44 protein-coding genes and 1 pseudogene (1 of these 45 cut by a window edge) are annotated in these 57671 nt (G+C 69.4%); 24 read left to right on the forward strand and 21 right to left on the reverse strand.

The genetic code is table 11. The annotated features are described in order from the left end of the window. From ACIOD2_RS10535 to ACIOD2_RS10550, 4 genes and pseudogenes are all read left to right on the forward strand, one after another. Positions 1 to 1451, forward strand: the 3' portion of a protein-coding gene (locus ACIOD2_RS10535; RefSeq protein WP_400536527.1) for a replication initiator. 145 nt of this gene lie to the left of the window's left edge; only the last 1451 of its 1596 coding nucleotides appear in the window; its start codon lies off the left edge, out of view; its stop codon occupies positions 1449 to 1451. Positions 1452 to 1463: 12 nt separating this feature from the next. Beyond that, positions 1464 to 1640: pseudogene (locus ACIOD2_RS10540) on the forward strand (helix-turn-helix domain-containing protein); the annotation flags it as partial. 10 nt (positions 1641 to 1650) lie between these two features. After that, entirely contained in the window at positions 1651 to 1821 is a 171-nt protein-coding gene (locus tag ACIOD2_RS10545; protein ID WP_400538062.1) for a hypothetical protein, read from the forward strand. Between the two features lie 261 nt (positions 1822 to 2082). Beyond that, positions 2083 to 2901 (forward strand): tyrosine-type recombinase/integrase, encoded by an 819-nt coding sequence (locus ACIOD2_RS10550; RefSeq protein ID WP_400536528.1) that lies wholly within the window; start codon positions 2083 to 2085, stop codon positions 2899 to 2901. A gap of 92 nt (positions 2902 to 2993) precedes the next feature. Here the strand turns inward: ACIOD2_RS10550 and ACIOD2_RS10555 are convergent, their stop codons facing one another. The 3 genes from ACIOD2_RS10555 to ACIOD2_RS10565 all read right to left on the reverse strand — a co-directional run bounded on the left by ACIOD2_RS10555 (position 2994) and on the right by ACIOD2_RS10565 (position 6822). Further along, positions 2994 to 4196: an acyl-CoA dehydrogenase family protein gene (locus ACIOD2_RS10555; protein ID WP_400536529.1), complete on the reverse strand. Its 1203-nt coding sequence runs from the start codon at positions 4194 to 4196 to the stop codon at positions 2994 to 2996. A gap of 22 nt (positions 4197 to 4218) precedes the next feature. Continuing rightward, positions 4219 to 5514: an acyl-CoA dehydrogenase family protein gene (locus ACIOD2_RS10560; protein ID WP_400537986.1), complete on the reverse strand. Its 1296-nt coding sequence runs from the start codon at positions 5512 to 5514 to the stop codon at positions 4219 to 4221. Between the two features lie 102 nt (positions 5515 to 5616). Further along, positions 5617 to 6822 (reverse strand): low temperature requirement protein A, encoded by a 1206-nt coding sequence (locus ACIOD2_RS10565; protein WP_400536530.1) that lies wholly within the window; start codon positions 6820 to 6822, stop codon positions 5617 to 5619. Positions 6823 to 6940: 118 nt separating this feature from the next. On the opposite strand from ACIOD2_RS10565, the gene ACIOD2_RS10570 reads away from it, so the two are divergent. From ACIOD2_RS10570 to fxsT (ACIOD2_RS10585), 4 genes are all read left to right on the forward strand, one after another. Next, positions 6941 to 7858: a hypothetical protein gene (locus ACIOD2_RS10570; protein ID WP_400536531.1), complete on the forward strand. Its 918-nt coding sequence runs from the start codon at positions 6941 to 6943 to the stop codon at positions 7856 to 7858. A 156-nt stretch (positions 7859 to 8014) separates the two neighbouring features. Beyond that, the gene (locus ACIOD2_RS10575) at positions 8015 to 9448 is read left to right on the forward strand and encodes a hypothetical protein (protein ID WP_400536532.1); all 1434 of its coding nucleotides are present in this window, start codon (positions 8015 to 8017) and stop codon (positions 9446 to 9448) included. After that, positions 9426 to 10469: an AAA family ATPase gene (locus tag ACIOD2_RS10580; RefSeq protein ID WP_400536533.1), complete on the forward strand. Its 1044-nt coding sequence runs from the start codon at positions 9426 to 9428 to the stop codon at positions 10467 to 10469. Before ACIOD2_RS10575 ends, ACIOD2_RS10580 begins: the two co-directional genes overlap by 23 nt. A gap of 1 nt (position 10470) precedes the next feature. After that, entirely contained in the window at positions 10471 to 14916 is a 4446-nt protein-coding gene (gene fxsT, locus ACIOD2_RS10585) for an FxSxx-COOH system tetratricopeptide repeat protein (protein WP_400536534.1), read from the forward strand. 6 nt (positions 14917 to 14922) lie between these two features. Here the strand turns inward: fxsT (ACIOD2_RS10585) and ACIOD2_RS10590 are convergent, their stop codons facing one another. Both ACIOD2_RS10590 and ACIOD2_RS10595 read right to left on the reverse strand, forming a co-directional pair. Next, on the reverse strand, positions 14923 to 16728 hold the full coding sequence (locus tag ACIOD2_RS10590; RefSeq protein ID WP_400536535.1) for an aKG-HExxH-type peptide beta-hydroxylase: 1806 nt from the start codon (positions 16726 to 16728) through the stop codon (positions 14923 to 14925). 2 nt (positions 16729 to 16730) lie between these two features. Continuing rightward, complete coding sequence (locus ACIOD2_RS10595) at positions 16731 to 16922, reverse strand: hypothetical protein (RefSeq protein ID WP_400536536.1); 192 nt, start codon at positions 16920 to 16922, stop codon at positions 16731 to 16733. 203 nt (positions 16923 to 17125) lie between these two features. Here ACIOD2_RS10595 and ACIOD2_RS10600 point away from each other — a divergent pair, with 203 nt between their 5' ends. The 4 genes from ACIOD2_RS10600 to fxsT (ACIOD2_RS10615) are packed head-to-tail and all read left to right on the forward strand — an operon-like array spanning position 17126 to position 24964. After that, a complete protein-coding gene (locus ACIOD2_RS10600) occupies positions 17126 to 18013 on the forward strand; it encodes a hypothetical protein (protein ID WP_400536537.1) in 888 nt (295 codons plus the stop codon). After that, entirely contained in the window at positions 17922 to 19637 is a 1716-nt protein-coding gene (locus ACIOD2_RS10605; RefSeq protein WP_400536538.1) for a hypothetical protein, read from the forward strand. Before ACIOD2_RS10600 ends, ACIOD2_RS10605 begins: the two co-directional genes overlap by 92 nt. Continuing rightward, a complete protein-coding gene (locus ACIOD2_RS10610) occupies positions 19615 to 20673 on the forward strand; it encodes an AAA family ATPase (protein ID WP_400536539.1) in 1059 nt (352 codons plus the stop codon). The genes ACIOD2_RS10605 and ACIOD2_RS10610 overlap by 23 nt, the downstream gene beginning before the upstream one ends. A gap of 1 nt (position 20674) precedes the next feature. Next, the gene (fxsT, locus tag ACIOD2_RS10615; RefSeq protein ID WP_400536540.1) at positions 20675 to 24964 is read left to right on the forward strand and encodes an FxSxx-COOH system tetratricopeptide repeat protein; all 4290 of its coding nucleotides are present in this window, start codon (positions 20675 to 20677) and stop codon (positions 24962 to 24964) included. Between the two features lie 6 nt (positions 24965 to 24970). Here the strand turns inward: fxsT (ACIOD2_RS10615) and ACIOD2_RS10620 are convergent, their stop codons facing one another. From ACIOD2_RS10620 to ACIOD2_RS10630, 3 genes are all read right to left on the reverse strand, one after another. Beyond that, the gene (locus tag ACIOD2_RS10620) at positions 24971 to 26767 is read right to left on the reverse strand and encodes an HEXXH motif domain-containing protein (RefSeq protein ID WP_400536541.1); all 1797 of its coding nucleotides are present in this window, start codon (positions 26765 to 26767) and stop codon (positions 24971 to 24973) included. An 18-nt stretch (positions 26768 to 26785) separates the two neighbouring features. Next, positions 26786 to 27004, reverse strand: coding sequence for a hypothetical protein (locus ACIOD2_RS10625; protein ID WP_400536542.1), 219 nt, complete (start codon positions 27002 to 27004; stop codon positions 26786 to 26788). Between the two features lie 259 nt (positions 27005 to 27263). Next, positions 27264 to 28448 carry a TetR/AcrR family transcriptional regulator gene (locus tag ACIOD2_RS10630; RefSeq protein ID WP_400536543.1) on the reverse strand — a complete coding sequence of 395 codons (1185 nt, stop codon included), beginning with the start codon at positions 28446 to 28448 and terminating at the stop codon, positions 27264 to 27266. Between the two features lie 161 nt (positions 28449 to 28609). On the opposite strand from ACIOD2_RS10630, the gene ACIOD2_RS10635 reads away from it, so the two are divergent. The 3 genes from ACIOD2_RS10635 to ACIOD2_RS10645 all read left to right on the forward strand — a co-directional run bounded on the left by ACIOD2_RS10635 (position 28610) and on the right by ACIOD2_RS10645 (position 34541). Continuing rightward, positions 28610 to 29821: an acetyl-CoA C-acetyltransferase gene (locus ACIOD2_RS10635; protein ID WP_323323099.1), complete on the forward strand. Its 1212-nt coding sequence runs from the start codon at positions 28610 to 28612 to the stop codon at positions 29819 to 29821. An 8-nt stretch (positions 29822 to 29829) separates the two neighbouring features. Then, positions 29830 to 32001, forward strand: a complete 2172-nt coding sequence (locus ACIOD2_RS10640) for a 3-hydroxyacyl-CoA dehydrogenase NAD-binding domain-containing protein (RefSeq protein ID WP_400536544.1) — start codon at positions 29830 to 29832, stop codon at positions 31999 to 32001. A gap of 203 nt (positions 32002 to 32204) precedes the next feature. Further along, positions 32205 to 34541, forward strand: coding sequence for a GH92 family glycosyl hydrolase (locus ACIOD2_RS10645; protein WP_400536545.1), 2337 nt, complete (start codon positions 32205 to 32207; stop codon positions 34539 to 34541). Here the strand turns inward: ACIOD2_RS10645 and ACIOD2_RS10650 are convergent. From ACIOD2_RS10650 to ACIOD2_RS10660, 3 genes are all read right to left on the reverse strand, one after another. Next, positions 34538 to 36589, reverse strand: a complete 2052-nt coding sequence (locus tag ACIOD2_RS10650) for an MMPL family transporter (protein ID WP_400536546.1) — start codon at positions 36587 to 36589, stop codon at positions 34538 to 34540. The two genes, ACIOD2_RS10645 and ACIOD2_RS10650, sit on opposite strands and share 4 nt — an antisense overlap. 114 nt (positions 36590 to 36703) lie before the next feature. After that, positions 36704 to 37372 carry a response regulator gene (locus tag ACIOD2_RS10655; RefSeq protein WP_400536547.1) on the reverse strand — a complete coding sequence of 223 codons (669 nt, stop codon included), beginning with the start codon at positions 37370 to 37372 and terminating at the stop codon, positions 36704 to 36706. A gap of 7 nt (positions 37373 to 37379) precedes the next feature. Then, entirely contained in the window at positions 37380 to 38438 is a 1059-nt protein-coding gene (locus tag ACIOD2_RS10660; protein ID WP_400536548.1) for a sensor histidine kinase, read from the reverse strand. Between the two features lie 152 nt (positions 38439 to 38590). Between ACIOD2_RS10660 and ACIOD2_RS10665 the strand changes: the two genes are divergently transcribed. Together ACIOD2_RS10665 and ACIOD2_RS10670 are read left to right on the forward strand one after the other, a co-directional pair. Continuing rightward, positions 38591 to 39064: a DUF3761 domain-containing protein gene (locus ACIOD2_RS10665; protein WP_400536549.1), complete on the forward strand. Its 474-nt coding sequence runs from the start codon at positions 38591 to 38593 to the stop codon at positions 39062 to 39064. Positions 39065 to 39162: 98 nt separating this feature from the next. After that, a complete protein-coding gene (locus tag ACIOD2_RS10670; protein ID WP_400536550.1) occupies positions 39163 to 40572 on the forward strand; it encodes an MFS transporter in 1410 nt (469 codons plus the stop codon). A 31-nt stretch (positions 40573 to 40603) separates the two neighbouring features. On the opposite strand, the gene ACIOD2_RS10675 is transcribed toward ACIOD2_RS10670, so the two are convergent. The 4 genes from ACIOD2_RS10675 to ACIOD2_RS10690 are packed head-to-tail and all read right to left on the reverse strand — an operon-like array spanning position 40604 to position 45246. After that, on the reverse strand, positions 40604 to 41410 hold the full coding sequence (locus ACIOD2_RS10675) for an SAM-dependent methyltransferase (RefSeq protein WP_400536551.1): 807 nt from the start codon (positions 41408 to 41410) through the stop codon (positions 40604 to 40606). A gap of 48 nt (positions 41411 to 41458) precedes the next feature. Further along, positions 41459 to 42262: an SAM-dependent methyltransferase gene (locus ACIOD2_RS10680; protein ID WP_400536552.1), complete on the reverse strand. Its 804-nt coding sequence runs from the start codon at positions 42260 to 42262 to the stop codon at positions 41459 to 41461. A gap of 42 nt (positions 42263 to 42304) precedes the next feature. Then, on the reverse strand, positions 42305 to 43864 hold the full coding sequence (locus ACIOD2_RS10685) for an acetolactate synthase large subunit (RefSeq protein ID WP_400536553.1): 1560 nt from the start codon (positions 43862 to 43864) through the stop codon (positions 42305 to 42307). Beyond that, positions 43861 to 45246, reverse strand: a complete 1386-nt coding sequence (locus ACIOD2_RS10690; RefSeq protein WP_400536554.1) for an FAD-binding oxidoreductase — start codon at positions 45244 to 45246, stop codon at positions 43861 to 43863. The genes ACIOD2_RS10685 and ACIOD2_RS10690 overlap by 4 nt, the downstream gene beginning before the upstream one ends. Before the next feature lie 155 nt (positions 45247 to 45401). Between ACIOD2_RS10690 and ACIOD2_RS10695 the strand changes: the two genes are divergently transcribed. After that, positions 45402 to 46223, forward strand: a complete 822-nt coding sequence (locus tag ACIOD2_RS10695; RefSeq protein ID WP_400536555.1) for an aldo/keto reductase — start codon at positions 45402 to 45404, stop codon at positions 46221 to 46223. A 538-nt stretch (positions 46224 to 46761) separates the two neighbouring features. Here the strand turns inward: ACIOD2_RS10695 and ACIOD2_RS10700 are convergent. Beyond that, positions 46762 to 47259, reverse strand: a complete 498-nt coding sequence (locus ACIOD2_RS10700; RefSeq protein ID WP_400536556.1) for a DUF3830 family protein — start codon at positions 47257 to 47259, stop codon at positions 46762 to 46764. A gap of 2 nt (positions 47260 to 47261) precedes the next feature. Further along, positions 47262 to 48518 (reverse strand): aspartate aminotransferase family protein, encoded by a 1257-nt coding sequence (locus tag ACIOD2_RS10705; protein ID WP_400536557.1) that lies wholly within the window; start codon positions 48516 to 48518, stop codon positions 47262 to 47264. 92 nt (positions 48519 to 48610) lie between these two features. Between ACIOD2_RS10705 and ACIOD2_RS10710 the strand changes: the two genes are divergently transcribed. The 3 genes from ACIOD2_RS10710 to ACIOD2_RS10720 are packed head-to-tail and all read left to right on the forward strand — an operon-like array spanning position 48611 to position 51654. Beyond that, a complete protein-coding gene (locus ACIOD2_RS10710) occupies positions 48611 to 50074 on the forward strand; it encodes an NAD-dependent succinate-semialdehyde dehydrogenase (protein ID WP_400536558.1) in 1464 nt (487 codons plus the stop codon). After that, entirely contained in the window at positions 50071 to 51129 is a 1059-nt protein-coding gene (locus ACIOD2_RS10715) for a tartrate dehydrogenase (RefSeq protein ID WP_400536559.1), read from the forward strand. The genes ACIOD2_RS10710 and ACIOD2_RS10715 overlap by 4 nt, the downstream gene beginning before the upstream one ends. 60 nt (positions 51130 to 51189) lie before the next feature. Continuing rightward, positions 51190 to 51654 (forward strand): DUF4262 domain-containing protein, encoded by a 465-nt coding sequence (locus ACIOD2_RS10720; RefSeq protein WP_400536560.1) that lies wholly within the window; start codon positions 51190 to 51192, stop codon positions 51652 to 51654. 253 nt (positions 51655 to 51907) lie between these two features. On the opposite strand, the gene ACIOD2_RS10725 is transcribed toward ACIOD2_RS10720, so the two are convergent. From ACIOD2_RS10725 to ACIOD2_RS10735, 3 genes are read right to left on the reverse strand one after another with little or no spacing between them, the layout of a single operon-like run. After that, entirely contained in the window at positions 51908 to 52618 is a 711-nt protein-coding gene (locus tag ACIOD2_RS10725) for a GntR family transcriptional regulator (RefSeq protein ID WP_400536561.1), read from the reverse strand. Between the two features lies 1 nt (position 52619). After that, entirely contained in the window at positions 52620 to 53366 is a 747-nt protein-coding gene (locus ACIOD2_RS10730) for a maleate cis-trans isomerase (protein ID WP_400536562.1), read from the reverse strand. 59 nt (positions 53367 to 53425) lie between these two features. Then, positions 53426 to 54166, reverse strand: a complete 741-nt coding sequence (locus ACIOD2_RS10735) for an Asp/Glu/hydantoin racemase (protein WP_328618462.1) — start codon at positions 54164 to 54166, stop codon at positions 53426 to 53428. A 104-nt stretch (positions 54167 to 54270) separates the two neighbouring features. Between ACIOD2_RS10735 and ACIOD2_RS10740 the strand changes: the two genes are divergently transcribed. Genes ACIOD2_RS10740 through ACIOD2_RS10750 form a run of 3 tightly spaced genes read left to right on the forward strand, consistent with a single transcriptional unit; the run spans position 54271 to position 56962 of the window. Further along, positions 54271 to 55269 carry a D-2-hydroxyacid dehydrogenase gene (locus tag ACIOD2_RS10740; RefSeq protein WP_400536563.1) on the forward strand — a complete coding sequence of 333 codons (999 nt, stop codon included), beginning with the start codon at positions 54271 to 54273 and terminating at the stop codon, positions 55267 to 55269. Then, complete coding sequence (locus tag ACIOD2_RS10745) at positions 55266 to 56648, forward strand: amidase (RefSeq protein WP_400536564.1); 1383 nt, start codon at positions 55266 to 55268, stop codon at positions 56646 to 56648. The genes ACIOD2_RS10740 and ACIOD2_RS10745 overlap by 4 nt, the downstream gene beginning before the upstream one ends. Before the next feature lie 56 nt (positions 56649 to 56704). After that, complete coding sequence (locus ACIOD2_RS10750; RefSeq protein WP_323323055.1) at positions 56705 to 56962, forward strand: hypothetical protein; 258 nt, start codon at positions 56705 to 56707, stop codon at positions 56960 to 56962. Positions 56963 to 56978: 16 nt separating this feature from the next. Here ACIOD2_RS10750 and ACIOD2_RS10755 read toward each other — a convergent pair whose 3' ends face one another. Next, positions 56979 to 57656 carry an ArsR/SmtB family transcription factor gene (locus tag ACIOD2_RS10755; RefSeq protein WP_400536565.1) on the reverse strand — a complete coding sequence of 226 codons (678 nt, stop codon included), beginning with the start codon at positions 57654 to 57656 and terminating at the stop codon, positions 56979 to 56981. Positions 57657 to 57671 lie beyond the last annotated feature (15 nt).

Below are 57671 nucleotides of genomic sequence, written 5' to 3' on the forward strand. Positions count from 1 at the left end.
TCCCGTGCGGCTCCACAGTGGAATCGGTCTGCCTGCCCTGCGCTCGAAAGGCGAAAGCCCTTCGGCAGGCCCAATGCCGCGAAGGCTGGCATATGACCGAAGAACCCACCCTCACCGCCGAGCCGCCGTCGGAGGACCACAAAGAGCTGCTGACCTACCGCGCCGACCTGGTCGCGGCCTACCGGGAGGTGGTCGAGCATGACCAGGCGGAGGCGGAGGAACTGCGGGAGGAGGTCGCCGGGGTTGATGCGGAACTTCGGCAACTCGGGACGCGCGGTCGCCTGCCCGCTCTGGACCTGCCGATCAAGCGGGCGGTGAAGCGGTCGACCAAGCGTCGGCAGGACGCACCGAACCTACCTCGGCGGAAGGTCGCGAAGACCACCGTGGGCCGGGAGTACGCAGGGAAGTTCCGGCCGTCGATGTTTGTGACGCTGACCTGCGACAGCTATGGGCCGGTCCGTGGTGACGGCTCGCCGGTCGACCCAAGTCGATATGACTACCGGCGCGCGGCTCGGGATGCGGTGCACTTCTCGGCTCTGGTGGATCGGTGGTGGCAGAACCTGCGGAGGGTCGTCGGCTGGGACGCGCAGTACTTCGCCACCGTCGAGCCCCAGCGTCGGGCCGCTCCGCACCTGCACGCTGCTATCCGGGGCTCAGTGCCGCACGATGTGATCCGCCAGGTCACCGAAGCCACCTATCACCAGGTGTGGTGGCCAGCGCATGACGAAATCGTCTACGCCGATCGCCTGCCGGTCTGGGACGGCCCGGAAGCGGGGTTTGTCGACCCGGAGACGCGCGAGCCGTTGAGCCGGTGGGATGACGCGGTGGGGGCGGTCGAGCACCCGGCGCATGTCGTCACGTTCGGGCGGCAAGTCCACTCGAAGGGCATCCTCGGCGGCACCGAAGAGGCCGGCCGTCACATCGGCTACCTGACCAAGTACCTCACCAAATCCACCGGAGAGGTGGTCGAGGCCGACAGCGCGGCTCAGGCCGATCATCACGACCGATTGCATGCCGAGCTATCGGTCACGCCGTGTTCGCCGCGCTGCGCGGTCTGGCTGCTCTATGGCGTCCAGCCCAAGGGCGTCACGGGCAAGACCACCCCGGGGCACTGCAAGGGCCGGGCTCACCGCCGGACGACGCTCGGGCTGCCCGGCCGTCGCGTCCTGGTCTCGCGGAGGTGGTCGGGTAAGACGCTGGTCGATCACAAGGCGGACCGGCGAGCGTTCGTGCTGCAAGCGCTCGCGGCAGTGGGGATCGAGAAGCCGGAGATCGACCGGTCACAGCAGGTCTGGCGGAAGGTCGAACCCGGAGACCCACAGGTCCCGCCCCGCCCCCACCTGGTGATGCGTGCAATCGCGGAGCGGATCACGTGGAAGGCCGAGTACGACCGGGCGCTACTCGCAGGAGAGAGACCTCCAGAAACTTCGGCAACCGGACTCGCGGCATAAGAGGGGGAACACGTGAACAACGTCCACAGCATCGAACGCCTCTGGACCGTCGAGGACGTCTCGGACTACCTCGGCGTCCCGGTGAAGACGCTCTACCAGTGGAAATGGCGCGGCGAGGGGCCGCCGGTCAAGAAGATCGGCCGGCACCTGCGCTATGACCCGGCCAAGCTGCGGGCCTGGGTCGACGCGGAGCGGCCTGATGGGACACATTCAGGACCGCTGGTTTCGCCCCGCGCGGGATGCGGTGACCGGGAACGTCATCCTCAACGCGCGGGGCAAGCCCGTGATGGAACGGTCCGAGCTGTACGGCATCGGGCTGCGGTACAAGGTTCGGTACCTCGACCCGGACAACAACGAACGCTCGAAGTAGTTCGCGGACAAGCAGAAGAAGCGCGCCGAGGACTTCCTCATCGGCGTCGAGTCGGACAAGCGTGAAGACAAGTACATCGACCCGCGAGCCTCCTCGACGACGTTCCGGCAACAGGCAGAGAATTGGCTGAAAGGCCAGTCTCCGGACCCGGGCACGAGGTCGACCCTGCTCAGCAGACTCGAAAGCCAGCTGTACCCGGCCTTCGAGACCAAGAAGCTCGGGCAGATCAAACCGTCGACCATTCGTGATTGGGTCGGCTCGATGGACGAGAGGAAGCTCTCGGACAACTATCAGGCGGTCTTGTTCAACACCGTCTCCGGAGTGATGGACTCGGCCGTGGACGACCGCCGGATTCGTGAGAACCCGTGCCATGCGAAGACCGTGCGGCGGCCGGTTGCGAGTAGCCCACCGGTCGTCGTGTGGCCGGAGGAACGTATTCAGGCCGTGCGGTCGGGTCTGGCGGATCGGTTCAAGATCGCCGTTCCGCTCGGTGCCGGCTTCGGACTGCGGCAGGGTGAGATTCTGGGTTTCTCGCCCGACGACGTCGACAGGACGGCGATGACTGTGCGGATTCGTCGTCAAATCAAGACAGTCAAGGGCGTGATGATGTTCGCGCTACCCAAGCGGGCCAAGGAGCGGACCATCCCGCTGTCGGTCGCCATGCTGGCGGAGATCGACGGCCACGAGGACCGGTTCCCGTCCGTGGCCGTCACGCTGCCCTGGCAGAGTGCCGACGGAGAGCCGGTGACGGCGCGGCTGCTGATGACCGGGGAAGGTGGCCGGCTGTACTCCGGGGACCTGTTCACCAAGGTCGTCTGGCACGGAGCGTTCCGGGCGTCCGGGGTCGAGTACCGACGCCGCGCGGACGGGATGCATGCGCTCCGTCATTTCTACGCGTCGACGCTCCTGGCTCGTGCGGTCTCGATCGCGGAGCTGGCCGACTACCTCGGTCACGCAGATCCGGGCTTCACGCTCAGGACGTACACGCACCTCGTGCCGTCGAGCCACCAGCGGGCGCGGAAGGCCGTGGACGCGGTGTTCGGACGGCCTGCCTTTGATGACGGCCTGGAGGCGGCCTGATCATGAAACACCGTCCCTGCCGACGCGAAAGCCGCCCGGTCGCACAGCCCGGAGAAGGGCAAGCGACCGGGCGGCTTTCCGTTACATCACAACTACTTGAGCTGAGCGGAAGTCTTCCCGAGCACCCGACGGGCCACGATCAGCTGCTGGATCTGCTGCGTCCCCTCGAAGATGTCCAGGATCTTCGCGTCCCGCGCCCACTTCTCCAGCAACGACTCCTCGCCGTACGCGCCGGTCAGCTCGACGCACTTCAGCGCGATGTCCACCACCGAACGCCCGGCCTTGGCCTTCGCCATCGACGCCTGCAGCGAGTTCGGCTTGCGGTTGTCCGCCATCCACGCCGACTCCAGTGTCAGCAGGTACGCCGACTCGTAGTCCGCTTCCAGGCGAAGGAACTCCGCCGCGGCCGCGTGCTGGGTGTGCGCCGGGCGGTCGTAGTCGATGACGACCCCCGCCTCGGTCAGGATCCGGCGCGTCTCCTCCAACGCCGCCCGCGCGACGCCGATCGCCATCGCCGCCACCAGCGGGCGGGTGTTGTCGAACGTCTGCATGACGCCCGCGAAACCCTTCGCGGTGTCGATCTCCGCCGTGCCCAAGAGGTTCTCCGCCGGCACGCGGCAGTTCTCGAAGCGCAGCACCGCCGTGTCCGACGCGCGGATGCCGAGCTTGTGCTCGACGCGCACCACCTCGAAGCCCGGCGTGCCCTTCTCGACCACGAACGACTTGATCGCCGCGCGGCCCTTCGTCTTGTCCAGCGTCGCCCACACCACGACCGCGTCCGCGCGTTCGCCGGACGTCACGAAGATCTTCTCGCCGTTGATGATGTAGTCGTCGCCGTCCAGCCGGGCGGTCGTGGTGACCGCCGCGGAGTCCGAGCCGAAACCCGGCTCGGTGATCGCCATCGCCGCCCACAGCCCGGAGAACCGCTTGAGCTGCTCGTCGGTCGCGACCGAGCCGATCGCCGCGTTGCCGAGGCCCTGGCGCGGCATCGACAGCAGCAGGCCGACGTCACCCCAGCACATCTCGATCGTGCCGAGGACGACGTTCAGGTTGGCGCCGTTGCGGTTGCCCTTTTCCTTCTCGTCCTTGGACCGGCGGACGCCCGCCGCGCCCGCGCCGCCCTCGCCGGAGGAGTTGAGGCCGTCCAGCAGCGCCGCGAACATGTCCAGCTCGGCCGGGTAGGTGTGCTCCGCGCGGTCGTACTTGCGCGAGATCGGCCGGAACACCTCGGCCGCGGCCTGGTACGCCTGGTTGATCAGCGCGCCGGCCTTCTTGGGAGCTTCCAAGTTAATCATCGTTAACGCCTTTCGCGAAAGCCTAGAGAAGGACGGCGCCTTCCATGACGCCGATGGCGCGCAGGTCCCGGTACCAGCGCTCGACCGGGTGCTCCTTGACGAAGCCGTGCCCGCCGAGCAGCTGCACGCCCGCGTTGCCGATCTGCATGCCCTTGTCCACGGCCAGCTTCCGGGCCAGCGCGACCTCGCGGGCGTAGGGCTTGCCCTGCTCGGCGCGCGCGGCGGCGCGCAGCGTGACCAGCCGCAGGCCCTCCAGCTCGATCGCGATGTCGGCGACGGAGAACGCCACGGCCTGCCGGTGGCTGATCGGTTCGCCGAACGCGACGCGCTCGTTGACGTAGGGGACGACGTAGTCGAGGACGGCCTTCGCGGTACCGGCGGCCAGCGCCGCCCAGCCCAGCCGCGAAAGCCGGACGAGCTCGGTGAAGACGTCCAGCTTGCCGCCGCCGAGCAGCGCGCCCGCGGGCAGCGCCACCTTTTCGAGGTGCAGCTTGCCGGTCGCGGCGCCGCGCAGGCCCATCGCTGGCTCGGCCTCGATCGTCACCCCGGCGTTCGACGACTCGACGAGGAACAGCGCCGGGCCGCGGCCTTCGAGGTCGGCGGAGACGATGAACAGCTCCGCCTGCCCCGCGCGCGGGACCAGCGACTTCACGCCGTCGAGCTGGTAGCCCTTGGGTGTGCGGCGCGCCTTCGTCGCGGGCTTGAACGGGTCGTACAGCGCCCGCTGCTCCTGCAGCGCGAGCGCCGCGGCGGGCACGTTCTCGCCGACGAACGCCGGCAGGTAGTCCGCCTGCTGCTGCTCGTCACCCCAGCTGACCAGCGCGGTACTGACCGCGGACGGCGCGAGCACCGCCACGGCGAGCCCGAGGTCACCGTGCGCGAGGGCCTCGGCGACCAGGGCGTTGGTGACGACCGAGCGTTCGGTGCCGACACCGCCCAGCTCCTCGGGGATGCCGACCAGGCTGATGCCCAGCTCGGCGGCCCGGCTGAGCAGGCCTTCCGGGGCTTCGAGCTTGGCGTCGGCGTCCGCGGCGGCCGGGCGCAGCTGCTCGGCGGCGAACTCCGTCACCGTCTCGACGATGAGCTGCTGGTCCTCGCTCGGGGTGAGGTCGAACAGCCCGGTGTCGGACGTCGGCGCGAGCCGGGCGGGCTTGCCCAGCCTCTGGACCGACTTGAACGACCGGGTGGCCGCGCCCGCGGCGCGGAAGCCGTTGCGCGTCCCCGCGGTGACCAGGCCTTCGATGGGCTTGCGCAGCCCGGCCCGATCCACGACTTTGCTCCCGGCCAGCCGGGTCAGCGCGGACAGGCCCCAGCCCATCGCGTCCCGTTTCCTTGGCGCAGCCATTGTGGCCCTCCATCCGCGTTACCTACTCGTGAGTAGGTTAACCCGGTATGCGGCGCGGCGCCAGTGCAGGGTCACTTACGAGTGATCGGCGTGCACCTGCTTCCGCCATTCCGCGAACTGGAGGCGTTCGAAGGCGATCAGCCCGAGCACCGCGACGGCGACGATGAGGACCAGCACGGCGGCGGGCACGTGTTCCAGCAACGGCGTCACGGCGAGCACCACAACGGCCAAGACCAGCCGCTGGTGGTTCCAGCTGCCGAGGTTGCGCTTGCGCAGGGAGCTCAGCGCGACCAGGTAGAGCGCGAGCCCGCCGGTCAGCGTCCAGACCGGTACGCCGTGCAGCGCTTCGCCCGGGACGTGGTGCTCGGTGTCGGCGACGTACAGCAGAGCCTTCTTCAGCCCGAGGGCGACCAGCACGATCCCGGCGATCAACGGCAGGTGCAGGAAGGTGTAGGAGTCGGTGGCGAGCTTCGCGCGCTCACGCCCGGTCGCCCGCGTCAGCCGGTGCTCGGACACCCGCGCGACGACGTCGAAGTAGGTCCACCACATCCCCGCGGCCAGCGCGAGCCCGCACACGGCCGCCCCCGCGACCGGCCACGACATCGGCAGCGCCCCGATCCCGATCCCGATCGCCACGATCGACTCCCCGAGCGCGATGATCACGATCAACCCGAACCGCTCGGCGAAGTGCGCGGGCGAGTTCAGCCGCCAGCCGTCAGGCCCGGCGAGATAGACGTTGAGATAGTCGGCGAGCAACGCGACGACCCACAGTCCCAGCTGCCACGGCCCGTCCAGCGTGGTGCTCACGGCGAGCAACACAACACTGGGCAACAGCCCGACGAACATCCGAAGCAGCACCCGCCTGAGCCCCGGATCATGCCGCGCGGCCCCCAGGTAGGCGACGAGGTGCAGCAGCCGCACGAGCGCGTAGCAGGCAACGAACAACACAGGCGCGAACAACCCGCCGGGATGATCGACGAAGGCCTCGGGAATGGTGAGGGAGACGAGGAACATCACGGCCATCGCCCCGAACATCGCCAGCCGCGCGATCCCGTGGTCGACGTGGATGGTCGTCCCGAGCCAGGCGTAGGAGCACCAGCACCACCACAGGACAGCGAGCATGGCCAGCCCCTGCCCGACCCCGAGCAGGCTGAGATGGTCGGCCATCAGCTGAGTGGTCTGGGTGATGGCGTAGACGAAGACCAGGTCGAAGAAGAGCTCGATGGTCGAGACGCGGTGGTCCTCATCCGCGCTCACCAGGTGCAGGCGTCTCGTTGGCACGCCGAATTATGGCCGCCCCACGCCTGCGACGTCGGCGTTTCGGTGTAACGCCCTGCGCGAACATGGCCGAGCGTGCACACGTCTGGGACAATGAGCCCGGGACGTGGGGAGGTGGGCCGTGCATTCCTATCCGGCCGCGCTGCACAAGACGATCATGGCCGTGGACATCGCCGGCTACAACGACCCGAAGCGCACGATGACCCACCTCCACGAACTGCACGAGGGACTGTGGGCGGTCCTCAAGGGCACGTTCGCCGAGACCGGCATCCCCTGGGACGTCTGCTTCGTCGAGAACACCGGCGACGGCGCGATGATCCTGCTGCCGCCCGAGATCGCGAAGGCGGACCTCGTCGCGCAGTTCCCGGAGCGGATGCACGCGGAGTTGCGCCGGTACAACGCGGTGCACTCCGAAGCCGCGCGGATGCACCTGCGGCTGGCGCTGAACGCCGGTGAGGTGGGGCAGGGCGGCCACGGCTCGGTCAGCAAGGCCGTGAGCTTCACGTTCCGGCTGCTGGACGCGCCCGCGGCGAAGGCCCTGCAGAAAGCCACGGGTGCGGAACTCGCCCTGATCGCCGCCGACACGTTCTACCACGACGTCGTGACCGAGGACCCGGCCGCGGCCCCCGACGAGTACCGGCGGATTCCGGTGGTGGTGAAGGAAACCACGACGACGGCGTGGTTACGCCTTTTGGGTGCCCCGCCGGTCGAAGCCGTGGTGCCGGTACCGCGCCCGCGTCTCGACCCGGGTGGCCGGCCGGAGTCCTTCGCGGCGTTGGTCGAAGCGCTCTTGGCGGTCACCTGCGTGCGGAACGCGGAAAGCCGCAGGCTCCTGCTGGGGATGGTTCCCCGGCGGGAAATCGCGGCGGCGGTTCCGCACCAGTCGGAAGACCGGCTGCACGTGATCGAACTCGCGCGCACTTGCGAACGGTACGAAGGCGGTCTCGAGGAACTGCTCGCCACGGTGCGGCTGCTCGACCCGGGATCGCCGCAGGTCGAAGAGCTGGCCGCGGTGGTCGCGAGCCGTTCGGGTATTTGAGTTCGTTAGCAGTTGTCCGGCTTTTGCCCCTTTTCCGGCGTCACCGAATAGGTAGACTCGCGATCTTCGGGGCACTTCGCGGGGGCGGGAGGTGGTACGCCGGTGTCGGCAAGGCAAGGGCGGCCCTCCATCGGTATCCCGATTCGCCGCGCACTCGTGGACGTCCTCGTGGTAGCGGGTTTCGCCGACGACAAGTCCATCCGCACATTGATGGTCGCGGAGTTGCGGCGAACTCTTGACCATCCCTTCACCGTGCCGGACCAGCTGGCCCCGCGCGCTCAGCTGATCGAGATCGTCAACGGCTGCAGCGTGCTCGACCACGGCCTGCCGACGCTGGCCGACGTGCTCGAATTCCTCCGCCCGGGGACGAAGGAGTGCACCCAGTTCCGCGATCTGGTGGATTCCCTGCCCTTGCGCGATGTGGTAACGGAATCGGAGCAGGAGCACTTCCGGCAGCAACTCCAGGGGTTCGCGCCGCCCGGGCTCCGGGCCGCCGTTCGCCGTGCCGCCCGGCACGTCTTCCCGGCACCGCTCTTCCCGGACGCGGCGGAGGCGTTCTCCGGCCTTGCGGACTTCAACGCCGCGCCCGGAGAGCTGCCACCGGTCGTGGCCTTCGCCGAGTTGATCTCGGCCGAATGCGACGAACAACTGGCCGCGAACCTGCGCAGGTGGTCTGACGGACAGGCTCACCGGCTTCGGCTCGAAGGCGCACTTCGCGAGCTTCGCTCGCAGGTCATTCCATCGCGGTCGGGACGACTGCACCTGACGATCATGATCAACCCGGACCCGGTCGACGCGGATCGGCACGAGATCTCGCACTGGCGGCAGGACGATCCGGACGAGTGGCCACCACCGCGCGGGGAAACCGTCGTGGCCACGACGGCGGAACTCGAAGACGAAGTGGCGAAAACGATCTCCGCGGCGGAAGAAGCGTGGTCGGAAAGTGAAGCGGAAGTCGCCATCGAGTTCGTGCTCCCGCGCGGTTTGCTGGGTCTTCCCGTGCACACCTGGCGCACGGAGCGTGAGCTCGGCGGGCCGCAGCCGTTGTACATGACTTATCCGACGGTTATTCGTTCACTGGAACGGATGAGCTCCCGGCGTTCGCACCGGGTTTGGCGGCGGCGGTGGGCTTCTTGGACGCAGGAGCCATCCGTCGAACGAGTGTATTTCTGCGAACCCGGCGACACCGAAGATCATCAACACCTCGACGCGGTTTTCAGCGACGAGCGGTGGCTCATGACCGTGCTGACCGCGACTCCGCCGTCGAACCCCATTCCCGGCCGGGACGAGCTTTTCGCCGCTTTACGAGCGGGCTTGCCGGTCGTCGTTTGGCACCCTACGGTCTCTTCGGAAGTGGTGCGCGAGGTGGTAACCTGGTTGGCCGGAAGTGACGATTTGGGGAATTTGCCGGCACTGACCCGGAAACACCGGCTCGACGCGCTCCGAAATCGGTCGTCGTCCCCGGATGGCGGCATCATAGGGGATCTGGTGGTGCTATGGGACGACCCGAGCCGGATGCTCCCTCTGGGCGACGGCGGAACCGGCCCGGTTCCGGGAGGGGGTGCCGATGAGCACGACCGAGCGTCCTGAAAGCACGCACGACTGGTGGATCTACCGGGGCACCGGTCATCCGCTGCAGGACACGCACCTGGCCGATCGGCTGCCGCCGCCACCGCCGTGGCGCGACTTCCGACGGGACGACGAGCCGACGGCCGTCGACGTGCCGCAGGACGAAGCCGAGACCGACCGGCGCCTGGGCGTGGAACTGAGCTTCACCGCCGGGCACGCCGACCGCGCCGAAGTCGACATGGTCAACGCGGCGTTGTACCTGCGCCGCCCGCTCCTGGTGACCGGGAAACCCGGCAGCGGGAAGTCCACCCTGGCCTACCGGATCTCCCGCGAGCTGCGGCTGGGGCGCGTGCTCCGCTGGTCGGTCACTTCGCAGACCACGTTGAAGTCCGGGCTCTACGACTACGACGCCATCGGCCGCCTGCAGGCGTCGCAGGCCCGCGGTTCCGATCCGGAGGATCGGCCCGTCGGCGACTTCTTCCGGCTGCGCGAACTGGGGACGGCGTTCCTGCCGCGGCGGCTGCCGCGGGTCCTGCTCGTCGACGAACTGGACAAGGCCGAGTCCGACCTGCCGCACGACCTGCTGTCGATCTTCGAGGACGGCGAGTACCTCATCCCGGAGCTCGCGCGGGACGCCCGCCGTTCGCCCGTCGCCGAGGTGTTCACGGCGGATCCCGGCTACACGGCGGAGATCGAGAACGGGGTCGTCCGGTGTTCGGCGTTCCCCGTCGTCATCATCACCAGCAACGGGGAACGGGATTTCCCGCCCGCGTTCCTGCGCCGGTGCCTGCGCCTGGAGATGAAGGATCCCGGGCCGGCGAAGCTGGCCGCCATCGTCGCCGCGCACGCCCTCGACCCGAACCACCGCGCGGTGCTGATCGAGGACTTCGTCGCGCGGCGGGCGGCACTCGGAGGACTGCCCGCGGACAAGCTGCTCGACGCGATCTTCCTGGCGACGTCCGGGGCGTACCAGGCGGACGACCCGGGCTGGCCCGGCCTGGTCGAAGCACTCTGGCAGCACCTGAACCAGCAGGGGCACTGAAATGCCGGAAAACCCGGGTGGTCATGAAGACCACGACCTGACGGCGAACGAGGTCGCCGACGGGCTGTGGCTGATGGCCGCCATCGCGGCGAACTCGGCCGACGAGCCGGAGCCGCCTGCCCCGACGGAGCCTCCAACCCGGGCCGAGCCGCCAGAGACCGCCACGGTGCATCCTCCACCGATGAGCCCGAGGGAAGAACCCGGGCGCGGCGATGACCACCTGCCGCCCCCCGACCTGCCACCGGTCGTCCTGACCGAACTCGGGCACCCCCGTGCGACCACGGGCGCGGGCGGCCTGCTCGACGCCGGCGAAGAATCGCCGTCGGCCGGTGCGACGTCCCCGCTACCCGACATCGGGAAGCTCGTCCGCGCCTTCCGGTCGTTCAAGAAGAAAGTCCCTTCGGACCAGCCGGAAGACGTCGAACTCGACGAGGAGCGCACGGTCGACCTCAGCGCGGAAGCAGGGATGCTCTTCCCCGTCACGAAACGGACGCGCCGGCCCTGGCTGCACCTGACCCTGGTGGTCGAGCAGGCACCGTCGATGGCGCTCTGGGCCCCGACCATCGCGGCGTTCGTCACGCTGTGCCAGCGGCGGCTCGGGATCTTCCGCTCGGTCCAGGTGCGCCTGCTGGAGACGGGGAAGACCGGGCGTGCCGAGGGCGGCATGGTCCTGGGGCCGGTGCTGCGCGGCGGAACGCCGGACAGCCCGGCGCGTGGCGCCGGCGAGCCGGTCGACTCCTCCGGCCGGCGGCTGATGCTCGTGCTGACCGACGGCATCAGCGACGCCTGGCACCGGGACCTCGTGCAGCCACTGCTGGCGCGATGGGGCCGCAAGGTCCCGGTCGCGGTGGTGCACCTGCTGCCACGGCGGCTTTGGGCCCGAGGCGGAGTCGACGCGCAGAACGCCGAGATCACGACCAAGGGGCCGGTGCGGCCCAACGCCTCGTACCTCGTCCGGTTGACCGACTTCCTGCTCGACGAACTCGACCAGGCGGAACTGACCGCGGACTCCGTCGCGGTCCCGGTACTGGAACTGGAAGAACGGTGGTTTCGCAGGTGGGCGGAGGTCGTCACCGGCCGGGCGGACGTCCCGCGGAAATGTTCCGTCATGGTGATTCGCGACCGGCCGGCGGGAGCGGTAACCGAATCGAGTGAAATTCCGGTCTCGCGTGAGAATGAGGTGAACTCAAACGATCGAGTGAGGGATTTTCACAGTCAGGCTTCGCCGTCGGCGTTCCGGCTGGCCACGCTCCTCGCCGCCGTTCCGGTGGACCTCGACGTCGCGTCCGCGGTGCAGGCGGAGATGCTGCCCGGGTCAGGCCCGGACCACCTGGTGGAGGTGTTCACGAGCGGCCTGCTGCGCCACGAGGGCGATCGGCAGCCCTGGGATCGCAACACCCCGTGGGAATTCTCCGGCCAGACCAGAAGAGTGCTGCTCAGCGGCGCGCGGAGATCGGACACCGCGCACGCGGTCCGCGCGGCGTCCCGCCAGTACGGTGAACAGAACCCCACACTGGCCCGGCTGCAGGCGGCACTGGTCGAACCGGACTCGACCCCAGACCCGGAACCCGCGACGGCGTCGCATGCGGAGATAGCGCTCGAGCGAGATGTGATGAGTGCGTTGTCGGGTCCGTACTTATCGCGAGCGGATCGTTTGGCTAGAATCGACAAGAGGGGCGGTTCCCCGAGTTCACCCGGTTTGCGTGGTTCCGCTGTGGACTTTAGCGCTGCTAGCATCCCGGCGGTGAGTGACACGATGTCGCAGGAACTCAAGGGGCCGAGTATCCCCAGCGAACCCGCAGCCACCGATGTGGCGAACCAGGACCCGACCGAACGCCATCCGGAGACCAGGGAAAAGCTCGCCGATCAAGCCAGCGTGGTGGCCAGCGTCGGAGCGTCGACGTCGCGTCAGGTACGGCGTTCGGGTGAAGAGGTTCCCCCGGTCTGGGGCTCGATTCCCCCGCCCAACCCGAATTTCACCGGACGCGGCGAGCTGCTCGCCCAGCTGAGTGAACGATTGGGCGCCGGAACCACGGCGGTGCTACCGGCCACGCTGCACGGCATGGGCGGCATCGGCAAGACGCAGATGGCCACCGAATACATCTACCGGCACCTGCAGGACTACGACATCGTCTGGTGGATCCAGGCCACCCAGCCGACCCAGATCCACGCGTCACTCACCGAACTGGCTCAGCACCTCCGCCTGCCTGGCGCCGACGAGGCCATCACCGCTGTGCCCGCGGTCAAGGAGGCACTGCGCCTCGGTCGACCGTACCGACGATGGCTGCTCGTCTTCGACTCGGCCGAAGACCCGGACGTGGTCCGCCCGTTCTTCCCGGTCGGCGGCACCGGCGACATCCTCGTGACCTCGCGCAACCCGAACTGGGCGGGAATGGCGCGGCCCCTCGAGGTGGCCATCTTCGAACGCAGCGAAAGCAAGATGCTGCTAAGCAGGCGCGGACCCCAACTCGACGACGCGGACGCCGATCGCATCGCCGAGAAGCTGGGCGACCTGCCGCTGGCGATCGAGCAAGCCGCGGCTTGGCTGGCCGAAACCGGCATGAGGGCCGGGGAATACCTGCAGTTGTTCGACGAGAAGGTCGCAGAGATTCTCGAGACCTCGAACCCGCAGGACTCCGAAACCTCGGTCGCCGCGGCGTGGAACGTGTCGTTCGACCAGCTGAGCGTCAGCAACCCCGCGGCACATCAGCTGCTGCAGGTTTGTGCTTTCTTCGCCCCCGAACCGGTCTCGCGGAGCTTGTTCGCCGGCGTTCGCGGGCTCACGGTGTCACCCGAACTCGACACTGCGTTGCGTGATCCGATCAAGCTGAGCCGGGCCATTCGCGACATCAACCGGTTCGGCCTCGCGAAGATCGACCACCGCACCGATACCATCCTCCTTCACCGGCTCGTCCAGCTGGTCCTGCGTAACCGCATGTCGGAGCAGCACCGCAACGATATGCGGCACGGCGCGCACCAGCTGCTGGCCAACCTAGATCCGAACGACCCAGGGTCGCCGAGGCAGTGGCAGCGCTACCAGGAGGTGCTGCCGCACATCTACGACGCTGAACTCATCGAGTGCACGGATCAGTGGGTGCGCCAGCTGGTCATCAATTTGTCGATGTTCCTCTTCCATTGGGGTGACCACGACGGTGCAGTCACGCTCGCAGAACGCGCGGTGCACGCGTGGGGCCAGGATCGGCTTGAACGGCAAAACAGAGGCGAAGCGCCGATCGAAGATCCGCCGTTGCAGGAGCTTCAGGCGACCGAGCGATTGGCTTACTTCCAATGGACTGTGGGGCGCTACGCCGACGCGGCGAAGACCAGCAAGCTCACCTATGACCGCTATCGGGAGTCGATCGGTGCTGACCGGGAAGAAACGCTCGGCGCCGCCCTGACCTACGCGGTCATCCTCAAGCCGAGGGGTGAATTCGCGGAAGCCGCCCAGCGCAATGAAGAGATTTATGTGAAGGCGCGTGGCCTGTTCGGTAGCGACGACCCGATCACACTTGTTGCCGGCAACGACTATGTCACGGCGCTGCTCTTGATAGGGGAATATCGGCAGGCGCTTGAACTGGCCAAGGATACGTATGGTCGGCGCGTGGAAGTCCTCGGTTACGACAACGCGTCGACCGTCACGACACAGGTCTTGATGGTGATCGCCCGGCGTGAGCTGGGCGAGTACCCGTGGGCGCGGATCGAGCAGCAGCAGATCACCGACCGGGTCGAGCACTCCTACGGCACGGACAACATCAACACCCTGCGTCGCAAGTACCACCTGGCGGTCGCGTGCCGGAAGGACGGCGACCACGACGCGGCTCGCTCGATCTCCGAGGACGCTCTCCGTCGGTTCCGCATCCGGTACGGCGACAAACACCCGAACGCACTGGCTTGTGCGCTCGGCTACTCAATCGACTTACGGCACGCGCACGAGTTCACGCGGGCCCGTGAGCTGGGCGAGGAGGTCTTCGACCTCTACCGCGAAAGTCTGGGAGAGAAGCACCCGCACACGCTCTCGGCAGCGCTCGACCTCGGTGTGACCATGCGATTATCCGGAGACCCCTCGAATGCGCGGGTCCTGGACGAACGTTCGCTCGAGGAGTTCAGGGCGCAGTTGGGCGAGGATCACCCGCACACGATCGTGTGTGCGATCGACGTCGCGAGCGATCTCGCGGCGTTGGATCGCGTCGAAGAAGCAGCAGAGCGTGATGCGGAACTGCTCGAGCGCTCACGTCGGGTCCTCGGCGAAAACCACCCGACAACACTGGCGGTCCAGCTCAACTACTCTCTCGACCTCAGAACTCTGGGGCAGGTGGAGAAGGCGGATGAGCTGTACAAGGACGTCATGAGCCGCTATCGCCACGTCCTGGGTGAGACCCACCCCGGCACGGTGGCGGCGTCGCGCGGTGTTCGCGCCGACTGTGACATCGACCCGATGCCGCTGTAACCCTGTTCAGTGGGTGAACCGGCCGATCCACCCGGCGACGGTTTCGATGTCGGGGGTGTCCGCATTCGCGCGGAGTACTCGGTGCACCGCCCGGACCAGTTCCGGGCGGTGCAGCAACGCTCGTGCCGCCGGACCGGTGCCGCGTGCCGCGAGGGCCAGACCAAGACCGACGATCGCGGTCGGCAGCCCCGGATCGACCACCAGCAGGTGTCGGTAGCCGTCCGCCGCCGACTCGTTGGCTCCCCTGATCAACGCCAGATCGGCGTCGGTCGCGCCGGGAACCTGGGGCCCGCGTTCGGCCAGCGCGGTGTCGTCCCGGCCCAGCCGAAGCCGGATCAAGTCGGTCCGGGCGTCGGTCCAGCCGCCGTCCGGCACCGGTGTCGGTGTCCGCGGTTCCGGTAGCCGGCCGAGTTTGGGCCACGAGTTGCCGTGGGCCCACGCCTCGGCGAGTGCCGAAACGGTGCCGGGGTCCGGGCGCAGGTGCCGAAGGCGCCAGGTCGCGTAGTGGTCGAGCGCGGAGGTCGCCGCCCAAGCAGCGGGTCCGGTCGCGACCGGCTCCTCCTGCCAGGGCTCGATTTCGGTCGCGATCCTGTCAAGGAACCGGTGCCCGGGCGAGGTCAGGCATTCGTCGCCGCGCACGGCCCGCAGGGTGCGCCAGGTGGCGCTCCGCCACAGCGCGAACTCGAACGACGCCAGTGCGTTGTCCGGTTCGGCCGCGGCCAGCGCCCGCCAAAAGGCCGTCACGCCGAAGAACGCGTAAATCCCGTGCAGCACACCACCGATCGGCCGCGGATCGTCTCGCCAAGGTGCGTACAGCCGCTCGCGGGGGTCGTCGGTGTGCAAGGTGGCCAGGTGCTGGACACCGCCGAGCCGGATGTGCTGGAACTCGTGGACGAGCGCGGCGGCGAGCTGCTCGGAATCGCCGCTGTACGCCACGATCGCGCTGCCGAACGCTTCGCCGGTGGACGCGCTGGGCAGCCGGAAGGCGACGGCCGGGGCAGGCACGACTGATTCGAGGCCGGCCGACAGCGCATCAGCCAGGTCAGGCAGGTTTGTGGCGAGCAGATGCCAGGCGTTGCCGACGACGGTGCGCCACGATTCGACCTCCAGCGCGGTGAGCCGTTTAGGCGGAATCGGTTCGTAAAGGCCGCGATAGGGGTCGAGGTCGTCGAGCCTGATCGAGAGCCTCTGGTCACCGTGCCAGCTCGTGATCCGGCGGATGGGCTGCCAGCCCGCGGTTTCTACACTCAGGTCGTCCGGTAGCCGGACCTCGACCTGCCGGTTCCGTACGACGATCCCGTCGGCTCCGGCGGACACTCGCGTCACCCCGAACGGTTCGCCGGTACGCAGCCGGACCATGCCGAGCGTCGGCAGCGACACAGTTCCCTGCCAGATCGGGAGTTCCGCCTCGAAGGCGGCCCCGGCTCGGACGGCCGCGGCCGCGGCCAGACAGTGCACGTGGCCGAGGTGGACCCAGAACGGGCAGACGCCGGTCACGTCCTGGCGGCACAACCGGGTGGTGTAACCCGCCCAGGTCCCGGTGTACGGATGGGCGAGAATCGTTTCGACCGCGGCAGGAGCCTGGTGCTGAATCCTGGCCAGCAGGTCCCACGCCCACTCGGGAGACGGGAGCGGGGCGGAAACCTCGGGGGATTTGGCCGCCAGGTCGATGATTCCCCGCAGCAGGAGCAGCCGCCGGCTCCGCTCGGTCGCGCGAAGGTGCCGCACCAAGGCCGGACCGCCGCCACCCCGGGCGAATGCGTCGAAATCGGTCCACGGCAGATGGTGGGGGATCAGTTCGTCAGCGGTCACGGTCAGTCGACTCGCTTGGCGCCTTGGCTGCCACTCGCCGTCACCGGGATATAGGAAACCCTCTCCGCCACGTGCCGCAATGCTTTGCGCAATTCGCTGCCGTCGAGGGTGCGCAGCTCCGAGAGCGGGACACCGCCGAGATCGAGGACCGCGGATTCGATTCCCGCTTCCCTGCCGGAGCGTGCAGACTGCATCGCGATTCCCCTCTCGCAGGGAGAACGGACCCCGTCGGCCCACTTGTCATTGTCCCGTATTTCCGGCCGTTGCGACAGTGACGGAGGCCGTACGCCGTTCGGACGACGCCGGGAGAGTCCGGCGACGTCGGCCGAGCGTGGCCGTGGACGGCTTGACCTGTGACAATGAGAGCCTGCCGCGAACTCGGGGAGGTCCGGTGGTCATGGATTCGGCCGCGTACCACAAGACGATCATGGCGCTGGACATCGCAGGCTACAACGATCCCAGGCGCACCACGGCCCACCGCCTGGTGGTGCACGACGGGTTCTGGAACCTGTTGCGCACGTCGTTCGCGGAGGTGGGTGTGCCCTGGGATGTCCTGTTCCAGGAGAACACGGGTGACGGCGCGATGATCCAACTGCCTGCCCAGGTGGCGAAAGCGGACCTTGTAGCCGCGTTGCCGGACCGGATGCTGGCGGAGTTGCGGCGCTACAACGCGGTGCACGCCGAAGAGGCGCACGTGCAGTTGCGTGTGGCGTTCCACGCCGGCGAGGTCTACCAAGCCAGTCACGGCACGGTCAGTGACGCGACCAGCCACGCGTTCCGCTTGGTGGAAGCACCGGAAGCGAAGAGTGCTTTGAAGACGTCCGGCGCGGCACTGGCACTGATCGTTTCGGATTCGTTCTACCAGGACGTCGTACGCGCCGACCCTGCGGCGGATGCCCCCTCCTACCACCGCATCCGCGTTTCGGTCAAGGAAACGAAGGCCGAAGCTTGGCTGCGTTTACTGGGCGCGGCAGCCAACGGGTTCCCGGTGCGTGAATTACGGCAACCGGCGGCGGACGGGTTTTCGGCGTTGGTGGACGCGTTGCTCGCGGTACCTTGCGTCCGCAAGGCGGAAAGCCGGCACCTTCTGCTGGACCTGTTCCCCCGCCGGGAAATCGCGGACGTGGTTCCGCACCACGCCGAAGACCGCCTGCACGTGATCGCGCTGGCCAGGACGTGCCAGCGGTTCACCCGTGGCCTCGCCGACCTGCTGGACGCGATCAGGATGCTGGAGCCGAAGTCTCCTCAAGTCGACGCGCTCGCCGCGATCATCGAACAGTTGTGAACCACCTTGTGTCCACCTTTTGCCCCTATTCCGCTCGGGATCGATGGGTAAAATCACGGGTCCCGGGCACCCGGGCGGGGAGGTGGTTCGTCAGGTGTCGGCCGGTGAGCAAACTCGCGGACCGGGACGGGAGTTGCATCTCCCGTCCACGGTCCGGGTAGCGGTCCGGGAGGCGATCGTCAATCTCCTCGCCAACGCCGGGCTGGCCGCCGACCGGCCGAGCCGGTCACTGATGCTGGAATTGATTCACGACAACCTCGGGTTCCCGCTGACGCTTTCGGAACACGCGACCGGGCGGGATCAGCTGATCGACATCGTCAACGCCTGCGCCCGCGCGGATGGCGGGATGCACGCGCTCGATCACGCCGTACGCATGTTGCGGCCGGGTTCCCCGGAATTCGAACTCCTGCACCGGCTCGTGCACGAACCGCGGATGCACGACCTCCTGCCGGATTCCGAACTGTCGTGGTTGCGTTCCGTGCTGAGCGGATTCACCCCGCCCCGGCTCGGCATCCTCGTCCGGCGCGCGGCGAGCCCGGCGACGTGCCCGGCCGCCGAGCCGGGTGACGCTTGGGAGGCGTTCTGCCTGCTGACCGAGCTCAACACGCCGGCGCACGGGCTCCCGCCGGCGCTGGCCTTCGTCGAGCTCGTCGCCACGAAGTGCGCGCGCCCGCTCGGTGACGAACTGCGGGAATGGAACACCTGGCAGGCTCGGCGGGTGCAGGGCGAGGCGCGGCTGCGGGAACTTCGCACCGAACGCGAGCACAACGGCGGTGGTGAGCTCCGCCTGCACCTGGTGATCATGGTGGAACTGGACGGGATCGACCCCGACCGGCACGTCGTTTCCCATTGGCGCCAGGAGGATCCGCAGGAGTGGCCACCGGCCAGAGGCGGCATCACCACCATCCGCGGCGCGGATCTCGAATACCACGTCGACCAGCTGATCGTCGACGCGGAACGAGCTTGGTCGGAATACCGCGAAGAAGTGGCGCTCGAATTCGTGCTGCCGCGGGCACTCGTGAACCTTCCCGTGCACCGGTGGTGCAAGGAACACGAAACCGGGGATCCCCGGCCGCTGTTCCTCGACTATCCGATCGTCATCCGCTCATTGGAGCGGATGTTCTCCCGTCAGTGGCACCGGGCGTGGCGAATCCGCTGGGAGGCGATGAGCGGAAATCCGTCCGCTGAACGGGTGTATTACTGCTCGCCGCAGGACGCCGCCGGGCGCCATCGGCTCGACGCGATTCTCAGCGACGGAAAGTGGTTGATGATGGTTCTCGCCGGTCCGCCGCCGACGCGGCCGCGCCCCGGCGGGGACGAGATGGCGACGGGGCTGCGTTCCGGGATTCCCGTGCTGCTGTGGCACCCCGACGCCGACGCCGAGGTTCTGCACGAGGTTGTCGCGTGGCTCCTCGACAGCGGTGGTCTCGGTGACCTGCCCGCACGGACCCAGGATTCCCGTCGAGCGGCGTTCCGCGAGGTGACCATTCCGGTCGACCTGCGGATCGCCCGTGATCTGGTCGTCCTGTGGGACGACCCGAGCAGACTGCTTTTCCTGGACGACGGTCCTTACCTGCCGGACGCGATACGGGAGGATTCAGATGAACGCGGTAGAGCATCCTGAGCGGCCGGACTGGTGGATCTACCGCGGCACCGGCCGTCCCCTTCCCGGCGCCTCGTTGGCCGACCTGCTTCCGCCGGCCCCGCCGTGGCGGGCGTTCAACGGCGGGCCGCTGCCGGTCGAGGACGTCGTACCGCAGGACGAGGGGGAAGCCGACCGCCGGCTGGGTTCCGAGCACCGGCTGCCGGCCCGGCACGTCGACCCGCACGAGATCGACATGGTCAACGCGGCCCTGTACCTGCGACGTCCCCTGCTGGTGACCGGCCGCCCGGGAAGCGGGAAGTCGAGCCTCGCGTACCGGGTCGCGCGGGAACTGAGGCTGGGCCGGGTGCTGCGGTGGCCGATCACCTCCCGCACCACGCTCAAAGGCGGTCTCTACAACTACGACGCGATCGGCCGCGCTCAGGCGGCCGGTGCGCGCGCCGCCGAGCGGCGAGACGGCGACCAGGAGCCGCCGATCGGCGAGTACCTCCGGCTCGGCGAGCTCGGCACCGTCTTCCTGCCGCGCCGTCAGCCACGCGTCCTCCTGATCGACGAGCTGGACAAGAGTGAGGCGGATCTGCCCAACGACCTGCTCAGCCTGTTCGAGGACGGCGAGTTCCTGATCCCCGAGCTGGTGCGGATGCGCAGCCGCAGCCGCGAAGTCGAGGTCTTCACAGCGGATCCGGACGCGACGGCCACGATCCCGGACGGCCGGGTCCGGTGCGCCGCGTTCCCCTTCGTCGTCATCACCAGCAACGGCGACCGCGACTTCCCGCCGGCCTTCCTGCGCCGGTGTCTCCGGCTCGAAATCCAGGATCCGGACATCGAACAGCTGGCCGCGATGGTGGCGGCGCACGCGCTCGACCCGGCCGACACCCACCGGTCCCGCATCATCGAAGAGTTCGTCAGCCGTAGTGAGGCCTTCGGCGGGCTGCCGGTCGACAAGCTCCTCGAGGCCGTCTACCTCGCGACTTCGGGGGCCTACCGCGACGAAGGGGAGTCCTGGCCCCGGTTGATGGACGCGATCTGGCGGCAGTTGAACTCCGTGGTGCCGTGAGATGGCCGGGGAGCCGACCGAGCGCCCGCCTCGTGCCGGAGCGCTGTCGTGGAGTGAGGTCGCGGACGCGGTTTGGCTCGCGGCGGTGCTCGGGGAGCCCGTGGGGCGCCAAGCCGGTGAGCCGGCACCGGAGTCCGGCCCGCCCGAGCCGGAGCCGCCGCCCGAGCCGTCACACCCGGATCCCGAGCCGGCTCCGGCCGGGGATCCACCGTCGTCGTCACCGGTCACGGAGCCGGAGCCGGCCGCCGGGCATCGTCGGCGGCCGGTCTTCGGGGGGTTCGCGCGGGACTTCCCAGGGCACGGCGCACGGTCGCCGGGAAACGGGCGGCCGCCTGGATCGTCGACGATGCGTGGTGGCCCGGACATCCTGCGGGCCCTCCGGCCGTTGAAGCAGCTGCGTCCGTCGTCGTGGGACGACGACGTCCAGCTGGACGAGGAACTGACCGCTGAACAAGCCGTCCAGGACGGTCTCTGGCTCCCGGTGCTGAAACCCGCCACGACGACCCGCGTCCTGGATCTGACGGTGGTGGTCGACGCCGGTTCGTCGATGGCGCTGTGGCAGCCGGAGGTCAGGTCGTTCCTCAAGCTGGTGCAGCAGCTCGGCGCGTTCCGGACGGTCCGGATCCGGTACCTGGAAACGGAGACCCGGGCGACCGACGGCTCCCTGGCCCCGGTGCTGCGCGGCGGCACCCCGGACGCGCCGCAGCACAGCGTGGCCGAACTCCTGGACTGGTACGGCGACCGGCTCATGCTCGTCCTGACCGACGGGGTCGGCGAAGCGTGGCGACGTGACCTGGTTTCGCCGCTGCTCGCGCAGTGGAGCAGGGGCATGCCGGTCGCCCTGGTGCACCTGCTGCCCCAGCACATGTGGAAGAAGGCCGGCATCCCCCTGCACCGGGCGTTGCTGACGTCACCCGGCCCGTTCCGGCCGAACCGCCGGTACGGGTTCGACCTGCCGGACGCCTGGATGACCATGGCGGACCCCGAAAAGGCGGTCAGCGGCGCAGTGCCGATCCCGGTCCTCGAGCTGGGCGGGCGGTGGTTCAGCTGGTGGGTGCGGCTCATTTCGCGCTCGGTCACCGAGGCGGTGCCGGGCACGGTACTGCTCGCGCGTGACCAACCGATGCCCGAGACCGGGGACGACGAAGGGCCGGCCAGGCCGCCGACGGCCCAGGAGCGGGTCCGGCGGTTCCTCGGAGCCGCGACGCCGCCGGCGTTCCGGCTCGCGACCCTGCTGGCCGCGGTTCCGGTCAGCCTGCCGATCGCCCGGTTCGTCCGGGCGGAACTCGTGCCCGAGGCCGACACGTCGCACCTCGCCGAGGTGTTCACGAGCGGGCTTCTCGGACCGCAGGCGGGCCGTCCGGATCCGGCCGGCGAAGATGCCGTCTTCGAGTTTCCGGCCTCGGTCCGCGAGGCACTGCTCACGGCCGGACGGCGCTCGGAGACCGTGCAGGTGGTCGCCGCGACCGGAGAGCGGTTCGGCGAGCAGCACCCCGTTCTGCTGAGGATCGTCGACGCGCTTGCCGATCCCGATCGGGCGGACCTGCCCGAAGAGGGCGCGGACATCACCCTCGAGCGCGTGGTGATGCGCGCGCTTTCCGGGCCGTACGCCTGGCGCGCCGAACGGCTGCACGAGCGGGAGCGGGAACTCGCGGTCGCGGCGGCGGAGAGCGGCGCCGCCGGAGAGGACGAGGCCGAGGACGGCGTGGGCCCGCCGGCGACGGCCGAACTCGAAGTCGCGGACGAACGGCTGGTCGCGAACGTCCGGGAGGAAGCGGCCACCTCCCTGCGCCGCGTCCGGCGGATCACCACCGACGCACCGGTGATCTGGGGCGCGGTCCCCGCGCGCAATTCGGAGTTCGTCGGCCGCCGGGATCTGCTCGACCGGCTCGGTGCGAGCCTGGATTCGGGCGGCAGCGCGATCCTGCACGGGCCGGGCGGCCTCGGCAAGACCCAGCTCGCGGTCGAGTACATCTACCGGCGCCTCCGCGACCACGATCTCGTGTGGTGGGTCAGCGCGACCCAGGAATCCCAGATCCGGGCGTCCTTGATGGAACTCGCCCGGCAACTGCGCCTGCCGGGTGCGGACGAGACGGTCGCCGCGGTACCGGCGGTCCTGGAAGCGCTCCTCGCCGGCAAGCCGTACCGCCGCTGGCTGATCGTCTTCGACGCGGCCGACGAACCCGAGTCCCTCCTGCCGTTCCTCCCGGTCGGCGGGCCGGGACGAATCCTGATCACCGCACGCGCCGCCGCCTCGGACTCCTTCCCCGCGGAGCCGATCGAGGTCGACCGATTCTCCCGCGCGGAGAGCATCGACCTCCTGCGCCGCCGGGACGGCACGGTCACGATGTCGGACGCCGAGGCACTGGCGGAGAAGCTGGGTGACCTGCCGATCGCGCTGGCCCAGGCCGCGGCCTGGCGGGCCGAGACCGGGATGCCGGTCGCCGACTACAGCCGGCTGCTCGACGAGAAGATGGCAGACCTCTACACCCTTTCCCCGCGGCCGACGGACTACGAGATCTCCGTGACGGCGGCGTGGAACGTCTCCTTCGACGGGCTCTCGACCCGCAACCCGGCTGCGCACCAGCTGCTCCAGGTGTGCGCGTTCTTCGCCGCCGAACCGATTTCCCGCAGCCTGTTCGCCGGGGTCCGCGGCGTGTCGATCGCGCCGGAGCTGGACACCGCGATGCGTGACCCCGTCCTCCTGGACCGGGCGCTGCGGGAGATCAACCGGTGCCGGCTGGCGAAGCTGGACCACCGCAGCGGCACCTTGCTCCTGCACCGGCTCGCGCAGCAGGTGCTGCGGGAGACGATGACGGACGAGACCCGAGCAAAGATGCGGCACGGCGCCCACCTCCTGCTCGGAAATCTCGATCCGAAAGACCCCGAGGCGGCCCGCCAGTGGCCGCAGTATCAGCTGGTCCTGCCGCACTTCCGGCACGCCGGGCTGATCGACTGCGAAGATCAGTGGGTCCGGCAACTGGTGGTCAACCTGCTGAAGTTCCAGTACTTCTCCGGTGACCACACGGGCGCGCTCACCTTGACCGAGGAGGTCGTCGCCGCCTGGACGGAGCGGTACGGCGCCGAGGACCCGCAGACGCTGGCCGCCTCGGAGCATCTCGGGTTCGTGCTCTGGGTGCTCGGCCGGTACGAGGCGTCGTCGGAGGTCAGCAGTCGGACGTTGCGGCTCTACCGGCGGACCTTCGGCCCCGAATCGGAACAGGCGCTGGGCGCCGAAGTGCTGGTGGCGACCGGACACAAGTCCAACGGCGACTTCTTCGCAGCCCGTGACCTCAACCGGCAGACCTACGAAAAGGTCCGCGCGCTGTTCGGCGACGACGATCCGACCGCGCTCGAAGCGGCCCACGACCTCGTGGTCTCACTCCTGCTGGCCGGCGACTACGAGCAGGCTCGCTGGCTCAGCGAGGACACCTACGAGCGCCGGTCCGAGATCTTCGGGTACGACAACTGGGAGACCATCCTCACGCTGAACATCATGATCATCTGCCGTCGCGAGCTCGGTGACTACTCGTGGGCGCGGATCGAACAGGAAAAGGTCGTGGAGCGGGTCCGCGGGCTGTTCGGCGCGGGAACCGACGGTGTCATCCGCCGTGACCTCCACCTGGCGGTGGCGCAACGCAAAGACGGTTACCACGAGGCGGCGCTGACCCTGTCGGGCAGCGCGCTGCAGCGGTTCCGGCACAAGTACGGGTCGGATCACCCCAACGCGATGGCCTGCGCGCTCGCCCATTCCATCGACTTGCGCAACGCCGGTGAACTGCCGGCGTCGTTGGAGCTGGGCGAACAGGCGCTGTCGCTGTACCGGGGCAGCCTGGGGGACCGGCACCCGCACACGCTGGCAGCCGAAGCCGACATCGGCGTCACCCTGCGTCTGCTCGGCGATCCGGCGAGCGCGCTGGCCCGGGACGAGCGCGCGCTCTCCGGCCTGCGTGATCGGCTGGGCCCGGCCCACCCGCACGTCCTGGCGTGCTCGATCAACACGGCGAACGACTGGTTCGCGCTCGGCGACGTGCAGCGGTCCCTGCGGATGAACACCGACACGTTGGCGCGGTTGCGCCGGGCACTGCCCGACAGCCACCCCACCACTCTCGCCGCGCGGCTCAACCGGGCCCTGGATCTCGAGCGGCTCGGCCGCGTCCGCGAGGCATTGAGTCAGCACCGGGACGTGCTCGTCGTGGCCGACCGGGTGCTGCGCCCCGGCCATCCCGCGATCACGGCGGCGGAGAACGCGGTTCGTGCGGAGTGCGACATCGACCCGATGCCGTTATAGCCCGGGTCAGAGCAGTGCTTCGCCGATCCAACCGGCCAATTCGTCAACTGCCGGTGTTTTCTCCGTATCGCGCAACTCCCGGTGCACCGCGCGGACCAGCTCCGGCACGCCGAGCAAGGCGCGCGTAGCCGGCCCGGCCGGCAGGGAAAGGCCGAGGCCGATCAGCGCCGCGGCGTGCTCCGGATCCTGGTCGAGCACGGATCGGTACGCGGTGCGGGCTTCATCGTCCAGGCCGGCGATCAGCCGGTGGTCACCCTCGAGCGCGCCCGGCACCTGCGACCACACCTGCGGCAGCTTGGTTTCGCCGTCCCGGCGGAATCGGACCCGGATCAGATCGGCACGGGCGTTCGCCCACTCCCCGTCCGAAACGGTGTCGAGGCGGCCGCTCGGCGACACCCGCGGGCAGGGCTCGCCGCGTTGCCAGGCCTGAGCGAGATCCGCGGTCACGTCGGGCTCGGGACGGAGGTGGCGGAGCCGCCAGCCGGCGTAGTGGTCCGCGGCCAGCTTCTCCGCCCAGTGCACTGCTTCGGGGGCGCCCGGTTCGGTTTGCCACGGGCCGAAAACGGCGGCGAGTTCGTCCAGGAACCGCCGTCCCGCGTCGGTCAGCGCGGCGTCGTCGCGGATCGATTCGAGGGTCTGCCACGTCTGCGCCCGCCAGTGAGCGAACTCGAAGGCGGCCAACCGGTCTTCCGGGTGCGCCCGTGAGAGCGCGCGCCAGAAGGCCGAAACACCGAAGAACGCGTAAACCCCGTGCACCAGGCCGCCGAGCGGACGCGGGTCTTCCCGCCACGGGGCGTAGAGCCGTTCGGTGCGGTCGTCGTCGTGCAGCCGCGCCAACTGCAGCAGGCCACCCAGCCGGATGTGCTGGAACTCGTGCACCAGGGCCGCGGCGAGGGTGGCGGGCTCTTCGTCCTCGGGCCCGGCGATGACCGCGCTCCCGAAGGCTTCGCCCGTCGACGCGCTGGGAAGGCGGAAAGGAACGGCTGGGTTCGGCACGATCGACGTCAGACCTGCGGGCAGGGATTCCGCGTACTCGGGCAGGTGCTCGACGATCAGCCGCCACGCTTCGCCGAGCAGGTCCCGCCAGCGCGCCGCTTCGGCATCCGTCAGCCGGTCCGGTGGTATCGGGTGGTAAAGCCCGCGATGCGGGTCCAGATCGTCGAGCCGCAGTGCCAGAACCCGGCCCTCGGCCTCGAAGCGGAACTCTCGGAGCGGGCTCCAGGTTGCCGTACCGGGCGCGGCCTGCGAGCGATCGCCGCTGATCGTGAAGGATCCGTCCGCCCCGTGCACTTCTGCGGTCGTAAACCCGCCGCCTTCGGCCAACCGAGCTGCGCCCAGGGTCGGCAGCACGACGGTGTCGTTCCAGACCGGCACCTGGATGGTGAACCTCAGGCCCGCGTGGATCGCCGCGGCCGCGGCGAGGGTGTGGAGGTAGCCGTAGTGCACCCAGAGTGGGCACTCGCCCGTCAGCCCCTGCTCGATCAGCCGGGTCGTGTAGCCCGCCCAGCTCCCCGTGTACGGGTGGGCGATCACCCGCTCCAGCGCGTCCGGCTCGGTTTCCTCCGCCCGGACCAGCAGATCCCAGGCTGTTTCGACGGAGGTGAGCGGACCTGTCAAACGTTCGTCTGCTTTTGCCAGGTCCACGAGACCGGACAGCAGAAGCAACCGGCGGCTGCGATCAGCGCTGCGCAGTACGCTCCCGGTGCTCGACCCGCCGGCACCGACGGCCAGCTCGTCGAAGGTGTCCCAGGAAACCGTGTGCAGGTCCGGAACGGACATCACATGATTCTTCGTGCGCACCATGAGCTCTCCGGATCGCCTTCAGTCGACGCGTTTGGCGCCGCCACTGCCGCTCGCGGTCACCGGGATGTGCGCCGTCCGGTCCGCGGCGTGGCGAATCGAACGGCGAAACGCGACGGGGTCGAGTTTTCGCAGTTCTGACAGTGAGAACGCGCTCAGGTCGAGGAGTTCGGATTTGATCCCCGGTTGCTCATTGCCATCCGGCGATCGCATACCGATATTTCCTCTTCCGTAACTCATCGAATCGACGGGAACGGAGCGTAAACTATCACGTCGAACGTTGCTCCAATAGGGTGACCCCAGTTAAGTGTTTTCGCTGGCAACAAGGGTCTTGGGGGCGAAACTGTGATCGAACTTGCGTTCGATTCGAGGGCCGGCTCGCTGAGGGGCGCCAAATTGGACACGCTGTGTTATGAAGGGGTTGCTCTTGGGTGCGGCGGGGAAGTGCAATTGCCGGATGATTGTCCTTTGTCGAGACAATGATCTTCTGCTGCTGTGGCTAGTCTGCGACGTCGAGAATCGTGTGCAGGAGGGCGGTCAGTTCGGCCTCGAAGTGGGGTCGGGACGCTACCCGGCGGGTGCGGGCCAGGTCGTTTGCGATGGTCAGGGCCGCGTGGACCGTTATCTTCGCCTCGCGCGGGGGGAGCTGGGGCTGTACTGCCGAAAGCAGCGTGACCCACTGGGTGACGTAGTCGCGCTGGATGCGCAGCAGGTCGGCTTTGTCGCGGTCCGGCATCGTCACCCGGTCCGCCGAGAACGACACCAGCAGTTCCGGCGTGTGCAGGATCGTGTGCACGTACGAGGCCGCCAGCCTGTGCAGCGCCGAGCGTTCGTCCGTTGCCTGCAGTGCTCGCTCGGCGGCCAGGGCCAGGCGGTCCGCCGCGCGGTGGCCGATCGCCACCATGAGGGCCGCCTTGCTGGGGAAGTGGCGGTAGACGCTCGGGCCCGCGATGCCGGCCGCCGCGCCGATGTCCTCCATGCTCACGTCGTGGAAGCCTCGCTGGGCGAACAGGGCCGTGGCCTCCGCCAGGACCTGCTCTCGGCGGGACGGCGTGCCCAGACGCAACGGCGGCGTGTCCGATTGCGTGGAGACCGGCGATGGAAGTGTGGCGTTGAGCACACCGAGAGCCAGTTCGACCAGTAACTGAGCGAAGCGGCGACGGGCCACGGCCGTGTGGTGGACCGACACGCTGCCGAACACCGACAGGGCGGCCCAGCACAGCAGCTCGGCGTCCTCGGCCGGCAGTTCCGGCCGCTGGACGAGCAGCGCCTTCGACCACGACGCCAGCGCCAGCGCCGACCGGCGGGCGATCTCCCGCTGGTCTTCCTTCGGGAGGTGACGGCCTTCCCAGCGCCACAGCGCCGCGATCTCCCGGCGCTCGACGGCCTGCGCCGCGAGACGGTTGAGCAGGGCTTCCAGCTGGTCGGCGGGCGGAACCGAGTCGGACAGCGCCTCCGCCGTCGCCGCCTCCAGGTCTTCGAAGCCGCTGAGGACGACGTACGCGAGGATCGCCTGCTTGTCCGCGAAGTGCCGGTACAGGGCCGGGCCGGTGACGCCCGCCGCGTCCGCGATGTCCTTGATGCCGACACCCGGGAAGCCGCGCGCGCGGAACAGCTCCGCGGCGACCGCGGCCAGCTGGGCCTTGCGGTCGCGCGGTCGCACAGAGCGCACGGAGTCGGTCATGGTGAGTCGACGATAGCGGTTAACGGCACACCTGCAACCCATTGACACCATGGGGTTATCCGGCGATATGTTAATGGCCATTAGCCCTACTGGCCGGTATCATCGACTGTGACACACGGCTAGGTACGACGACGTTCCCACCCGCTCGCGAGGAGTGTTCAGTGAGTAGCGAGGCCTACATCTACGAGGCGATCCGCACGCCTCGCGGCAAGAACAAGGGCGGTGCCCTCCACGGCACCAAGCCGGTCGACCTGGTGGTCGGCCTGATCGAAGAGCTGAAGGTCCGTCACCCGAACCTCGACCCCGCCGTGATCGACGACGTCGTGCTCGGCGTCGTCTCACCGGTCGGCGAGCAGGGTGCGGTCATCGCGCGCACCGCCGCGCTGAACGCGGGCCTGCCCGAGACCGTCGCGGGCGTGCAGCTCAACCGCTTCTGCGCCTCCGGCCTGGAAGCCACCAACACCGCCGCGCAGAAGATCCGTTCCGGCTGGGACAACCTGATCATCGCCGGCGGTGTCGAGTCGATGTCGCGGGTGCCGATGGGCTCCGACGGCGGCGCGCTGTTCATGGACCCGGCCACCGCGTACGACAACTACATCGTCCCGCAGGGCACCGGCGCCGACCTGATCGCGACCATCGAGGGCTTCTCGCGCGAGGACGTCGACGCGTGGGCCGTGCGCTCGCAGGAGAAGGCCGAGGCGGCCTGGTCCGGCGGCTACTTCGCCAAGTCCGTCGTCCCGGTCAAGGACATCAACGGCGTGACCGTCCTGGACCACGACGAGCACCGCCGTCCCGGCTCCACCGTCGAGGGCCTCGGCAAGCTGAAGCCGGCGTTCGCCGGTATCGGCGAGCTGGGCGGCTTCGACGCCGTCGCGCTGCAGAAGTACCACTCGGTCGAGAAGATCAACCACGTCCACACCGGCGGCAACTCCTCCGGCATCGTCGACGGCGCCGCGCTGGTGCTCGTCGGCTCCGAGCAGATCGGCAAGACCTTCGGGCTGACGCCGCGCGCCCGGATCGTGGCGACCGCGTCGATCGGCTCCGAGCCGACGATCATGCTCACCGGCCCGACCCCGGCCACCGAAAAGGTGCTGAAGACCGCGGGCCTCAAGCCCGAGGACATCGACCTGTGGGAGCTCAACGAGGCGTTCGCGTCCGTCGTGCTCAAGTGGATCAAGGACCTGCACCTCGACGAGGAGAAGGTCAACGTCAACGGCGGCGCGATCGCCATGGGCCACCCGCTCGGCGCCACCGGCGCGATGCTGGTCGGCACCGTGGTCGACGAGCTCGAACGCCGCCAGGCGCGCCGCGCCCTGGTGACCCTGTGCATCGGCGGCGGCATGGGCGTCGCCACCATCATCGAGCGGGTGTGAGGACACTAATGGCTGAGAGCAAGACCATCCGCTGGGAGCAGGACGAGGACGGCATCGTCACGCTGACCCTCGACGACCCGAAGCAGTCGGCGAACACGATGAACGCCGACTTCCGCGAGTCGCTCGGCGTGACCGTGGACCGGCTGGAGGCCGAGAAGGACTCCATCACCGGCGTCGTCATCACCTCCGCGAAGAAGACCTTCTTCGCCGGCGGCGACCTGAACGACCTCATCCAGGCGAAGCCCGAGAACGCGGTCGAGTTCACCGAGTCGTCCGGCCTGATGAAGGGCCAGATGCGGCGGATCGAGCAGCTCGGCAAGCCGGTCGTCGCGGCGATCAACGGCGCCGCGCTCGGCGGTGGCCTGGAGATCGCGCTGGCGACGCACCACCGCATCGCGGCCGACGCCAAGGGCAGCCAGATCGGCCTGCCCGAGGTGACGCTGGGCCTGCTGCCCGGCGGCGGTGGCGTCGTGCGCACTGTCCGATTGCTGGGTATCCAGAGCGCGCTGCTGAACGTCCTGCTGCAGGGCCAGCGCCTCCGTCCGCGCAAGGCGCAGGAGCTGGGCCTGGTGCACGAGGTCGTCGACACCGTCGAGGAGCTCGTCCCCGCCGCGAAGGCGTGGATCAAGGCCAACCCCGAAGGCGGCGTCCAGCCCTGGGACGTCAAGGGCTACCGGATCCCGGGCGGCACGCCGTCCAACCCGAGCTTCGCGGCGAACCTGCCCGCGTTCCCGGCTAACCTGCGCAAGCAGATCAAGGGCGCGAACATGCCGGCGCCGCGGGCGATCCTGGCCGCCGCCATCGAGGGCTCGCAGGTCGACTTCGACACCGCGATCACCATCGAGACGCGCTACTTCATCAGCCTCGCCACCGGCCAGGTCTCGAAGAACATGACGAAGGCGTTCTTCTTCGACCTGCAAACGATCAACTCCGGCGGCTCGCGGCCGGACGGCTTCGAGAAGTACACCGCCAAGAAGGTCGGTGTGCTCGGTGCCGGGATGATGGGCGCCGCGATCGCGTACGTGTCGGCGAAGGCCGGCATCGACGTCGTCCTCAAGGACGTCTCGCTCGAGGCGGCCGAGAAGGGCAAGGGCTACGCGGCCAAGATCGAGCAGAAGGCCCTTTCGCGCGGCAAGACCACGCAGGAGAAGTCGGACGCGCTGCTGGCGAAGATCACGCCGACCGCCGACCCGGCCGACTTCGCGGGTGTCGACTTCGTGATCGAGGCCGTGTTCGAGAGCGTCGAGCTGAAGCACAAGGTGTTCGGCGAGATCGAGAGTGTCGTCAACGCCGACGCGGTGCTGGGCTCCAACACCTCGACGCTGCCGATCACCACGCTCGCCGAGGGCGTGCAGCGGACCGAGGACTTCATCGGGATCCACTTCTTCTCGCCGGTGGACAAGATGCCGCTGGTCGAGATCATCTGCGGCGAGAAGACGTCGCCGGCGACGCTGGCGAAGGTCTTCGACTACACGCTGCAGATCAAGAAGACCCCGATCGTCGTCAACGACAGCCGCGGCTTCTTCACCTCGCGCGTCATCGGCACGTTCATCAACGAGGCCGTCGCCGCGCTGGGCGAGGGTGTCGAGCCGGCGTCGATCGAGCAGGCGGGTTCGCAGGCGGGCTACCCGGCGCCGCCGCTGCAGCTTATGGACGAGCTGACGCTGACCCTGCCGCGCAAGATCCGCAAGGAGACCCGCGAGGCGATCGAGGCCGCGGGCGGCACGTGGAAGGGTCACGCGTCGGAGGGCGTCATCGACCGGATGGTCGACGAGTTCGACCGCAAGGGCCGCTCGACGGGCGCGGGCTTCTACGAGTACGGCGAGGACGGCAAGCGCACCGGTCTGTGGCCGGGCCTGCGTGACGCCTTCAAGTCCGGTTCCGCCGAGGTCCCGTTCGAGGACCTCAAGGAGCGGATGCTGTTCGCCGAGGCGCTCGAGACGGTCAAGTGCTTCGACGAGGGCGTGCTGACGTCGGTGGCGGACGCCAACATCGGCTCCATCTTCGGCATCGGCTTCCCGGCGTGGACCGGCGGTGTCATCCAGTACATCAACCAGTACGACGGTGGCCTGCAGGGCTTCGTCGACCGGTCGCGCGAGCTGGCCGCCCGGTACGGCGACCACTTCGAGCCGCCGGCTTCGCTGGTGGAGAAGGCCGCCAAGGGCGAGATCTACGAATAAGGGCTGACATCGGAGGCCGTCACCGGGTGTTCCTGGTGGCGGCCTTCGGCGTTGTTTGACGACCAGGTTGACGTCCTTAGCCAGCTCGGGTCGGTTGAAGCTCAGGCCGCTCTCGATGTCAAAGCGTGCAAGGTGCGGGTGTGTCCGCCTGTTTGTCCGCTCCAGTTCGCCCAAAGGCCATCGGACGCGGTTAATCTCCGCCCATGCGCCGTCCTGTCACGGTGGTACTCGCCGCCGTCCTGTTCGCCTCGAGTCTGACAACGATGTCAGCCGCCTCTGGACTGAGTCCTGCCGACTTCGTCGATCCCCTCATCGGCTCCGCCGGCGACGGCAACACCTACCCCGGCGCCACCGCGCCGTTCGGGATGCTCGCCTGGAGTCCCACCAGTACGCGCGGGGACCAGACCAGTACCGGCGCCGCCAACGGCTACCAGTACGACACCACCCGGATCCGCGGCCTGAGCCTCACGCACGTCAACGGCGCGGGCTGCAACCCCGGCGCCGCGGGGGACGTGCCGATCCTGCCGTTCGCCGGCGACGTCACTTCGTCGCCGACCGCCGACACCACCGACGCGATCTACGCGAGCAACTTCAGCCACGCCGACGAATCGGCGACGCCGGGCCGCTACAAGCTCAGTCTGCAGAACGGCGTGACGACCGACGTTGCCGCGACCGAACGCACCGCGATCGGCACCCTGCAGTACCCGGCGGGCAAGCCCGCGAGCCTGCTTTTCCGGACGTCGAACTCGCTCAACGGCAGCGAAGACGCCGAGACGCATCTCGACCCGGCGAATCGCGAGGTCACCGGGTCCGTGCTCACCGGCGCGTTCTGCGGCCGCCGCGCGAACGGTGGTGTCAACAACCGCAAGTCCTACTACCGCCTGTACTTCACCGCGCAGTTCGACCAGCCGTTCGTCGGCACGGGGACGTGGAAGGACGCGACGTTTCAGCCGGGCGGTCTCGACCAGACCGGCGGTGAGGGTTACGCGACCGGCGCCGACCGTGCCGGCCGGGGTTCTGGCGGCTACGTGACCTTCGTGCCCGGCAGCAAGGTCACCATGCGAATCGCGATCTCCTACGTCTCCCTCGAAGGCGCGGAGCGCAACCTGCGGGCCGAGCAGCCGTCCAAGTCCACTGTGGACAGCGTGGCGACCGCGACGAAGAAGGCGTGGAACACCGAGCTGAGCCGCGTGGACGTCAGCGGCGGAACGGCCAACCAGCAGATCACCTTCTACACCGCGCTCTACCACGGCCTGCAGCAGCCGAACCTCGTGAGCGACGTCGACGGCCAGTACCTCGGGATGGACCAGAAGCCCCACCGCCTCGCCCGCGGCCAGGACGCGCAGTACTCCAACTTCTCCGGCTGGGACCAGTACCGCGCGCAGGTGCAGCTGCTGGCCCTGCTCGAACCCCGCGTCGCCGGGAACTTCGCGCAGTCGCTCTACAACTACGCGCAGCAGAACGACGGCGTCTGGGACCGTTGGGTGCACGTCAACGGCGCGACGCACGTCATGACCGGCGACCCGACGGCCGCAACACTCGCGACGTTCTACGCCATGGGCGTCCGCAACTTCGACTACCGCGGTGCGTTCGACTCGCTCTACAAGCAGGCGACGGTGCCGCGGCCGGAAGGACTGCAGGACGGCGGTTGCCCGGGCCAGTGCGTCGGCCAGCGGCCGAACCTCGCGCAGTACCTGACGTCGCACTACGCGCCCAACGACGTCTGCCGCTGCTGGGGCGGCGCCGCGGAGACGCTCGAAGACGCGGTCGCCGACTTCGCAATCGGACATTTCGCGGAGCTGCTCGGTCGCACTCGCGAAGCCGCGGAGCTGCATGCCCGGGGTGCGTACTGGCGCAACGTCTTCAACCCGGCCACCGGCTACATGCAGGCCCGCAACGTCGACGGCAGCTGGGTGACGCCGTTCGACCCGGCGAGCGACCGCGGTTTCGCGCAGGGCAGCGCGGCGGCCTACACGTGGATGGTCCCGCAGGACGTCTCCGGCCTCGCCGACGCGATGGGCGGCAAGGCGACCGCAGTCACCCGCCTCGATGGCTTCTTCCACGACGCGAACGGGAACTGGCAGCTCAAGGGCGGCGGCCCGCTCAAGTACGACCCGACGAACGAGCCCGATATCCACGCGCCGTGGTTGTACAACGAACTCGGCCGGCCGTGGAAGACGCAGGAGACCGTCCGGCAGCTGGTGAACTCGGTCTACGGGACCGGGCCGTCTGGCCTGCCCGGCAACGACGACCTCGGGACCATGTCCGCTTGGTACGTCTTCGCCGCGCTCGGCATCTACCCGCGCACGCCGGGTTCGGGCGAACTGCTGCTGTCGAGCCCGCTGTTCCCGAGCGCCGTGATCCGCCCGGCGGCCGGGACACCGATCCGGATCACGACGTCGGGCAGCGGCAAGTACGTCGCGGACGTCCGGCGAGGTGGACGTCCGCAGCGAGACTGGAAGCTCGACGCCTCCTTCCTGCGGACAGGCGGTTCCCTGGACTTCCGCCTGTCCGAGACGCCGACCACCTGGGGGACTTAAGGCTCCAGCGCCACGTGCGGGAGCCGCCGGTCCAGCCAGCGAGGCAGCCACCACGCCCGCGCGCCGAGCAGGCGCATGATCGCCGGGACGAGCAGGCAGCGGATCACCAGCGCGTCCAGCAGCACCGCCACCGCCAGGCCGAGCCCGAACTGCGCCAGCATCCGCGACGGGTCGAGGAGGAACGCGCCGAACACCAGCACCATGATCGCGCCGGCGGCGGTGATCACGCCGCCGGTCGCGGCCAGGCCTTCGCGCACCGCGATCCGCGCGTCGCCGGTGCGCCGCCACTCCTCGTGCATCCGCGAGACGAGGAACACCTCGTAGTCCATGGACAGGCCGAACACGATGGCGAAGATCATCACCGGCACGAACGCCTCGATCGGGCCCGGCTGCGCGCCGAACCAGCCGTTGCCGAACACGAGCGTCATCACACCCAGCGAGGCGCCGATGCTCAGGAGGTTCAGCAGCGCCGCCTTGAGCGGGATCAGGACCGACCGGAACACGACCATCAGCAGCAACGCCGACAGCCCGACGACCACCAGCACGAACAACGGCAGCCGGTCGGCGACGGCGTCGGCGAAGTCCGTTGCGGCGGCGACCGAACCGCCGACCAGGTAGTGGCCGGGCAGCGACGGCAGGACTTCGGTCCGCAGGCGCGTCACCAGCTCGGCGGTCGCCTCGTCCTGCGGTGACGTCGTCGGGAACGCGAGCACCGTCGGGCCCATCGGCCGCAGTGCGCGAGCGATCCCGGGTGTCGACGCGAGTCGCTGCTGCAGCGCGACGGGGTCACCGTCCTGCGTGACGACGGCGAGCGGTCCGCTGAAGCCCGGGCCGATCCCTTCGGCCATCAGGTCGTAGGCCCGGCGCGTCGTCGACCCCGCTGGGTCGGTGCTCGAGTCGGCGAACCCGAGCCGCATGCCCGCGGCCGGGATGGCCAGCCCGACGAGGACGATCAGCCCGATCGCCAGCGGCGCGAGGGGCCGACGCTGGACGCCGTCGGCGAGCCGTCGCCAGGCCTTGCCGTGCTCGCGCTTGATCGCGTGCTTCCGGATGCCGCGTTCCAGCCGCTCGCCGAACAGGGACAGCAGTGCGGGCAGCAGCGTCACCGACGCGAGCATCGTCATGAGGACGGTGAGCGCGACGGCCAGCGCGACGCCCCGCAAGCCGCCGAGTCCGAGGGCGAGCAGGCCGAGCAGCGCGATGATCACCGTCGTCCCGGCGAACAGCACCGAGCGCCCGGCGGTGTCGAGTGCACGCCGCGCCGCCGTGTCGCGGTCGTGGCCGTCGAGGATCTCGCCGCGGTAGCGGGAGAAGATGAGCAGTGCGTAGTCGACGCCGACACCGAACCCGACCAGCATCATCAGGGGCGACGTGTAGCTCGCGATGTCGACGTAGTGCGAGACGATCGTGATCGCGCCGAGCGTGCTGCCGACCGCGAACACCGCGGTGATCACCGGTAGGCCCGCCGCGAGCAGCGAGCGGAACAGGAACACGAGCACGACCAGCGCGGCGAGCAGCCCGACGCCTTCCGCTGGACCACCGCCGTCCGAGATGCGCTCGATCGGGTCGCCGGCCAGCGCCACTTCGACCGGCCCGGCCTGTTTCGCGGCGTCGGCGAACTTGACGATGTCGTCGTACGGAAGGTCGGCCGAGGCCGCGTCGAAGGTGACGGTCGCGTAGCCGATCCGGCCGTCGGGCGAGAGCGTCTCGAACGGCCCGGTCACCGACCGCACGTGCGGCTGCAATCGGACATTTCCCAGAACTTCTTCGACTGCAGCTCGCTGCGTGGCGAGCCCGGTTTCGGACTTCAGAACTATCTGCGCGCTCGCTCCGGACTGCGCGGTGTCCTTCAGGAGATCGACGACCTGCTGCGACTCGGTGCCCGGCAGCGAGTTGTCGTCGTGGAAGGCGCTCCCGATGAGCCGGGAGGTGAAGGTGACGGCGAGGAGGACCAGAGCCCAGAGTGCGACAGCGAGCCACCGGTGGTGTTGCGCCCAGCCGGCCAGGCGCGCCAGCCGTCCGCCGGAGGTGCGAGTGATGGTGTCCATGGTGGACAAGAATCCGCGAGAGCTGCACTACTGCGCGTCGCGCTCCGGAGGGCACTTCGTGTGCTCCCAGCGGTGTCCCTTAAGGCCTTTCCCGTACTCCCGCGGGTGTACGGGTCAGGGGGTGAGCCAGCGCGGCGTCACCGCGCCGGACTCGTACGCGAGCACGACGAGCTGGGCGCGGTCGTGCGCGCCGGTCTTCGTCATGATGCGGCTGACGTGCGTCTTCGCCGTCGCCGGGCTGAGAGTGAGTTCGCGGGCGATCTCGTCGTTCGACAGCCCGGCCGCGACGAGGGAAAGCACCTCGCGTTCGCGGTCGGTGAGCCGCTCCAAGGCGGGGGACGGCGCCGGGCGGGTGACGCGCGCGGCGAACTCGGAGATCAGCCGCCGCGTGATGGACGGCGCCAGCAGCGCGTCACCACGGGACACGACGCGCACGGCGTGGATCAGCTCCATGGGCTCGGTGTCCTTGACCAGGAAGCCGCTCGCGCCCGCGCGCAACGCGCCGTAGACGTCTTCGTCGAGGTCGAACGTGGTGAGGATGACGACCTTCGTGCCCGCCATCGTCGGGTCGTCGAGGAGGTGCCGGGTGGCGGCCAGGCCGTCGAGCACCGGCATCCGGATGTCCATCAGCACGACGTCCGGACGGTGTTCGCGGGCGGCCTGCAGAGCTTCGCGCCCGTTGGCGGCCTCGGCGACGACGTCGATGTCGGCTTCGCCGTCCAAAATGGACCGGAAGCCGGCGCGGACCAGCCGCTGGTCGTCGACGAGCAGGACGCGGATCATCGGCCCATCATCGCACCGGAAGCCGGGCGCACACGCGGTAGCCGCCGCCTTCGCGCGGCGCCGCGGTCACGTCGCCGCCGAGCGCCCGCGCGCGTTCGGTCATGCCGCGGATGCCGTTGCCCGCGGGGGCGGTGCCGCCGCGTCCGTCGTCGTCGACCTGCACGGACAACTCGGTTTCGCCGTACCCCAGCCGGACGACGACGGTTTCCGCAGCGGCGTGCTTCGCGACGTTCGTCAGAGCTTCCTGGACGACCCGGAACGCGGCGTGCTCGACGTCCGGCGGCAGGTCCCGGGCGACGCCGTCGATCTCGGTGCGCACGGTCAGCCCGGACGCGCCGGCCGATTCGGCCAGCTCCGCGACGCGGGAGAGCGCGGGCCCGCCGCTCTGACGCAGCATGCCGAGGGTCGCGCGCAACTCCTGGAGTGCGGTCTTGCTCGCGTCCTTGATCGCCCCGAGTGCTTCCTCTGCCTGCTCCGGGTCACGGCGATGCAGTGCAGCTCCGGCCTGCACGTTGATCAGCGCCAGATGGTGGCCCAGCGCGTCGTGCAGCTCTCGCGCGATGCGGAGACGCTCGTCGGTCCGCGCTTCGGCCGCTTTGGTGCGCTCGGCCGCGGCCCAGAAATGCACGACCGCGCCGCCCGCGACCAGCGCGACGAACCAGCCGGTCATCAGGAAGAACGCGAAGTTGTCGACGTGGCGTCCGGACCGCGAGCTGATCTCACCGACCACGACGCCCGCCATCGCCGCGACGACCAGCAGCGCGGCGCCGCGGATCCGCCCGGCCGCGGCGGCGGTGTAGAGCGTGTAGGCGAAGGCCAGCAGCACCAGCCCGTCCGGATCGGTCAGCGGGTAGTAGAGCGCGCAGCAGACCAGCGCGAACCCGGCGACGGCCAGCGGGTACCGGCGGCGCAGGAACAGCGCGGCGCAGCAGGCGACCGTCAGGATCCAGCCGAGCACGACGTGGTTCCCGGGTTCGGCGGTGTCGCTCAGGACAGCGAACAGCGAACCCGCGAGCACGGCGATGGTGACCGCGAGTTCGGCGGCGTACCGCCGTAACCAGGACATACGGCGAGTCTAGGACGCCACGCGCAGGCGGATGGCGCGGCAGGACGGGATTTGCCCACCGCGCACTGGGTTTCGACCGCGATTTTCCTTTGTAACAAACGATTTCCGGCCACCGACTAGGCGGCATTGGTTCGCTTGGCTAAGGAGTGGTCGTGGGTAAGAAGCTCGGGTTGATCCTGGCGGCAGGCCTGCTGGTCGCGGGCTGCGGTGTCGGTTCGCCCCAGGTCAAGGACGCCGGCAACGTCGGGGTCGTCGAATCGACGTCGTCGACGTATTCGACGCCCGCGTATTCCGTTCCGGTCACGACCGCGACACCCACCACGTCCGAAGTGCCCGTCGCCACGACGGTTCCGGCCGCGCCGCAGACGACCGCACCGAAGGCCGTCGCACCCAAGGCAGTCGCGCCGAAGACAACCGCGGCGAAGCCGAAGACCACGGCCAAGCCCGCGCCGCAACCCGCCGCGTGCGATGCCGACTACTACCGCAACGTCGACGGCAACTGCGTCCACCGGCCCAGCGACAACCCCGCCGGCGCGACCGCCATCTGCAAGGACGGCAGCTACAGCTACAGCCAGAACCACTCCGGCACCTGCTCGGGGCACGGCGGAGTGCGCACCTGGTTGTGAGATGTGCGGCATCAAGCACGATTCGATCGGAAACCCCCATCGCGTAGGTACAGTGCATGAAGTTGCATGATGCGTACTAAATACACCTTGGGGGTGTGGTGTCCCGTCCCGAAGGGGCCAGCCGCGCGATCGTCGTCGTCCTCGCTTCGTGCGGTCTGGTGGCGTCGTTCATGCAGACCCTGGTCGTGCCGCTGATCCCGGTGTTCCCGAGGCTGCTGCACGCCTCGCCCGCCGACGCGTCGTGGGTGGTCACCGTGACGTTGCTCGCCGCGGCGGTGATCACCCCGGTCAGCGGGCGGCTCGGCGACCTCTACGGCAAACGGCGGATGATCCTCGTCAGCCTCGCCGTGCTCATCGCAGGTTCCGTCGTCTCCGCGACGACCAGCGCGCTCGCGTTCCAGATCCTCGGCCGCGGCCTGCAGGGCTGCGCGATGGGCGTCATCCCGCTCGGCATCAGCATCATGCGCGACGAGCTCCCGCCCGAACGCGTCGGTGGCGCCATCTCCCTGATGAGCGCGACGCTCGGAGTGGGTGGCGCGATCGGCCTGCCGGTCGCGGCCATCGTCGCCGAGAACGCCGACTGGCACGTCCTGTTCTGGACGGCCGCCGGGCTCGGGCTGGCCTGCGCGCTGCTGATCCTCACCGTGGTGCCGGAGTCGTCGGTGCGCACGCCCGCGCCGTTCGACTACTTCGGCGCGTTCGGCCTCGCGGCGGGACTGCTCTGCCTGCTGATCCCGGTGGTGAAGGGCGGCACGTGGGGCTGGACGAGCCTGCCGACGCTCGGGCTGGCCGCGCTGGCCGTCGTCATCCTGCTCGGCTGGGGCGCTTACCAGCTGCGCCGGCACGATCCGCTGGTAGACCTGCGCGTCTCCTCCCGCCGTCCGGTGCTGTTCACGAACCTGGCGTCGATCATGGTCGGCTTCGCGTTGTACGCCATGGCGTTGTCGTTCCCGCAGCTGCTGCAGGCGCCGTCGTCGACCGGCTACGGGCTCGGTCAGTCGATGGTCGAGTCCGGGCTCACGCTCGCGCCGAACGGCCTGGTGATGATGCTGCTCTCGCCGGTGTCGGCGCGGCTCATCAACCGGTTCGGCCCGCGTCCGACGCTGATGACCGGCGCGCTGGTGATCGCGGTCGGGTACGCGTTCGCGATCGTGCTGATGGACAACGCGCTCGAGCTCATCACGGCGTCGGTGATCATCGGCGCCGGCGTGGGGATCGCCTATGCGGCGATGCCCGCGCTGATCATGGGTTCCGTGCCGGTCACCGAAACCGCGTCCGCGAACGGCCTGAACGCGCTGATGCGGTCGGTCGGCACCGCGGTCTCGAGCGCGGTGATGGCGGCGATGCTGGCGCAGCTGACGATCAGCGTCGGCGGCCTGGCGGTGCCGTCGCTGGCCGGCTTCCGCGCGACGTTCGCGGTGGCCGCGTGTGCAGCTCTGGCCGGTGTCGCATTGGCCGCGCTGGTGCCGAAGCGGCGCCCGGCGCCGGTCCTGGTCGGCGTGGCGTAGCCGCGTCTACCGTCGCAGGAGCCGGACGCCGTCAGTTCTTGCGCGCCACCAGGGCCAGCCCGCCGCACTCCGACGGGTCTGCCGGCACGTCCTCGGGCGAGTCCGGGCGCCACTCCGGGATGAACACGATCCCGGGGTCGACGATCTCGAAGCCGTCGACCAGCGCGCGGAGCTCGTCCGCCGAGCGCGGGACGACCGGGTTGGAGCTCTTCTTGTACATCGCCACGGCGCGCGCCGTCTCGTCGCTCTGCCGCTCGTGCGTGGCGGACGACAGCGCCAGGTAACTGCCGGGCGCGAGCGCGTCGCGGTAGGCCCCCAGCAGCCGGGCCGGGTCGCGCTCGTCCGGGATGAAGTGCACGAACAGCGCCATCACCACCATCACCGGTTGGTCCAGGTCCAGCATCATCTCGGTGGTGTCGTGCTCGAGGACGTCGTCCGGGAACTCGGCGTCGGCGAACACCATCGCCGCGTTCTCGTTGTCCTCCAGCACGATCTCGCTGTGCGCCACGGCGACCGGCTCGTTGTCCACGTAGACGACCCTGGACGTCGGGTCGGCGGCCTGCGCCACCTCGTGCACGTGCCCCACGGTCGGCATGCCCGAGCCGATGTCGAGGAACTGCCGGATGCCCTGGTCCATCCCGAACCGGATGGCGCGGCGCAGCCACTGCCGGTTGAGCTGCGCCCGCTCCCGCGCGTTCGGCTGCGCCGTCAGCACCTGCTCGGCGAACATCCGGTCGACGGCGTAGTTCAGTTCGCCGCCGAGGATGTAGTCGTACACGCGCGCCGCGTTCGGCTTGTCGAGGTCGATGCCGCGCCTAGCGAGTTCGTCTTCGGTCATCCGCCGCTCCCGGGCTCAGGTGTGACGCGAGAATAGCCGGACACCCGGTCAGGCCTTGCGCGCGACCAGTGCCAGCTGGCTGGCCAGCTCCGGGTGCTCGCCGACCTCGTCGGGGTCGTCCGGGCGCCACTGCGGCGTGAACACGATGCCCGGCTCGACGAGCTCGAAGCCGCCCAGCAGCGCACGCAGCTCGTCGCGGGACCGCGCGACCACGTTCGTGCCGTTCTTCTGGTACAGCTCGGCCGCGCGGCGCACCTCTTCGCCCTGTCCTTCGAACGTGCCCGACGACATGGCCAGGTAACTCCCGGGCGCCAGCGCGTCCCGGTAGGCGGCGACCAGGCCGGCGGGGTCGCGGTCGTCCGGGATGAAGTGCACGAACGCGGCCATGATCAGCATCACCGGCTGGTCGAAGTCCAGCATCATCTCCGTGGTGTCGTGCTCGAGGACGCGCTCCGGGAACTCGGCGTCCGCCTGCACCATCACCGCGTTCTCGACGTCCTGCAGCACGATCTCGCTGTGCGCGACGGCGACCGGCTCGTTGTCGACGTAGACCACCCGCGACTTCGGGTCGATCGCCTGGACGACCTCGTGGACGTGCCCGACGGTCGGCATCCCCGAGCCGATGTCCAGGAACTGCCGGATCCCTTGCTCGGCGCCGAACCGGACGGCGCGCCGCAGCCACTTCCGGTTCATCAGGGCCAGGTCCTTGGACTCCGGCCGCACCGCGAGGATCTTGTCCGCGAACATCCGGTCGATGGCGTAGTTGAGCTTGCCGCCGATCAGGTAGTCGTACACGCGCGCCGCGTTCGGCTGGTCGAAGTCGATGCCGCGCTGCGCGTGCTGGTCGGTCATGGCCGCTCCTCGCCGTCGATGTGACGGCGAGAATAGCCGGATTCAGAGCAACGGCGGCACCACGGCATCGATAAGGTGCGGCCCGGGTTCGGCGAACGCGCGCTGCAGCTGTTCGGCGAGTTCCTCGGCGGTCGTCGCGCGGGTCGCGGGCACGCCCATGCCCTCCGCGATCTTCACGAAGTCCATGTCCGGGCGCGAGAGGTCGAGCAGCTCGTTCGCCTTCGGCCCGCCCTGCGCCCCGACGCGCTGCAGCTCCAGGCGCAGGATCGCGTACGCGCGGTTGTTGAGCAGCACCGTCGTGACGTTCAGGTTTTCGCGCGCCTGCGTCCACAGCGCGGAGATCGTGTACAGCGCGCTGCCGTCGGACTGCAGGTTCAGGACGGGACGGTCCGGTGCTGCCACGGCCGCACCGGTCGCCACCGGCATGCCGTAGCCGATCGCGCCGCCGGTCAGCGTCAGGACGTCGTGGCGCGGCGCGCCCGCCGTCGCCGCCGGCAGCATCAGGCCGGACGTGTTGGCCTCGTCGGCGATGATCGCGTTGTCCGGCAGGGTCGCGCCGATGACGTCGACCCAGTTCTGCGGGGTCAGCGGGCCGCTCGGCAGTGCTGGCCGGGACGCCTGCTGCAGCACCGGCTCGGTGTCCGCGGCGACGAGGTCGGCGACCTCGTTCAGCGCGCGCGTGACGTCCTGTCCGATTGACGCAAGCGTGTGCACCTGGGCACCTTCGGGCACCAGGTCGCTCGGCTTGCCCGGGTAGGCGAAGAACGACACCGGCGCCTTCGTGCCCGCGATGACGATGTGCTTGATCCCGTCGAGCTGGTAGGTCACCTGCTCGGCGAGGTAACCGAGCCGCTCGATCGTCGGCAGTCCCTCGCCGCGCTCGAGCCGGGACGGGAAGGTCTCGACGAACGCCTTCGCGCCGGTCGCGGCCGCGATCCGGCTGGCCGCGCGCAGACCTTCTTCGCGGCACGCGCCGCCGCCGATCAGGAGCGCTACCGGTTCGCCGGTGCCGAACACCGCGGCGACGTCCTTGACGGTGGTCGTGTCGACGGCCTGCGGCACGCGCGGCGGGATCGGCGCGCACGTCTCGCCGCCTTCACCCCACGAAGCGTCCGCGGGGAGAATCAGCGTCGCGACGCGGCCGGGAGCGTCCTGCGCGGCGGCGACCGCGGCGGCGGCGTCCGCGCCGACGTCCTTGGTGTGCTCCGAGCGGCGCACCCAGCCTTCGAGCGAGCTCGCGATCGACTCGATGTCCGACTCGAGCGGCGCGTCGTACTGCTTGTGATAGGTCGCGTGGTCGCCGACGACGTTGACGATCGGCGTGTTCGCGCGGCGCGCGTTGTGCAGGTTCGCCAGGCCGTTGCCCAAGCCGGGGCCGAGGTGCAGCAGCGTCGCGGCGGGCTTGCCGGCGATGCGCGCGTAACCGTCGGCAGCTCCGGTGACGACGCCTTCGAACAGCGCCAGCACGCCCCGCATCTCCGGGACGGTGTCCAGTGCGGCGACGAAGTGCATCTCCGACGTGCCGGGGTTGGCGAAGCACACTTCGACGTCGGCGTCGACCAGGGTGCGGATCAGGGACTGGGCGCCGTTCAGCTCGCTCATGCGGTTCCTTCGGTGAAGAGAACGCCGGGGTTGAGGATCCCGGCGGGGTCGAAGCTCTGCTTGATCCGGCGCATCAGCTCGATCTTCGCCGGGTCTTCGAGTTCTCGGTAGTAGCCCGCCTTGGTGCGGCCGAGGCCGTGCTCGCCGGAGATCGCGCCGCCCAGCTCCATGGCGTACGCGAAGATATCGGTGAGCAGTTGCTTCCGCGTGTCCGCGTCTTTGCAGAAGATCCCGAGGTGGACGTTGCCGTCGCCGGCGTGACCGCAGCCGAGCGCGCCGCCGCCCGCGGCCATCGCGAGCTCCCGCGCCTTGGTGATGAACTGCGGCATGGCGGTCCGCGGCACGACGACGTCGATCACGTCGTCGGCGCCGACCGCCTTCGCGGTCCAGAAGGCCTTCTCGCGGGCTTCGATGAGCTTGCGCGCGGCGCCGCCGTCGAGGACGTAGACGTCGGTCGCGCCGAGTTCGCCGAGCAGTTCGCCGACGGTCTCGACGTCCTCGTCGAGACGTCCGCTCTCGCGGTTTTCCAGCGCCACCACGAGGTACGCGTCGCAGGTCTCGCGGATCTTGTCCGGCACGCCGAGCTCGAGCTTCTCGTTGTAGACGATGGCGGCCATCGTCATGTTGTCGATGTACTCGAGGATGTGCGGCGCCAGCCCGCTGGAGGCGATCGCCGGCACGGCGGCCATGACCTGGTCGAACGTGCCGAACGGCGCGAGCACGGTGGCGCCGTGGGTCAGGCGCGGGTGCAGCTTGACGATGACCTCGGTGGCCAGTGCGAGGGTGCCCTCGGAGCCGATGATCAGCTGGGTGAGGTCGTAGCCGGTGGAGATCTTCGACGTCTTGCCGCCGGTCCGGATGATCTCCCCGGTCGGCAGCACGGCCTGCAGGCCCAGGACGTTGTTGCGGGTTACGCCGTACTTCACCGCGCGCATCCCACCGGCGTTGGTGCCGACGTTCCCGCCGACGCTCGCGCTCAGCTCGCCGGGGTAGACGGTGTAACTGAGCCCGGCTTCGGCCGTCTTGACGTCGAGCTCGGCGAGCGTCACCCCAGGCTGCACGACGGCGACCTGGTTGCCGGTGTCGACCTCGAGCACGGCGTTCATGCGCTCGAAGGAGATGACGAGCCCGTCTTCACGCGGCCGCGCGGCGCCGGACAGCCCGCTGCCGGAACCTCGCGCCGTCACCGGGACGTTGTGCTCCGAAGCGGCCTTCAGCAGCTCCGCGACTTCGTCGGCCGAAGCCGGCTTCGCGACGTACGCGGGCATCTGCGGCTCCGCGGTCAGCGCTTCGTCGTGCGCGTAGTCCTCGGAGATCGCCTCGCCCGTGAGCAGGTTCTTGTCCCCGACGATCTCGGCCAGCCGTGCCGCCACGTCGCCCATCGAGAGTCTCTCCTCCGCGCCGTTGCTGTGGTGACCGCAGCGTAGTACGTACCGCCAGTACGCCGCCATGAAGATGTTTCACATTTTGTGGGCTCAGAGATTTAGCTCAGACTAAATCTCTGGTGGGTGACGGCGGCCGGGGCGAGGCTTCCGGCATGACATCGACGTACACCTTCGAAGACGGCTTTACCGTGCGCCGCCTCGGGTTCGGCGCCATGCGGCTGACGGAGTGGGACCACGTTCCGCCCGGAGCTGCGGCCGTCGCGCGCCGGGCCGCCGAGCTCGGCGTCACCTTCTTCGACACCGCCGACGCCTACGACCTGGGGCTGAACGAGGAGCTGCTCGCCGAGGCGCTCCACCCGTATCCGGAGCTGCTCGTGGCGACAAAGTGCGGGCATGCGCGCCCGAGCCGCGGCGAGTGGGTCCCGCTCGGCCGGCCCGAGTACCTCCGGCAGCAGGCGGAGCTCTCGCTGCGACGCCTGCGCGTCGACCGTCTCGACCTGCTGCAGCTGCACCGGCTCGACCCGCAGGTGCCGCTCGCGGAGCAGGTCGGCGCGCTTGTCCGATTGCGGGAGGAGGGCAAGGTCGCGCGGATCGGGTTGTCCGAGGTCAGCGTTGCGCAGCTCGAAGAAGCTCGTGCCGTCGCGCCCATCGCGAGTGTGCAGAACCGCTACAACCTGACCGACCGGGCGTCCGACGACGTCCTCGACCACTGCGAGCGCGAAGGGATCGCGTTCATCCCGTGGCTGCCGATCGCGAACGGCGGTCACGCGACGGCCGGCGGCGTGCTCGGAAAGGTCGCGGCCGATCTCGGCGCGACACCCGCTCAGGTGTCCCTCGCCTGGCTGCTGCGCCTTTCGCCGGCGGTCATCCCGATTCCCGGCACGTCGTCGCTCGCGCACCTGGAAGAGAACTGCGCGGCTGCGGATCTGACGCTTTCCGACGACGATTTCGCGCAGTTGTCCGAAGACGCGTGAAACGGCCCGGCCGTGGTTTCCCGCGGCCGGGCCGTCTGTCTCACCTAGGTCAGACCAGCCAGCCGAGGACGTGCGCCAGGTGCGCGAGAACGCCCGTGAGGATGTCGTGGGCGTGGTGCGCGTGCTGGGCGAACATCTGCATGGAAAGGCTCCTTAATGAATGTTTCCTGATTCCCTGGAGTTGCTCTCGCGAGGAGCTGAATCAGGTTTTCATCGTGCTGGCGACCTGTCAAAGAGCCTATTTCGGGAGATCTCCCTGCCGTGGAATCTTCCCATGCTAAACACGTAATCCCTTCGTGTTTGACGCCGGGGTGCCCTGGTTGGCGGTCAGCCACTCTGGGTAGCTGCGGGGGTGATCATCACTGTCGGTAATTCCGACCTTGATCCGGCATCCTGGGCAGTCGCGTAGCTCGATCTAGTGATCGCCGGCCACGAAAGGTGAAAGTCTGACGATCACCCTTTCGGGTGGCGGCAGGCATGAAAAAGGGAACGCCGGGTGCGGTAATCGCACCCGGCGTCCCCTTGGCGGGTAAGGGTTTCAGGCTCGCGCGAACGAGAGCGTCTCGCCCTCGACACCCCGTAGCCAGAGGTCCTGCGCGGCGGCGGCCATGTCGGCCAGGCCCTCCTCGATCGTGGCGAACACGTTGCCGGGCACCCAGCCCGCGTCGCCGTTGATCAGCAGGTTGTTCCGCCCGTAGAAGATCGCGAGGTCGGTCGCGCCCTGGTCGCTGTGCGCCTCGCTGCCGTCGTCGTAGCCGTATGCGGGGTTGCCGATCTCCCACGCTGCGAAGCCGAAGTACACGACGTCCCCGGGGATCGGCGTGATCGTCGGATTCTCCCGCCCCGGTTTCGGCTCCGCGAACGGCGGCACGAGCGTGTAGACCTCGTTGCGCGCGTACTTCGCGTGGTAGGCGGAACCGCTCTGCGGCAGCGCGTCCCACACCGCTTTGCAGGTGCGCGGCGCCTCGTCGTCGAGCAGCCGGGCCCGGCAGGAGATCCCGCGCTTGTCGAGGGTGATCGTGACGTACCGGGCCATCCTCAGCTCCCCGTGACGGACGCGACGACCTCGCCCCAGATGCGCAGTGCGTCGTCGACCTGCTCGGCGGTGACCACCAGCGGCGGCACCATCCGGACCACGTTCATGTACGGCCCGCACGTGAGCAGCAGCAGGCCGTTCTTGGCGGCCGTCTGCTGCGCGGCCGCGGCGGTCGCCGGGTCCGGCTCGCCGTCGGCCGTCGTGAACTCCGAGCCGACCAGCAGCCCGAGCCCGCGCACCTCGCCGATCGCCGGCGTCTTGTCCGCGATCAGCCGCGCGCCGTCGAGCAGCTGCTGCCCGCGCTCCGCGGCGTTCTCGACGAGGTTCTCCTGCTGGATCACCTCGAGCGTCGCGATCGCGGCGGCGCACGAAACGGCGTTGCCGCCGTACGTCCCGCCCTGCGAGCCCGGGAGTGCCTTCGCCATCAGCTCCTGCGAAGCGGCGATGCCGGACAGCGGAAAGCCGCTCGCCAGGCCCTTCGCGATGAGCACGATGTCAGGGGAGACGTCGAAGTGGTCGTGTCCCCAGAACTTCCCGGTGCGGCCGAAGCCGGTTTGGATCTCGTCGACGACCAGCAGGATCCCGTGCCGGTCGGCGCGCTCGCGCAGCCCGGCCATGAACTCGGTGTTCGCCGGGACGTAGCCGCCTTCGCCGAGCACCGGCTCGACGAACATCGCGGCGGTTTCGTTCGGCGCGCTGACGGTCTGGAACAGGTAGTCCAGCTCGCGCAGCGCGAACTTCGTCGCGGTCTGCTCGTCCCAGCCGTAGTGGTAGGCGTACGGGAACGGCGCCACGTGCACGCCGGACATCAGCGGGCCGATGCCGGCGCTGAACCGCGTCCCGGACGTCGTCATCGACGCCGCCGCGACGGTCCGGCCGTGGAAGCCGCCCTGGAAGACGATGACGTTCGGGCGCTTCGCCGCCTGCCGCGCGAGCCGCAGCGCGGCCTCGACGGCCTCGCTCCCGGAGTTCGCGAAGAACAGCGAGTCGAGGCCGCTCGGCAGGACGTCGCCGAGGCGCTTCGTGAGTTCGAGCAGCGGCTGGTGCATCACCGTCGTGTACTGCCCGTGGACGAGCTTGCCGATCTGCTCCTGCGCCGCTCGCACGACGTGCGGGTGACAGTGCCCGGTGCTCGTGACGCCGATGCCGGCGGTGAAGTCGAGGTGGCGTTTGCCGTCGACGTCGTAGAGGTAAACCCCTTCACCGTGGTCGACCACGACGGGCGTTGCCTGCTTGAGCAGCGGAGATAGCTGGGCCATGGCAGCGTGCTCCTTGGTCGGTTGAGCGGGTTGTCGATTGTTGACAATATCCATAGCATGGCCCTCGGGACAACACGTGAGGAGCAGTCGGGATGAGCGCGAGCACCGAGTCCGGCGTCGTCGACGCGGTCGGCAAGGAACTGTTCATCGGTGGCAAGTGGGTCACCGCCGAAGCCGGGAAGACCTTCCCGGTCCTGGACCCGGCGACCGGCAAGGAGCTGTGCCAGGTCGCCGACGCCTCCCCGGCGGACGGCGTCGCCGCCCTGGACTCCGCGGTCGCCGCGCAGGCGGATTTCGCGAAGATGGCGCCCCGCGAACGCGGCGAGATCCTGCGCCGGGCGTACGAGCTGCTGATGGCGCGCCAGGACGAGCTCGCACTGCTCATGACGCTCGAGATGGGCAAGCCGCTGGCCGAGTCGAAGGGTGAGATCGCCTACGCCGCCGAGTTCTTCCGCTGGTTCGCCGAGGAGGCCGTCCGGATCGAGGGCGGTTACGCGACCGCGCCCAACGGCTCGGGCCGCTTCCTCATCACCAAGCAGCCGGTCGGCCCGACGATCCTGATCACGCCGTGGAACTTCCCGATGGCGATGGGCACCCGCAAGATCGGCCCGGCGATCGCCGCGGGCTGCACGTCGGTGATCAAGCCGGCCGCGCAGACCCCGCTGTCGATGCTCGCGCTGGCCGGCATCCTCGCCGAGGCCGGGCTGCCGGAAGGCGTGCTCAACGTGGTCACGACCAGTGACTCCGGCGGCGTGATGGAACCTCTGATCCGCGACGGCCGCGCCCGCAAGCTGTCCTTCACCGGCTCCACCGGCGTCGGCCGCAAGCTCCTCGAACAGTGCGCCGACAAGGTGCTGCGGACGTCGATGGAGCTGGGCGGAAACGCGCCGTTCCTGGTCTTCGAGGACGCCGACATGGACGCCGCCATCGAAGGCGCGATGCTCGCGAAGATGCGCAACATCGGCGAGGCGTGCACCGCGGCGAACCGGTTCTACGTGCAGCGCGGCGTCGTCGACGAGTTCTCGCGGCGGCTGACCGAGCGGATGCAGGCCCTGCCGATGGGCCGCGGCACCGAGAAGGACGTCGTCGTCGGCCCGCTGATCGACGAGGCCGCCGTCACCAAGGTGACCGAGCTGGTCAAGGACGCCACCGACCGCGGCGCGAAGGTGCTCACCGGAGGTGCCGGTGTCGACGGCCCTGGCCACTTCTACCAGGCCACGGTGCTTTCCGACGTCCCGCAGGAAGCGCGCCTGACGCACGAGGAGATCTTCGGCCCGGTCGCGCCGATCACGGCGTTCGACACCGAGGAGGAAGCGGTGGCGAAGGCCAACGACACCGAGTTCGGCCTGGTCTCCTACGTCTACACCAGCGACCTCAAGCGCGCGCTGCGCGTCTCCGAAGCGCTCGAAGCCGGCATGATCGGCCTGAACCAGGGCATCGTGTCGAACCCGGCCGCGCCGTTCGGCGGGATCAAGGAGTCCGGGCTCGGCCGCGAGGGCGGCTCGTTCGGCATCGACGAGTTCCTCGAGACCAAGTACATCGCGGTGGCCCTGTGACCTCCTACCGCATCGCGAGCATCCCCGGCGACGGCATCGGCGTCGACGTCACGATCGAGGCTCGCAAGGTCCTCGACGCGGCGTCGGCGAAGTTCGGTTTCTCCTTGGAGTGGACCGAGTTCGACTGGAGCTGCGAGCGCTACGCCCAGCTCGGGTCGATGATGCCGGACGACGGCGTCGCGCAGCTCTCGGCGTTCGACGGGATCCTGCTCGGCGCGGTCGGCTTCCCCGGCGTCCCGGACCACGTTTCCCTGTGGGGCCTGCTGATCCCGCTGCGGCGCGCGTTCTCCCAGTACGTCAACCTGCGCCCGGTGCGGCTGCTGCCGGGTACGACTTCGGTGCTGGCCGGGCGCAAGGCCGAGGAGCTGGAGCTGGTGATCGTCCGGGAGAACTCCGAAGGGGAGTACTCCGCGATCGGCGGGCGGCACAACGCCGGGCGGCCGGACGAGTTCGTGCTGCAGGAATCGGTTTTCACCCGCGTCGGCGTCGAACGGATCATCCGCTACGCCTTCGAACTAGCGCGGACGCGGTCTTCTCGCGTCTGCTCGGCGACGAAGTCGAACGGGCTCATCCACTCGATGCCGTTCTGGGACGAGATCTTCGCCGAGGTCGCGGCCGAGTACCCGGACGTCCACAGTGAACAGATGCACGTGGATGCCTTGGCGGCGCGCATGGTCCAGGCGCCGGACCGGCTCGACGTCATCGTCGGGTCGAACCTCTTCGGCGACATCCTGAGCGACCTCGCGGCCGCGATCACCGGCGGCCTCGGCATGGCACCGTCCGGCAACATCAACCCATCGGGTGAATCTCCGTCGATGTTCGAAGCGGTTCACGGGAGCGCTCCGGACATCGCCGGCCAGGGCATCGCCAACCCCGTGGCGCAGATCCTGGCGGCCGCGATGCTGGTCGAACACCTGGGCGAAACCGTTGCCGCGCAAGCGATCCGCGCCGCGGTGGACCGGGTGCTCGACGAGGGCCGGGTGCGCACGCCGGACCTCGGCGGCAGCGATACCACAGAACGGCTCGGCACGGCAGTGGCCGAAGCGCTGGGCTGAGTTTTTGTCGGTGCTCCCCGGCACGGTGGTCACAAGTCCACCGAGGGGGAGGAAACACCGATGTGTCAGCAGTGCGAAGACCCGGACAGATCCGGGTACCTGGCACGGCTCCGGGAAGGCGTGGCCGACCGGGGCTGGCTCGTACAGGGCGTGGAAGGCGCCGGGCCGTACCCGCCATGGGCCTACACGATCGGGCTCAGCGGGTACGGCCTGCCCGAGCTGGTCGCCACCGGGCTTCCGTTGCGGGCGGCGGCAAACCTGCTCAACGACGTGGCGAGCCATTCCCTGCACGCGGCACCACCCGAACCGGGTGAACGCATCCCGTTGCGCGGCGGCCCGCTGATCGAGGTCGTCCCGCTCGCGGAGCCGTCGGCGCACCTCGTGTTCGCGGTCGCGTTGTACGGGCCGGAAGTCCGTGCGCTGCAACTGGTCCACGCGGACGACCAGGGCCGCTGGCCGTGGTCACCCGACTTCCGCGACGGCCACGGCGGCCAGCCGGTCCTGGGGGTGCGCCATGTCCGCTGACTGCCGGTGCGCGGTGCCGGTCGGCTGCTTCCCGATCCCCGTGCCGTCCGTACAGGTACGCGTGTCGTCCTTCCGGGCACCCGAGCCGCCCGGCGGGGAACGCGTGCCGCCCCCGCGATCACGCGTCTCGGTTCGTCGATCACGTGTGCCGACTCTGCGGTCACGCGCGTCGGCGCTCCGATCACGGGCGTCGACGGCGCGCGCGAAGGGAAGCCGTGTGCTCGGACGGGCGGCGTGTGTGCTCGGCCGGGCGTCAGGGCACCGGTGGCGCGTGGCCGTCCACGAGGCTGGTGCCCGGCGCGAGACGCTGCACCGCGTCCTCCATGTGGGCGTCCAGGAGGGCCAGCGCCGTCTCCTCGTCGCCCTCTCGGAGAGCGTGGATGAGTTTCGTGTGCTCGTCCACGCGTTCCTCGACCCGCTGGTAGGTGCCCTGCAGCGCGGTCAGGCACATCCGGGTCTCGATGAGCAGGGTCCGGGCCATGCGGACGAGGCGTTTGCTGCCGGAGGCGTTGATGAGGGCCTCGTGGAACTTCAGGTCCGCCGTCGAAAGCGCGCTCGGGTCGTCGTCGCTCGCGGCGGCCGCCATCTCGACGACGGTCCGCTCGAGCACGTCGGCGATCCGGTCGCGTTCCCCGCCGCGGATGGCGCGCAGCATCGCGGCGCGTTCGATCGCCGAGCGAGCTGCGTAGATGTCGTAGACGTCGCCGGGCTCGAGGTCGATCACGAACAGCCCGCGGTGCCGTTCGCTGCGCAGCAGTCCCTCGGAAACCAGATGCTGCATGGCTTCCCGGAGCGGCCCCCGTGACACCTGGAACCGGGCGGCCAGCTCGGTCTCACCGAGCTGGGTGCCCGGCGGCAGGGCGCCGGTCATGATCGCGTCGCGCAGCTGGCGCGCGATGACCGCGGCCGTCGACTCGCGGCTGACCGGTTCGATCTCGGGCAGCATGCCCGGTGGCAGAGCCATGTCAGGCGCCCCCGTCCGGCAGATGCCGGAACAGTGCGCCGAGCGAGCGGACGAGGCGGTGCCGCCCGGTCAGGCGCAGGCCCTCCCAGACAGTGACCTGGTTGGCGGTCAGCACGGGCTTCTTCAACGCGGCTTCGACGATGTTGATCTCCTGGAGCGTCCGCATCGCGGTGTCCGGCACCAGCACGGCGTCGGCGTCCGGGTGGTCGTTGCTCACGGCGAGCCGGACGACGGCCTCCGAGGTCATCGCACCGACCTCGGCTGCGGTGACGATGTCGGCGCTGGCCATCGAGACGACCTCGATGCCGCCGGCCTTGAGGAAGTCGGCGAACAGCCGGGCGATGTCGTCCGGGTAGCTCGCGGCGACGGCGACCCGCTTGACGTCGAGGGCGCGCGCGGCGTGCACGAATCCGAAGGAGGTGCTCGAAGCCGGCACGCCGGCGACGGCTCTCAGCCGGTCGACCTGGTCCTGGGCGCCGTCCCAGCCGTAGACGAAGCTGCCGCTGGTGCAGGCCCAGATGACCGCGTCGGGCTCGTGCTTCTTGAGCAGCGAGGCGCCCTCGGCGAGGCGGCTCTCGCTGCCGAGGTCCAGCAGTTCGGCGACCGCGTGCTTGTCGGTGCCGTAGATGTGCTCGACCGCGAGGCGGATGTCGCCTTCGTCGGCGGCCATCCCGCCGAGCAGCTGCTCGGCGAGCGGGTAGTCGTCTTCGGCCGCGTGGTCGGGGTAGATGAAGCCGATGGTGGTCACGGAACCTCCGGAGGGACGCAAATTGTCGACAACCCTAGAGGGATGGTCAAGGAAACCCTTCACGACACGTCACGAAGCCACTTCCCGGGTCCGACGATGGGGAGGTTCATGCGGCGAAGGCACGCCCACATGGTCAGCTGGTTGGCCGTGAGCACCGGTTTGCCGAGGGCGGTCTCCAGGGGCTCGATCAGGTCGTAGGTGGGGAGGTTGGTGCAGCTGACGAAGATCGCTTCGGCCTCACCGTGGTCGGCGGCGAGGATGCGCTCGGCGATGGTCCGGTAGCTGACCTTCCAGATCCCGCCGCCCAGCCCGAGGTGGTCGCTCGCGACGGTCTCGACGTTCAGCTCGCCGAGGAAATCGTGCAACGCCCGGGTCAGGTCGGCGTCGTACGGCGTGAGCACCGAGACGCGGTGCAGGTCGAGCTGGTGAAGCACCTCGGCCAGTGCGCCCGAGGTGGTGACGGCGTCCGGCGCGCCGGCGTCGCAGATCGCCTTGGTCAGCGAGCGCTCGTAGTCGACGCCGTTGACGAAGCTGCCCGACGTGCAGAGGTAGGCGACGACCTCCGGCTCGACGTGCAGCACGTCGCGGGTGGCGCTGGCCAGGTGGTGGCTGTCGCTGACGAGGCGCGCCATCTCCATGCTGACCGGCACGGGCTCGTACGGCGTGCGGGCGAGGTGCAGCGACACCTCCATCGGCACCCACCGCCAGAGCTCGCGTTCGAGGGCGAGGTCGAAGGGGGCGATCACCCCGATGCCGCGTTGCGCCAGCGGGCCTTCGAACGCCAGGAAGTCGAAATCCAAGGCTCAGCCTCCGGAATACGTCTGCACTTGATGACACGTCCGGTGCTCCGGGGGTCGTTCCTCGGATTGTTGACAATCATACGAGCCGCTTTTACCGTGTCAACGTGATCGCCTCGGAAAACCGGGAAACTCCCGTCCTGGCCGTGCTCTGCGGCGAGCACCGTCCACCGGACATGCGTGCTGTCGAATCCGGGGCGGTCGTGCGTTACACGGATGCTGCGGGGCTGCCCGAAGCGCTGTCCGGAGCTGACGCGCTCTTCGTCTACGACTTCCTCTCCACCGCCGTGCCGTCCGCCTGGTACGCGGCCGACCGGCTGCGCTGGCTGCACATCGCCAGCGCCGGCGTCGACCCGGTGCTGTTCCCGGGACTCGTGGAGAGCGACGTGGTCCTGACCAACTCGCGAGGAGTCTTCGACGACGCCATCGCGGAGTACGTGCTGGGTGTCGTGCTCGCGTTCGCCAAGGACTTCGCGCGCTCGCACGACCTGCAGCGCGAGGGCCGCTGGCAGCATCGCGAGAGCGAGCGGATCGCCGGGCGCACGGCGGTGGTCGTCGGCACCGGGCCGATCGGGCGGGCCATCGCCCGGCTGCTGCGCGCGGCCGGGATGCGCGTGAGCGGCGCCGGGCGCCGCGCCCGCACCGGTGACTCCGACTTCGGCGTCGTGCACGACTCCGCGCAGCTCGCGGAGTACCTGCCTGAGGCCGACTACGTCGTCGCCGTAGCGCCGCTGACCGAGAACACCAAGGGCATGTTCGACGCGCGCGCGTTCGCCGCGATGAAGCCGTCGGCCCGGTTCGTGAACGTCGGGCGGGGTGAGCTGGTGGTGACGTCCGACCTGGTCGCGGCGCTGGCCGACGGCGCCATCGCCGGAGCTGCGCTCGACGTGTTCGACACCGAGCCGCTGCCGCCCGAAAGCCCGCTGTGGAGCATGCCGGACGTGCTGGTCTCGCCGCACATGTCCGGGGACTTCATCGGCTGGCGGAACACGCTGGTCGAGGTGTTCACCGAGAACTTCCGCCGCTGGCGCGCTGGGGAGCCGCTGCGCAATGTCGTCGACAAGACGCTCGGCTACGTGCCGTCGGGGAACCAGGGAGCCGGATGAACGACAGGATGCTGACCGCCAGCGAGCTCGTCGCCGCCTACGCGACCGGTGAGCTCTCACCGATCGAGGCGACGCAGAACGCGCTGCAGGCCATCGAGGAGAGGGACGGCGAGTGCAACGCCTACACCCTCGTCGACGCCGACGGGGCGCTGGAACAGGCCAAGGCGTCCGAGATCCGCTGGCGTGACGGCAACCCGATCGGCCTGCTCGACGGGGTGCCGTCCTCGATCAAGGACATGTTCCTGACCCAGGGCTGGCCGACCGTCCGGGGTTCGAAGAGTATCGACCCGAACCAGCCGTGGGACGTCGACAGCCCGGTCGCGGCGCGGATGCGCGAGGCCGGCCTCGTCCTGCTGGGCAAGACGACCACGCCGGAGATCGCCTGGAAGGGCGTCACCGACAGCCCGCTGCAGGGCATCACGCGCAACCCGGTCGACCCGTCGAAGACGTCCGGTGGTTCGAGCGGCGGCAGCGCGGCGGCGGTGGCTGCGGGGATGGGCGAGCTGTCCGTCGGCACCGACGGTGGTGGCTCGGTGCGGATCCCGGCGTCGTTCTGCGGGATCGTCGGGCTCAAGCCGACCCACGGCCGCATCCCGCTCTACCCGGCGAGCCCGTTCGGCCCGCTGTCGCACGCCGGCCCGATGGCGCGGTCGGTGGACGACACGGCGCTGCTGATGGACGTCCTGTCGATCCCCGACCACCGCGACCCGGCCGCGCTGGCGCCGCCGGTGGCGTCGTTCCGCGAGGCGGTCCGCCGGGACGTGCGCGGCCTGATCGCCGCGTTCTCCCCGACGCTCGGGTACGTCGACGTCGACCCGGAGGTGGCCGCGATCGTCGCGGCGGCGGTGCGCGCGCTCGGTGACGCGGGACTGCACATCGAAGAGACCGATCCCGGGTTCGCCGACCCGAAGCCGGCTTTCGACGTGCTGTGGTCGTCCGGTGCGGCGAAGCTGCTCGACAGCTTCCCGCCGGGTTCCGAGGACCGGACCGACCCGGGCCTGCGCAAGGTCTGGGAGCTGGGCAAGACGTGGTCGGCGAGCGACTACCTCGACGCGACCGCCGAGCGCGCCGCGCTGGGCATCCTGATGGGCGAGTTCCACACGCGCCACGACGTGCTGATCACGCCGACCGTCCCGATCCCCGCGTTCGAGGCGGGGCACAACGTGCCGCCGGGGAGCGGGCTGAGCGAATGGCCGGAGTGGACGCCGTTCACCTACCCGTTCAACATGACCCAGCAGCCCGCGATCAGCGTGCCGGCCGGGAAGACGTCGGCGGGGCTGCCGGTCGGCCTGCAGATCGTCGGGCCGCGGCATTCGGACGATCTCGTGCTGGCCGTGGCTAAGCTGCTGGAGGAAGTGCGGCCCTGGGCGCCCGCCTGACCACGTAAGGGTGAAACCCCGGCCGCGACAGGGAAAGCTGTGCCACTGTCGGCCGGGTGAACGCTCAAGGCTGGCGGTACGAACGTGCCATTCCGACCGTCGACGTCGCCGGGGAACCGACCAGGGTGGTCGTCGGCCTGATCGAGCAGGGTGACCGGCTGGCCGCGGCCTTGAGAGTCGACGACGGCCCGGCCGCGCTGGTCCCGTTGGAGACGGGTGGCGAGCTGCTGAAGGCCCTGCGCGAAACGCTCGAAAGCTGGTGGCGCCTGGAGGGGCACCGCGACCTGACCCCGGAGCCCCGCGCGGGGCGGTAGCGCAAGCGCCAAAGCGTCAGCCGATCCTCAGCTCGGCGAACCTGCGGCGTCCCGGCCCGGTGATCCGCAGCGCCCGCCCGCCTGGGCGGCGGCGCACCCAGCCGTCGTCGAGGAAGGCCGTGAACAGTGCGGCTCCCAGGGCGCCGGCGAGGTGGATGGTGCCGTGCGACCAGTCGAGGCACGCCCGCACGCCGGGCCGCGCGTCCGGCAGCGCGGAGATGCAGAGGGCCTTCAGCAGCGGGTGGTCGAAGGTGCGGACCGTGCCCGATTCGCCCGGGGCGAGGTCGTCGACGACGCCGTCCTCGCGGAGCCGGGCCGCGACGTCGACGCCGAGCTGTCCGCCCACGTGGCCGTAGCAGGCCCGGGCCCGCAGCAACGGCCCGGACGGCGGATCGGGCTGGAGTCGCTCCGGCAACCGTGGCGGGGCGAGGGCGGTCAGCGCTTCGACGAGCTGCGCGACCTCCGGACCTGCGAGCCGGTGCAGCCGTTGCCGGCCTGCTTCCGTGGCCTGCACGAGGCCGGCGTCGCGGAGCCGGCGCAGGTGCGAGCTCGCGGTGGACGGGGCGATCCCCGCCACCGCTGCCAAGGCGCGGGCGGAGTGCGCGTCACCGTCCATCAGCTGCAGGAGCATCGCGGCCCGCGCCGGTTCGCCGATCGCCTGGGCGACCGAGGCGATGTCGGGTTCGCCGGGCATGCTGCCGACCCTAGC

The organism is Amycolatopsis sp. NPDC088138, assembly GCF_044741685.1.
GTDB lineage: Bacteria > Actinomycetota > Actinomycetes > Mycobacteriales > Pseudonocardiaceae > Amycolatopsis.

Excerpts from the sequence above, each read along its gene's own strand:
- ACIOD2_RS10545 (WP_400538062.1), top strand. The coding sequence starts at position 1,651 with ATGGGACACATTCAGGACCGCTGGTTTCGCCCCGCGCGGGATGCGGTG.
- ACIOD2_RS10550 (WP_400536528.1), top strand. The coding sequence starts at position 2,083 with ATGGACGAGAGGAAGCTCTCGGACAACTATCAGGCGGTCTTGTTCAAC.
- ACIOD2_RS10555 (WP_400536529.1), bottom strand. The coding sequence starts at position 4,196 with ATGATTAACTTGGAAGCTCCCAAGAAGGCCGGCGCGCTGATCAACCAG.
- ACIOD2_RS10560 (WP_400537986.1), bottom strand. The coding sequence starts at position 5,514 with ATGGGCTGGGGCCTGTCCGCGCTGACCCGGCTGGCCGGGAGCAAAGTC.
- ACIOD2_RS10580 (WP_400536533.1), top strand. The coding sequence starts at position 9,426 with ATGAGCACGACCGAGCGTCCTGAAAGCACGCACGACTGGTGGATCTAC.
- fxsT (WP_400536534.1), top strand. The coding sequence starts at position 10,471 with ATGCCGGAAAACCCGGGTGGTCATGAAGACCACGACCTGACGGCGAAC.
- ACIOD2_RS10595 (WP_400536536.1), bottom strand. The coding sequence starts at position 16,922 with ATGCAGTCTGCACGCTCCGGCAGGGAAGCGGGAATCGAATCCGCGGTC.
- ACIOD2_RS10600 (WP_400536537.1), top strand. The coding sequence starts at position 17,126 with ATGGATTCGGCCGCGTACCACAAGACGATCATGGCGCTGGACATCGCA.
- ACIOD2_RS10610 (WP_400536539.1), top strand. The coding sequence starts at position 19,615 with ATGAACGCGGTAGAGCATCCTGAGCGGCCGGACTGGTGGATCTACCGC.
- fxsT (WP_400536540.1), top strand. The coding sequence starts at position 20,675 with ATGGCCGGGGAGCCGACCGAGCGCCCGCCTCGTGCCGGAGCGCTGTCG.
- ACIOD2_RS10620 (WP_400536541.1), bottom strand. The coding sequence starts at position 26,767 with ATGGTGCGCACGAAGAATCATGTGATGTCCGTTCCGGACCTGCACACG.
- ACIOD2_RS10625 (WP_400536542.1), bottom strand. The coding sequence starts at position 27,004 with ATGAGTTACGGAAGAGGAAATATCGGTATGCGATCGCCGGATGGCAAT.
- ACIOD2_RS10630 (WP_400536543.1), bottom strand. The coding sequence starts at position 28,448 with ATGACCGACTCCGTGCGCTCTGTGCGACCGCGCGACCGCAAGGCCCAG.
- ACIOD2_RS10640 (WP_400536544.1), top strand. The coding sequence starts at position 29,830 with ATGGCTGAGAGCAAGACCATCCGCTGGGAGCAGGACGAGGACGGCATC.
- ACIOD2_RS10645 (WP_400536545.1), top strand. The coding sequence starts at position 32,205 with ATGCGCCGTCCTGTCACGGTGGTACTCGCCGCCGTCCTGTTCGCCTCG.
- ACIOD2_RS10650 (WP_400536546.1), bottom strand. The coding sequence starts at position 36,589 with ATGGACACCATCACTCGCACCTCCGGCGGACGGCTGGCGCGCCTGGCC.
- ACIOD2_RS10655 (WP_400536547.1), bottom strand. The coding sequence starts at position 37,372 with ATGATCCGCGTCCTGCTCGTCGACGACCAGCGGCTGGTCCGCGCCGGC.
- ACIOD2_RS10660 (WP_400536548.1), bottom strand. The coding sequence starts at position 38,438 with ATGTCCTGGTTACGGCGGTACGCCGCCGAACTCGCGGTCACCATCGCC.
- ACIOD2_RS10675 (WP_400536551.1), bottom strand. The coding sequence starts at position 41,410 with ATGACCGAAGACGAACTCGCTAGGCGCGGCATCGACCTCGACAAGCCG.
- ACIOD2_RS10680 (WP_400536552.1), bottom strand. The coding sequence starts at position 42,262 with ATGACCGACCAGCACGCGCAGCGCGGCATCGACTTCGACCAGCCGAAC.
- ACIOD2_RS10685 (WP_400536553.1), bottom strand. The coding sequence starts at position 43,864 with ATGAGCGAGCTGAACGGCGCCCAGTCCCTGATCCGCACCCTGGTCGAC.
- ACIOD2_RS10690 (WP_400536554.1), bottom strand. The coding sequence starts at position 45,246 with ATGGGCGACGTGGCGGCACGGCTGGCCGAGATCGTCGGGGACAAGAAC.
- ACIOD2_RS10695 (WP_400536555.1), top strand. The coding sequence starts at position 45,402 with ATGACATCGACGTACACCTTCGAAGACGGCTTTACCGTGCGCCGCCTC.
- ACIOD2_RS10700 (WP_400536556.1), bottom strand. The coding sequence starts at position 47,259 with ATGGCCCGGTACGTCACGATCACCCTCGACAAGCGCGGGATCTCCTGC.
- ACIOD2_RS10705 (WP_400536557.1), bottom strand. The coding sequence starts at position 48,518 with ATGGCCCAGCTATCTCCGCTGCTCAAGCAGGCAACGCCCGTCGTGGTC.
- ACIOD2_RS10710 (WP_400536558.1), top strand. The coding sequence starts at position 48,611 with ATGAGCGCGAGCACCGAGTCCGGCGTCGTCGACGCGGTCGGCAAGGAA.
- ACIOD2_RS10720 (WP_400536560.1), top strand. The coding sequence starts at position 51,190 with ATGTGTCAGCAGTGCGAAGACCCGGACAGATCCGGGTACCTGGCACGG.
- ACIOD2_RS10725 (WP_400536561.1), bottom strand. The coding sequence starts at position 52,618 with ATGGCTCTGCCACCGGGCATGCTGCCCGAGATCGAACCGGTCAGCCGC.
- ACIOD2_RS10745 (WP_400536564.1), top strand. The coding sequence starts at position 55,266 with ATGAACGACAGGATGCTGACCGCCAGCGAGCTCGTCGCCGCCTACGCG.
- ACIOD2_RS10755 (WP_400536565.1), bottom strand. The coding sequence starts at position 57,656 with ATGCCCGGCGAACCCGACATCGCCTCGGTCGCCCAGGCGATCGGCGAA.